This is a genomic window from Halococcus salifodinae DSM 8989 (assembly GCF_000336935.1).
GTDB lineage: Archaea > Halobacteriota > Halobacteria > Halobacteriales > Halococcaceae > Halococcus > Halococcus salifodinae.
Window position 1 is genome coordinate 1 of the sequence record NZ_AOME01000056.1, and the last position, 56,670, is coordinate 56,670.

The 56,670-nt window shown below is 63.9% G+C and carries 53 protein-coding genes, 1 tRNA gene and 1 pseudogene (1 of these 55 only partly in view); 24 read left to right on the plus strand and 31 right to left on the minus strand.

The genetic code is table 11. From position 1 onward, the window contains the following. Positions 1-119 precede the first annotated feature (119 nt). Positions 120-314 (plus strand): hypothetical protein, encoded by a 195-nt coding sequence (locus C450_RS11095; RefSeq protein WP_005043482.1) that lies wholly within the window; start codon positions 120-122, stop codon positions 312-314. A 12-nt stretch (positions 315-326) separates the two neighbouring features. Here the strand turns inward: C450_RS11095 and C450_RS11100 are convergent, their stop codons facing one another. Then, entirely contained in the window at positions 327-1,685 is a 1,359-nt protein-coding gene (locus C450_RS11100) for a M28 family metallopeptidase (RefSeq protein WP_005043483.1), read from the minus strand. A gap of 130 nt (positions 1,686-1,815) precedes the next feature. On the opposite strand from C450_RS11100, the gene C450_RS11105 reads away from it, so the two are divergent. The 5 genes from C450_RS11105 (at position 1,816) to C450_RS11125 (ending at position 6,513) form a co-directional block, all read left to right on the plus strand. Further along, positions 1,816-2,265, plus strand: a complete 450-nt coding sequence (locus C450_RS11105) for a hypothetical protein (protein ID WP_005043484.1) — start codon at positions 1,816-1,818, stop codon at positions 2,263-2,265. 97 nt (positions 2,266-2,362) lie between these two features. Next, complete coding sequence (gene pepF / locus C450_RS11110; RefSeq protein WP_005043485.1) at positions 2,363-4,153, plus strand: oligoendopeptidase F; 1,791 nt, start codon at positions 2,363-2,365, stop codon at positions 4,151-4,153. A 63-nt stretch (positions 4,154-4,216) separates the two neighbouring features. Next, complete coding sequence (gene pan2, locus C450_RS11115) at positions 4,217-5,434, plus strand: proteasome-activating nucleotidase Pan2 (RefSeq protein ID WP_005043486.1); 1,218 nt, start codon at positions 4,217-4,219, stop codon at positions 5,432-5,434. Positions 5,435-5,523: 89 nt separating this feature from the next. Beyond that, positions 5,524-6,078, plus strand: coding sequence for a pyruvoyl-dependent arginine decarboxylase (locus tag C450_RS11120; protein WP_005043487.1), 555 nt, complete (start codon positions 5,524-5,526; stop codon positions 6,076-6,078). Between the two features lie 45 nt (positions 6,079-6,123). Continuing rightward, positions 6,124-6,513 carry a DUF5811 family protein gene (locus tag C450_RS11125; protein WP_005043488.1) on the plus strand — a complete coding sequence of 130 codons (390 nt, stop codon included), beginning with the start codon at positions 6,124-6,126 and terminating at the stop codon, positions 6,511-6,513. 283 nt (positions 6,514-6,796) lie between these two features. Here the strand turns inward: C450_RS11125 and C450_RS11130 are convergent, their stop codons facing one another. The 3 genes from C450_RS11130 to infB form a co-directional block, all read right to left on the minus strand. Beyond that, complete coding sequence (locus C450_RS11130) at positions 6,797-7,303, minus strand: RDD family protein (RefSeq protein ID WP_005043489.1); 507 nt, start codon at positions 7,301-7,303, stop codon at positions 6,797-6,799. A 146-nt stretch (positions 7,304-7,449) separates the two neighbouring features. Further along, positions 7,450-7,698 carry a hypothetical protein gene (locus C450_RS11135; RefSeq protein ID WP_005043490.1) on the minus strand — a complete coding sequence of 83 codons (249 nt, stop codon included), beginning with the start codon at positions 7,696-7,698 and terminating at the stop codon, positions 7,450-7,452. A gap of 62 nt (positions 7,699-7,760) precedes the next feature. Beyond that, a complete protein-coding gene (gene infB, locus C450_RS11140; protein WP_005043492.1) occupies positions 7,761-9,578 on the minus strand; it encodes a translation initiation factor IF-2 in 1,818 nt (605 codons plus the stop codon). 152 nt (positions 9,579-9,730) lie between these two features. Here infB and C450_RS11145 point away from each other — a divergent pair, with 152 nt between their 5' ends. Continuing rightward, positions 9,731-9,973: a PRC-barrel domain-containing protein gene (locus tag C450_RS11145; RefSeq protein WP_005043494.1), complete on the plus strand. Its 243-nt coding sequence runs from the start codon at positions 9,731-9,733 to the stop codon at positions 9,971-9,973. Then, a complete protein-coding gene (locus C450_RS11150) occupies positions 9,973-10,431 on the plus strand; it encodes an NOB1 family endonuclease (protein ID WP_005043495.1) in 459 nt (152 codons plus the stop codon). Before C450_RS11145 ends, C450_RS11150 begins: the two co-directional genes overlap by 1 nt. Before the next feature lie 21 nt (positions 10,432-10,452). On the opposite strand, the gene C450_RS11155 is transcribed toward C450_RS11150, so the two are convergent. Together C450_RS11155 and C450_RS11160 are read right to left on the minus strand one after the other, a co-directional pair. Then, the gene (locus C450_RS11155; RefSeq protein WP_005043496.1) at positions 10,453-11,217 is read right to left on the minus strand and encodes a CPBP family intramembrane glutamic endopeptidase; all 765 of its coding nucleotides are present in this window, start codon (positions 11,215-11,217) and stop codon (positions 10,453-10,455) included. Positions 11,218-11,304: 87 nt separating this feature from the next. After that, a complete protein-coding gene (locus C450_RS11160; RefSeq protein ID WP_005043497.1) occupies positions 11,305-12,591 on the minus strand; it encodes a hypothetical protein in 1,287 nt (428 codons plus the stop codon). A 75-nt stretch (positions 12,592-12,666) separates the two neighbouring features. Here C450_RS11160 and C450_RS11165 point away from each other — a divergent pair, with 75 nt between their 5' ends. From C450_RS11165 to C450_RS11190, 6 genes are all read left to right on the plus strand, one after another. After that, positions 12,667-13,242 carry a hypothetical protein gene (locus C450_RS11165; protein WP_005043498.1) on the plus strand — a complete coding sequence of 192 codons (576 nt, stop codon included), beginning with the start codon at positions 12,667-12,669 and terminating at the stop codon, positions 13,240-13,242. A gap of 62 nt (positions 13,243-13,304) precedes the next feature. Further along, complete coding sequence (locus C450_RS11170) at positions 13,305-13,787, plus strand: DUF5812 family protein (RefSeq protein ID WP_005043499.1); 483 nt, start codon at positions 13,305-13,307, stop codon at positions 13,785-13,787. A gap of 61 nt (positions 13,788-13,848) precedes the next feature. Next, positions 13,849-15,828 carry a PPC domain-containing protein gene (locus C450_RS11175; protein ID WP_005043500.1) on the plus strand — a complete coding sequence of 660 codons (1,980 nt, stop codon included), beginning with the start codon at positions 13,849-13,851 and terminating at the stop codon, positions 15,826-15,828. 79 nt (positions 15,829-15,907) lie between these two features. Next, positions 15,908-17,539 carry a PPC domain-containing protein gene (locus tag C450_RS11180; RefSeq protein ID WP_241430369.1) on the plus strand — a complete coding sequence of 544 codons (1,632 nt, stop codon included), beginning with the start codon at positions 15,908-15,910 and terminating at the stop codon, positions 17,537-17,539. 81 nt (positions 17,540-17,620) lie between these two features. Further along, positions 17,621-18,478 carry a protein translocase subunit SecF gene (secF, locus tag C450_RS11185; RefSeq protein ID WP_005043503.1) on the plus strand — a complete coding sequence of 286 codons (858 nt, stop codon included), beginning with the start codon at positions 17,621-17,623 and terminating at the stop codon, positions 18,476-18,478. After that, the gene (locus C450_RS11190; protein WP_005043505.1) at positions 18,475-20,118 is read left to right on the plus strand and encodes a preprotein translocase subunit SecD; all 1,644 of its coding nucleotides are present in this window, start codon (positions 18,475-18,477) and stop codon (positions 20,116-20,118) included. The genes secF and C450_RS11190 overlap by 4 nt, the downstream gene beginning before the upstream one ends. A gap of 571 nt (positions 20,119-20,689) precedes the next feature. On the opposite strand, the gene C450_RS11195 is transcribed toward C450_RS11190, so the two are convergent. From C450_RS11195 to C450_RS22105, 4 genes are all read right to left on the minus strand, one after another. After that, entirely contained in the window at positions 20,690-23,167 is a 2,478-nt protein-coding gene (locus C450_RS11195) for a DUF2298 domain-containing protein (RefSeq protein ID WP_005043506.1), read from the minus strand. A 500-nt stretch (positions 23,168-23,667) separates the two neighbouring features. After that, positions 23,668-24,339, minus strand: a complete 672-nt coding sequence (gene rnhB / locus C450_RS11200; protein WP_005043508.1) for a ribonuclease HII — start codon at positions 24,337-24,339, stop codon at positions 23,668-23,670. Between the two features lie 45 nt (positions 24,340-24,384). Beyond that, entirely contained in the window at positions 24,385-24,747 is a 363-nt protein-coding gene (locus C450_RS11205; protein WP_049910132.1) for a VOC family protein, read from the minus strand. Between the two features lie 104 nt (positions 24,748-24,851). Next, positions 24,852-24,992, minus strand: coding sequence for a hypothetical protein (locus tag C450_RS22105; protein ID WP_161606956.1), 141 nt, complete (start codon positions 24,990-24,992; stop codon positions 24,852-24,854). 270 nt (positions 24,993-25,262) lie between these two features. Here C450_RS22105 and tnpA point away from each other — a divergent pair, with 270 nt between their 5' ends. Together tnpA and C450_RS11215 are read left to right on the plus strand one after the other, a co-directional pair. Continuing rightward, a complete protein-coding gene (gene tnpA / locus C450_RS11210) occupies positions 25,263-25,661 on the plus strand; it encodes an IS200/IS605 family transposase (protein WP_005043511.1) in 399 nt (132 codons plus the stop codon). After that, positions 25,658-26,884, plus strand: coding sequence for an RNA-guided endonuclease InsQ/TnpB family protein (locus tag C450_RS11215; RefSeq protein ID WP_005043512.1), 1,227 nt, complete (start codon positions 25,658-25,660; stop codon positions 26,882-26,884). Before tnpA ends, C450_RS11215 begins: the two co-directional genes overlap by 4 nt. 12 nt (positions 26,885-26,896) lie before the next feature. On the opposite strand, the gene C450_RS11220 is transcribed toward C450_RS11215, so the two are convergent. The 3 genes from C450_RS11220 to C450_RS11230 form a co-directional block, all read right to left on the minus strand. Beyond that, positions 26,897-28,345, minus strand: a complete 1,449-nt coding sequence (locus C450_RS11220) for a tRNA pseudouridine(54/55) synthase Pus10 (RefSeq protein WP_005043513.1) — start codon at positions 28,343-28,345, stop codon at positions 26,897-26,899. A gap of 60 nt (positions 28,346-28,405) precedes the next feature. Continuing rightward, the gene (locus C450_RS11225) at positions 28,406-29,923 is read right to left on the minus strand and encodes a lipopolysaccharide biosynthesis protein (protein WP_049910116.1); all 1,518 of its coding nucleotides are present in this window, start codon (positions 29,921-29,923) and stop codon (positions 28,406-28,408) included. Between the two features lie 192 nt (positions 29,924-30,115). After that, positions 30,116-31,342 (minus strand): RNA-guided endonuclease InsQ/TnpB family protein, encoded by a 1,227-nt coding sequence (locus C450_RS11230; protein WP_005043516.1) that lies wholly within the window; start codon positions 31,340-31,342, stop codon positions 30,116-30,118. A gap of 148 nt (positions 31,343-31,490) precedes the next feature. Here C450_RS11230 and C450_RS11235 point away from each other — a divergent pair, with 148 nt between their 5' ends. Next, positions 31,491-32,690 carry a sugar phosphate nucleotidyltransferase gene (locus C450_RS11235; protein ID WP_005043517.1) on the plus strand — a complete coding sequence of 400 codons (1,200 nt, stop codon included), beginning with the start codon at positions 31,491-31,493 and terminating at the stop codon, positions 32,688-32,690. Then, positions 32,690-34,480, plus strand: coding sequence for a glutamine--fructose-6-phosphate transaminase (isomerizing) (glmS, locus tag C450_RS11240; RefSeq protein WP_005043518.1), 1,791 nt, complete (start codon positions 32,690-32,692; stop codon positions 34,478-34,480). The genes C450_RS11235 and glmS overlap by 1 nt, the downstream gene beginning before the upstream one ends. A 13-nt stretch (positions 34,481-34,493) precedes the next feature. On the opposite strand, the pseudogene C450_RS20855 reads toward glmS, so the two are convergent. Further along, positions 34,494-34,811 (minus strand): annotated as a pseudogene (locus C450_RS20855) (zinc ribbon domain-containing protein); the annotation flags it as partial. Positions 34,812-34,865: 54 nt separating this feature from the next. On the opposite strand from C450_RS20855, the gene C450_RS11245 reads away from it, so the two are divergent. Further along, on the plus strand, positions 34,866-35,858 hold the full coding sequence (locus tag C450_RS11245; RefSeq protein ID WP_049910118.1) for a transposase: 993 nt from the start codon (positions 34,866-34,868) through the stop codon (positions 35,856-35,858). Here the strand turns inward: C450_RS11245 and C450_RS11250 are convergent. From C450_RS11250 to C450_RS11280, 7 genes are all read right to left on the minus strand, one after another. Further along, complete coding sequence (locus C450_RS11250; RefSeq protein ID WP_338035760.1) at positions 35,787-36,818, minus strand: RNA-guided endonuclease InsQ/TnpB family protein; 1,032 nt, start codon at positions 36,816-36,818, stop codon at positions 35,787-35,789. The genes C450_RS11245 and C450_RS11250 overlap by 72 nt on opposite strands. 197 nt (positions 36,819-37,015) lie before the next feature. Further along, positions 37,016-37,462 (minus strand): hypothetical protein, encoded by a 447-nt coding sequence (locus C450_RS11255; RefSeq protein ID WP_049910119.1) that lies wholly within the window; start codon positions 37,460-37,462, stop codon positions 37,016-37,018. A 3-nt stretch (positions 37,463-37,465) separates the two neighbouring features. Next, on the minus strand, positions 37,466-37,963 hold the full coding sequence (locus C450_RS11260; RefSeq protein ID WP_005043523.1) for a DUF7342 family protein: 498 nt from the start codon (positions 37,961-37,963) through the stop codon (positions 37,466-37,468). A gap of 270 nt (positions 37,964-38,233) precedes the next feature. Then, positions 38,234-38,308: transfer RNA gene (locus C450_RS11265), tRNA-Glu, on the minus strand. A 76-nt stretch (positions 38,309-38,384) separates the two neighbouring features. Beyond that, positions 38,385-39,548, minus strand: coding sequence for a helix-turn-helix transcriptional regulator (locus C450_RS11270; protein WP_005043525.1), 1,164 nt, complete (start codon positions 39,546-39,548; stop codon positions 38,385-38,387). 135 nt (positions 39,549-39,683) lie between these two features. After that, positions 39,684-40,427: an FAD-dependent thymidylate synthase gene (gene thyX, locus C450_RS11275; protein ID WP_005043526.1), complete on the minus strand. Its 744-nt coding sequence runs from the start codon at positions 40,425-40,427 to the stop codon at positions 39,684-39,686. Between the two features lie 465 nt (positions 40,428-40,892). Then, positions 40,893-41,372, minus strand: a complete 480-nt coding sequence (locus C450_RS11280; protein ID WP_005043529.1) for an SRPBCC family protein — start codon at positions 41,370-41,372, stop codon at positions 40,893-40,895. A 123-nt stretch (positions 41,373-41,495) separates the two neighbouring features. On the opposite strand from C450_RS11280, the gene C450_RS11285 reads away from it, so the two are divergent. After that, entirely contained in the window at positions 41,496-41,732 is a 237-nt protein-coding gene (locus C450_RS11285) for a hypothetical protein (protein ID WP_005043530.1), read from the plus strand. A 36-nt stretch (positions 41,733-41,768) separates the two neighbouring features. Here the strand turns inward: C450_RS11285 and C450_RS11290 are convergent, their stop codons facing one another. Then, positions 41,769-42,197: an SRPBCC family protein gene (locus tag C450_RS11290; RefSeq protein WP_005043531.1), complete on the minus strand. Its 429-nt coding sequence runs from the start codon at positions 42,195-42,197 to the stop codon at positions 41,769-41,771. Positions 42,198-42,307: 110 nt separating this feature from the next. Between C450_RS11290 and C450_RS11295 the strand changes: the two genes are divergently transcribed. Beyond that, the gene (locus tag C450_RS11295) at positions 42,308-43,282 is read left to right on the plus strand and encodes an aldo/keto reductase (protein ID WP_005043533.1); all 975 of its coding nucleotides are present in this window, start codon (positions 42,308-42,310) and stop codon (positions 43,280-43,282) included. 28 nt (positions 43,283-43,310) lie between these two features. Here the strand turns inward: C450_RS11295 and C450_RS23210 are convergent, their stop codons facing one another. The 5 genes from C450_RS23210 to C450_RS11315 all read right to left on the minus strand — a co-directional run bounded on the left by C450_RS23210 (position 43,311) and on the right by C450_RS11315 (position 46,350). Beyond that, on the minus strand, positions 43,311-43,436 hold the full coding sequence (locus C450_RS23210) for a hypothetical protein (RefSeq protein WP_275039278.1): 126 nt from the start codon (positions 43,434-43,436) through the stop codon (positions 43,311-43,313). Between the two features lie 195 nt (positions 43,437-43,631). Then, on the minus strand, positions 43,632-44,576 hold the full coding sequence (locus C450_RS11300) for a DUF4349 domain-containing protein (protein WP_005043535.1): 945 nt from the start codon (positions 44,574-44,576) through the stop codon (positions 43,632-43,634). A gap of 101 nt (positions 44,577-44,677) precedes the next feature. Continuing rightward, positions 44,678-45,028: a hypothetical protein gene (locus C450_RS11305; protein ID WP_005043536.1), complete on the minus strand. Its 351-nt coding sequence runs from the start codon at positions 45,026-45,028 to the stop codon at positions 44,678-44,680. A gap of 39 nt (positions 45,029-45,067) precedes the next feature. Continuing rightward, positions 45,068-45,841 carry a cytochrome c biogenesis CcdA family protein gene (locus C450_RS11310; RefSeq protein ID WP_005043538.1) on the minus strand — a complete coding sequence of 258 codons (774 nt, stop codon included), beginning with the start codon at positions 45,839-45,841 and terminating at the stop codon, positions 45,068-45,070. Beyond that, a complete protein-coding gene (locus C450_RS11315; protein ID WP_005043539.1) occupies positions 45,838-46,350 on the minus strand; it encodes a TlpA family protein disulfide reductase in 513 nt (170 codons plus the stop codon). Before C450_RS11315 ends, C450_RS11310 begins: the two co-directional genes overlap by 4 nt. Positions 46,351-46,449: 99 nt before the next feature. Here C450_RS11315 and C450_RS11320 point away from each other — a divergent pair, with 99 nt between their 5' ends. After that, complete coding sequence (locus C450_RS11320; protein WP_005043540.1) at positions 46,450-47,682, plus strand: DUF3179 domain-containing protein; 1,233 nt, start codon at positions 46,450-46,452, stop codon at positions 47,680-47,682. Between the two features lie 85 nt (positions 47,683-47,767). On the opposite strand, the gene C450_RS11325 is transcribed toward C450_RS11320, so the two are convergent. Next, on the minus strand, positions 47,768-49,390 hold the full coding sequence (locus C450_RS11325; protein ID WP_005043542.1) for a potassium channel family protein: 1,623 nt from the start codon (positions 49,388-49,390) through the stop codon (positions 47,768-47,770). Positions 49,391-49,839: 449 nt separating this feature from the next. On the opposite strand from C450_RS11325, the gene C450_RS11330 reads away from it, so the two are divergent. After that, positions 49,840-50,142: a putative quinol monooxygenase gene (locus C450_RS11330; RefSeq protein WP_005043543.1), complete on the plus strand. Its 303-nt coding sequence runs from the start codon at positions 49,840-49,842 to the stop codon at positions 50,140-50,142. Positions 50,143-50,157: 15 nt separating this feature from the next. On the opposite strand, the gene C450_RS11335 is transcribed toward C450_RS11330, so the two are convergent. Further along, on the minus strand, positions 50,158-51,375 hold the full coding sequence (locus C450_RS11335) for an MFS transporter (RefSeq protein ID WP_005043544.1): 1,218 nt from the start codon (positions 51,373-51,375) through the stop codon (positions 50,158-50,160). Positions 51,376-51,577: 202 nt separating this feature from the next. On the opposite strand from C450_RS11335, the gene C450_RS11340 reads away from it, so the two are divergent. Next, positions 51,578-54,214 carry a hypothetical protein gene (locus C450_RS11340; protein ID WP_005043545.1) on the plus strand — a complete coding sequence of 879 codons (2,637 nt, stop codon included), beginning with the start codon at positions 51,578-51,580 and terminating at the stop codon, positions 54,212-54,214. 62 nt (positions 54,215-54,276) lie between these two features. On the opposite strand, the gene C450_RS11345 is transcribed toward C450_RS11340, so the two are convergent. After that, positions 54,277-55,722 (minus strand): flippase, encoded by a 1,446-nt coding sequence (locus C450_RS11345; RefSeq protein WP_005043546.1) that lies wholly within the window; start codon positions 55,720-55,722, stop codon positions 54,277-54,279. A 93-nt stretch (positions 55,723-55,815) separates the two neighbouring features. Then, positions 55,816-56,670 carry the 3' portion of a polysaccharide pyruvyl transferase family protein gene (locus C450_RS20860; RefSeq protein ID WP_080510298.1) on the minus strand. It continues 72 nt past the right edge of the window, so 855 of the gene's 927 nt are visible here — the last part of the coding sequence; its start codon lies off the right edge, out of view — the gene reads right to left on this strand; its stop codon occupies positions 55,816-55,818.

The following is a 56,670-nucleotide window of genomic DNA, read 5'->3' on the forward strand; positions in this document are numbered from 1 at the left end:
TCCCAAACCTCATCACAGTCCACGTTCAACGTCTCTCCGAGCAGGTCTCCGAGTTTCATGACCAATACTCGCTACGACCTGCTCATTCCTCAAGCTACCTCAACTAGACAGTGCCTCGTATGGCGTCCGTCTTCGAGCGCGATACGTCGACGATCGGCACCGTCGTCGGGATCACCGTGATGCTCATCGCCCTGTTCGGCTCCACGTTCCTGGGCTGGGAGTGGGGTGGTTCGGGACAGCCCGTAGCCCTCGTGATCGGGGGTGCTGCGGCCCTCGCGGCGGGGTGGGTCTCGTACCGAAAGCTCCGGGGCTGAGGGAAGCGGCGATCACTCCCAGCTGTCGGGCCAGACGCCCGCCGCGCGCATCCCCGGCTCCGCGCCGTCCTCGTGGAGGCGTTCGCGGAGAGCGTCGGTGTCGACGCGGTCGGGGTCGACCGTCGTGAGTTCGCGGACGAGGAGCGCGGCGAGCATTGCGTGCTCACGGAGGATGCGGGGATCGGCTTTATCGCGGGTGTCGGCCCGGGTGTGGGTCCAGCCGCGCTCCCACCGGCCGGCCTCGCCCGCGCGGTGGCTGTGGAGCTGGAGCGCCGGCACACCCTCGTGGAGAAACGGCCAGTGGTCGCTGTAGGGATGGGGACGGTCGCTCACCGAGATCGGCTGGGCGGTGTGATCGCTCACGCGCTCGGCCGCATCGGCCATCGCGTCGGCAGTGTGGGTGATCGCGTGGAGGTCGCGGTGGCGGCCGGCTCCGTCGACGTTGACGACCGCTTTCACGCGGTCGAGATCGACGGCCTCGGCGAGCGCCGCGCTGCCCATCAGGCCGAGCTCCTCACAGCCCACGCCCGCTACTCGAACCCCGCAGTCGAGATCGAGATCGGCGAGGATGCGAGCGGCGGCGACCGCGACCGTGATCCCGCAGCCGTTATCGAGCGCGCCCTCCGCGACATCGTGGGCGTCGTAGTGGGCGAGCAGCACGATCTCCTCGTCGGTATCGGGGCCCAGAGAACCGACAACGTTCTGACTCTCGCTCTGCTCGGTCGTCGCCGCCACAGCGATGGACGTGTCCGCCCCGCGGTCTGCGTACTCGGTGAGCCACGCGCCGGTCTCGTGGCTCACGCCGATTCCGGGGATCGCGGCCTCGTGATCGAACCGGAGCGCCCCGGTGGGCGGGAGCTGGCCGGGGCGGTGGTTGTGGAAGACGAACGCTGCCGCGCCAGCGGCCGCGGCGTGTCCGAGCTTCTCCATTCGGTGGACTCGACGCTCGCCCGCCGGCGAGTCGGTGCTCGCGAGCGCCACCTTCCCCCCGACATCGGCGGCATCGATCTCGTCGGGCGTTCCATGGCCGACGTCGACCAGCTCGCCGTGAACGTCGCCGGCCGGCGAGTACGGCAGCGCAAACGTCTCGAAGGAGCGATCGATCGGCTCGCCCGCCGCGAAACCGTTGTGGCCTGCTGGCGACATGCTGACCGCGAGTTCTGCGCGCCCGCGCGTCCAGCGCTGCATCTCGAAAGGTTCGATCGTGGGCCCGATCCCGGCGCTCTCCAATCCAGCGGCGACGAGGTCGGCGGCCCGGCGCTCGCCCGGATGGCCGCCGAGGCGGTCGTCGATCTCACAGAGTCGCGTCAGGAACTGCCACGGGAACTCGTCGCGCCACGCCGCACCGAGGGCGCGGTCGGTGTCGCTCATACGTTACGAAGCGGTCGCTCATATCTAAAAGACAGGACTAAATAGCTGCTCGTTGTCATTTTGGCTGTTGTATAATGCAGCTTGATGTACATATCCTAAGATTTTTTGTAGTTTGTCCTGTCGAGAGACTATGGCAGACAGTGGTGGCAATCAGCAGCAAACGACTCGTATTCAGCAATCGAGCCAACCATCGTTTGTCATTCGTGCGCTGTGGTACTTGCTCGTCGGGTGGTGGGCAACGGGCATCTGGCTCGGAATATCCTGGCTACTGAACCTCACCATCATCGGCATCCCACTCGGGATTAAGATGATCAACATGGTTCCGAAGGTACTGACGCTCAAAAGCACGCAGAACACCCAGATCGTCACTATCGGCGACACCGGAAGTAGCGTCGAAGTTCACGGACCGAGTCAGCGAAGTCTCGTCGTGAGAGGGGTGTATTTCCTCTTGGTCGGGTGGTGGGCAAGCGGCATTTGGATGGCGCTTGCGTGGCTCGTCTCATTGACGATCGTCGGGTTGCCGCTGGCGATATGGATGTACAATATGCTCCCGGCAATCGTCTCGCTGTATCGATACTGAGCAATACTCGCCAGCGATTCGGCCCCTCTCGCTAGCCGATCAGACCACAATTTGTGATTTGAGAAGGCTTACCTCAGTCCCCTCGCAACACTTGCCCATGAGTTCGGTTCCCGAACGCGGCGAGATCGACACCGAGTACACGTGGGATTTGGGCGACCTCTTCGCCTCGGACGAGGCGTGGGAAGACGCCTTCGACGCGGTCGAGGCACGCCTCGACGACCTCGCGGCCTACGAGGGGCGGACGACGGAGAGCGCCGCGACCCTGCTCGCAACGCTCGAAACCCGCGAGGAACTCATGCGCGAGGTCGCGAGCGTCGCCGCCTACGCCAAGCTCCGCAGCGACGAGGACACCACCGACCAACACTACCAGGCGCTCGCCTCGCGGTCGGGGACGCTCGCCACCGACGCCCGGAGCGCGGCGAGTTTTATCGAACCCGAACTCCAGGACTGCACGCGCGAGGAGCTCGACGCGATGGTCGACGAGGAACCCGAACTCGCGACCTACGAGCACTACTTCGATGACGTGCTCCGGATGAAACCCCACACCCGCTCGGCCGAGATCGAGGAGCTCCTCGCGGATCTCAGCGAGGTCACTGGCGGGGCGAGCGAGGTCTACAGCCTGCTCACCAACGCCGACATGGAGTTCCCCACGGTCGAGGATTCCGACGGTGATCCCGTCGAGATCTCGCTGAGCAACTTCACGACCCTCCAGAAACGCCCCGACCGCGACTTCCGTCGGGAGGTCCACGAGGAGTTCTACGACGAGTGGAGCGAGGTCCGGAACGCGGTCGGGACGGCCCACCACAACAGCGTGAAGGCGGACGTCAAACTCGCCGAAGCCCGCAACTACGACACCGCACGCGAGGCCTCGCTCGACGGCGCGAACATTCCGGTTTCGGTGTACGACACCCTGATCGACACGGTTCACGACAACCTCGACCTGTTGCAGCGCCACGCCGACCTCAAACAGGAGGCGCTCGGCGTCGACGAGCTCCAGATGTGGGACGTCTACATGCCGCTGGCCGACGACGAGAGCCCCGACGTGTCCTACGAGGAGGCCGAAGAACACGTCATCGAGGCGGTCGCGCCGCTCGGCGAGGACTACCAGAACCGGCTCGCGGAGGGTCTCGATTCCCGGTGGGTCGACGTCTACGAGAACGTGGGCAAGCAGTCGGGGGCCTACTCTGGAGGGACGTACGACTCCCAGCCGTACATCCTGATGAACTATCAGGACGACATCGACTCGATGTACACCCTGGCCCACGAGCTCGGCCACTCGTTGCACACCCAGCTCGCGAGCGAGACCCAGCCCTACGTGTATGGCGGCTACGAGATCTTCGTCGCCGAAGTCGCCTCCACAGTCAACGAGGCGCTCCTGACGAACCACCTGCTCGATACCGTCGAGGACGAACGGTTCCGCCGCCACGTGCTGAACGAGTATCTCGAACGGTTCCGATCGACGCTCTTTCGCCAGACGATGTTCGCGGAGTTCGAGAAGAAAACCCACGAGCTGGTCGAGGCGGGCGAGGCGCTCACCCCGGATCGGCTCGACGATATCTATCGCGGCCTGAAGGAGGAGTACTACGCGACGAGCGTCGTCGACGACCGGATCGCCCGCGAGTGGATGCGGATTCCCCACTTCTACCGGGCGTTCTACGTCTACCAGTACTCCACCGGGATCTCGGCGGCGGTCGCGCTCGCCGAGAGCATCCAGGAGGACGGCGAGGCTGCCGCGAAACCCTACCGGAAGTTCCTCGAATCCGGCTCACACGGATACCCCATCGATCTCCTCCGAGAGGCCGGCGTCGACATGACGACCGCCGACCCGATCGAGGCGGCGCTTGCGGCCTACGACGACGCACTCAGCGAGTTCGCGGCGCTGTCCTGAGGCCCATAATTCTCCCGAACCCAAAGGGACTTTTAACGCACGGCCCCTACCTTCGGGTATCGAATGTCACACAGCCCGTCCCTCCCGGACCGTCCCCGGCTCGATCTCGACCCCGAACTCACGGACGCCGAGCAGGTGTCGGCGCTCGACGAGCATCTCGCGGAGATCGCGCAGGTCCACGACGAGCTGGCCGAGCGACTCGACGACGCCGAGGCGCGCCGCGAGGAGCTCGAGAGCGAGGCGGGGCGGCTCCAGCGCGAGAACGAGACGCTCAAAACCTCCTCGCTGTACGTCGCCACGGTCGAGGAGCTGACCGACGAGGGTGCGATCGTGCGCCAGCACGGCAACAACCAGGAGGTGCTGACCGAGATCTCTCCGACGCTCGAAGAGGAGATCGGCAACGGTGATCGGGTTGCGGTCAACGATTCGTTCAGTGTGCAGCAGACCCTGTCGAGCGAGACCGACGCGCGCGCCCAGGCGATGCAGGTCGATACCCGCCCGCAGGTCACCTACGGCGACATCGGCGGGATCGACGACCAGATCCGCGAGGTACGCGAGGCCGTCGAACTCCCCCTGAAGAGCCCCGAACGGTTCGATACCGTGGGGATCGAGCCGCCGACCGGCGTGTTGCTCCACGGCCCGCCGGGCACGGGCAAGACGATGCTCGCGAAGGCGGTCGCGAACGGCACCGACGCCACCTTCATCAAGATGGCGGGCTCGGAGCTCGTCCGAAAGTTCATCGGCGAGGGCGCACGCCTCGTCCGGGACCTGTTCGAGCTCGCGAACGAGCACGAACCTGCCGTGATCTTCATCGACGAGCTCGACGCGGTCGCCGCCAAACGCACCGACTCGAAGACCTCTGGCGACGCCGAGGTCCAGCGCACGATGATGCAGCTGCTGAACGAGATGGACGGGTTCGACGAGCGCGGTGACGTCTCGATCATCGCCGCGACGAACCGCTTCGACATGCTCGATCCTGCGATCCTCCGGCCCGGCCGGTTCGACCGGCTCATCGAGGTTCCCGAACCCGACGCCGAGGGTCGCGAACAGATCTTCCAGATCCACACCCGCGGGACGACCCTCGACGACGACGTCGACTTCGAAGCACTCGCCGAACTGACCGCGGGACGGAGCGGCGCGGAGATCGAGAGTCTCGCGACCGAGGCCGGGATGTTCGCGATCCGCGAGGAGCGCACCGAGGTCGAGATGGACGACTTCGAGGCGGCCCTGGAGAAAGTCACGGACGACGACACCGCGGCCGAGCCGATCGCGTTCCACTGACGGCAGGCCGGGAGGCTGCCGACGGATCGATCCGAGAACCTCGTCCCGAAATCACAACCCTTCTCGCCCGCGCACCACTCCGTCAGACCATGAGCACGATCAGAATCGTCGCCGGCACGGGTCGAGGCCCGACGGCGATGGCGTCGTACGACACGGCGCTCGCCGATGCAGGAGTTCACAACTACAACCTCGTGTCTGTCTCCTCGATGATCCCCGCCGGTAGCGATATCGAACGTCACGACACTGCGCCCGATCTCGGCCCGGTGGGCGAGCGTCTCACCGTGGTCGAGGCGCGCGCCACGGTCGAAGCGCGCGCAACCGATGGGGCGGCGAGCGTGACGGGCAGCGCCGCGACCGACGACGTGGAACCGGCGGACGCGACCGCGGCCACTGCCGGACTCGGCTGGTCGGTCGCGGACGCGGGTCGCGGGATCTTCTACGAAGCGTCGGGGGCCGATCCGGAGACCGTCCGCGAGACGGTCTCAACGGGGTTGGCGGCGGGTCGGGACCTCCGCGAGTGGTCGTTCGACGACGAGGCGATCGTGATCGAAACCGTCGACAGTACGGCCGATGAGAACGATTCCGGACGGTTCGTGACGGCGATCGTGCTCGCGGTCTACGGCGAGAGCGAGCCGATCCTGTAGCGGGAGGTTTTTGACTGGGGCGCTCCTACCGTTCCTGTCCTTCTTATGAACGGAAACACGCCCTACGCGGGCCGGCCGGACGCGACCGCCGCTGGGCAGCGCGCGAGCGCCGATATTCCAGAGCTCTCGGCCGACGAGCGTCGTGAGCTCCGCGCCGGGCTCGATACGGTGGCGGCCCGGACCCGCGAGTTCCTCCCCGACGAGTACGTCGTCGGCGCACAGATCGTCGCCGGCACCAACGGTCCCGAAGGAACGATCGCGGTCCAGCCGCCCGTCGGCCCGGCCGTGAGCGCCGGATTCACTCCGGACGCCGAAGAGCTCGTCGACGGCATCCCCGACGAGGACCGCGACGAGGTCGCCCACCAGCTCGCCGCGACCGCCGCGCTCCAGGTCAAACAGGCCGTCGAGGACGCGATCGCGCCGGTCGCGCAGTAATCGTAATCGCTGCGAATTGAGTCACACAGTCACCCTCGGAGTGATTGTTGAGAGCTGATTTATTCGACCCGCTCAGGCCACCAACACGCCGAGTCGTGGGTCGATGACGACGACTGATTGCACATCGACACCGACGAAACCCGCCTGATTATCGATCCACGGTGAGTCCTCTTGCTGACACCCTGTCAGAAACTAAGTGGTTATTGACAAAGTTATGGTATCGGGTTGTCCTTGATACTGAGAGACTGAGCTAGTAGTCTCAGATTCGTTCTGTCTTGAAGGACTACGGAGCCGTTGTTCGGTCTGCTGAAGCGTCCTCTGGCCGGTCGTTATTCCTCGGTGTTTCGTGGACGACGACTGTGTTGCCAAGACGGTCACCGATCCGCTGTCGCTTGTCCGTGGCCGACATTGCAATGAATCCGATGAGAAAGTAGAAGAGAGAGTCAATTATGTAAAGTAGATTCCGCACCACTGAGGAACTCAGAGAACACGGGCTGCCGTCTTCTTCTACGACTTTGATGCCAAACAGTTTCTTTCCGATGGTGTATCCGTCCCAGAACCCCTCCAGTAAAAACCAGTAGAAAATGATGGCGGCGGAACCGATCAAAAATATAATGGCGCTGATTACGGCCCCTGCATTGCCACCCATTGCACCGCCAAGTCCGACTATTCCAAAGAACATGATTGCAAACATGATAGCCGTGATTATCTGGTCGACTATCTGGGCTCCGATTCTGGCACCGACAACGCTAGTGTCGTCCCGTGTCGGTGGGGTTGGATATCCTGCCATATCCGGACATCTGCAATAGGCCACTTAAACCTAGTGAACATACTGCTGTGCGAACGACACGCTCGGCGTTTGCCACTCGTGTCCCCGCCGCAGGTCTATCAAAATAAGTACGAACCGCGTCCACTACCGTCGACCGACAGCAAAACTCAGTTCGCGTACGCTCCACTTGGCGGATCGTAGAACAGCGCGTAGCCGAGCGTGGCGAGTGCAGGTACCATCGCGACCGCAAGCGCCGCCGGCAGCGACGCGCTCGACACGACGCCAACGGCCCAGCCCGCGACGAGCAGCACGGGCAGAACGAGGAGCACGAGGTCCGCTGGCGCGACCGTCGGCCGGCGCTCGCGGATGAGTTCGACGACCGACTCACCGTCGTCGCGCTGGCTGGAGCGAGTCATCGTTCACGTCGCACTGACTCGTGCCGGCTAATTAAATATTATTACTGCGTGTGCAACCCGGACTACTTCCCCCAGAAGGGGTCGCGCTGGCGGTGTTTGTCGAGATAGATGTGCAGCGCTTCGAGCTCGTCGGCCGGAATGTCGTCGGTGAGCTCCTGTTCGAGCACTTTCGCGTGTTTCTCGGGGATCTCCGACCACAGCTCGTCGCCCTCCTCGATCTGGCGACCCACCGTGGGGCCGTCGATGGCGACGCTGACGCGCTCTCCCGCGCGGGCCTGATCGACGTCCTCACCCTGCTCTTGGATCCCCTTGACCTGGCCGAGGCGCTCGGGCTGGTTGCCCTCGAAGTTCACCACCCGCGAGTTCTGCTTCAGCGTGCCCGTCAGGACTTCGACGCCGACCACAGCGGGATCGTTCTGGCGGAAGGTGTGATCCGGAAGGAGCTGGAATCGGGCGGGGCGGGCGATGTTGTCGAGGATCGCGTCCTGCTGGGCGCGCTCGCGCTCCTCGATGAACTCCTCGTACTCCTCGACCAACCGATAGATCACGTCGCTTTCGAAGATCCGGACATCCTCGACATCGGCCCGGTCGGCGGCATCGTCGAGCACATCGATCCCGAAGGCCATCACGGTCTCGTGGCGTTCCTCGTCGGCGGTGCTCGCCACCGTGACATCGCGCGGCGCGACGTCGCCGACCTCCGCGCGCACGATCGGGATTTCAGCCTCGTCGAGCGCGTCCGCAACTGCTTCCAAGCTGCCGAGCGTGTCGGCCTTGACCACGACGCCCTGCTCCTCGGTGGTGACACCGAGCGCGGCGAGTTCGGCCTCGACTTCCTCCACGATGTCCTCGCGCTGGCGGTTCCTGAGCACCCGGACCGGCGCGCCCGCCATCGCGCTATCGAGATCGGGTGCGGCGATCTTCAGCCCCGCCGCCGCGGTCACCGACTCGACCTCCTCGAATCGCTTTTCGGTGCGGATCTCGGCGAGCGGCCGGGGCTGGAGCAGCGCGCGCACGTCGGTCACGATCGGATCGCCCGTCCCGCCGACCACGATCGTGTCGTCCGCCGTCACCGTGCCGTCGTAGAGCACCACGTCGATCGCCGTCCCAAACCCTTTCTGCTCTTTGACCTCCAACACTGTGCCTGCGCCCGGCCCGTCGACATCGATCGCCATCGCGTCCTTGAGATAGCGCTGGGAGAGACCCATCAGCACGGTGAGAAGGTCGGGGACGCCCTCGCCGGTTTCGGCGCTGACGGGAACGACGCCGACGTTGTTGGCGAAGTTCTGGACGCGCCAGTACATGTCCGCCGAGAAGTCGTGATCGGAGAGGTCGCCGATGAGGTCGTAGAGGCGTTCGTCGAGCGTCGAGCGCGCACGGTCGGACTGGGCGTCGTAGCTCCCCTGGATCGGGGTGTTCTCCTGTGGGTTCCAACCCGGCGTCGTGTCGACCTTGTTCGCCGCCACGACGAACGGCGTCTCGGTCCGCTGGAGGATGTCGATCGCCTCGATGGTCTGGGGCTGGAACCCGTCGTTGACGTCGATCACGAGGATCGCGATATCCGCGAGCGCCCCACCCCGAGAGCGCAGCGTCGAGAAGGAGTGGTGGCCCGGCGTGTCGATGAACAGCAGGCCGGGAAGGTCGAAGTCGGTCGGATCGACCAGCGAGCCCGCGATCTCGGAGACGGTTTCGAGCGGGACGGCGGTCGCGCCGATGTGCTGGGTGATCGCGCCCGCCTCGCCATCGATCACCGTCGAGCCCCGGATCCGATCGAGCAGGCTGGTCTTGCCGTGGTCGACGTGACCGAGCACGGCGACGATCGGTGTTCGAAGCGTCTCACCAGTAGAATCGGCCGCGTCGGCGTCCGTGTGTGTCTCAGACATCTATCTCACCCGAGAGAAACTCGTTGTGTGATACAGCCGACGGCCGTAGTTAAGTTCGTCGTCACGCGGGTCGTGCCGATCGCGGCGATCCATCGCGTTCGCGACTCGGAGCCTCCGTGGTGTTTATAATGACAGCCCCCAGTAGACCGGGTATGCCGGACGTACTCGCACGGAGCCTGCTCGACAAGGCCGTCATGGGCTCGGATGGAACCGAACTCGGCACGCTCTCGACCGTAACGCTCGACTCCGAGACGGGACAGCTCCACGACCTCGTCATCACGCCCCGAAACGAGGCCGAGGGGCAGATCGACCTCGAACGCGACGACGAGGGCCGGTACACGGTCCCGATCGGCAGCGTCCAGGCGGTCAAAGACCACATCGTCGTCGGTCGGTGATGGAACTCTTAGACGCCTCGGCGTTCATCCACGAGTACGACGCCGACGGAGACATCGCGACGATCCCCGCGGTCGAAGCCGAACTCGACGGCGAGAGCGCCTACCGCTTCGACGCGCTCGAAGGCGGCGGAATGTACATCCACGTCCCCGAGGAGGCGGTCGTCGAACGGGTCGAACGCACCGCCCGCGAGAGCGGCGACGCGGCGGAGCTCTCGACCACCGACGTCCGACTCCTCGCGGCCGCATTCGAACTCGATGCACGACTCGTGACCGACGACTACGCGATGCAGAACGTCGCCAAGCGCCTCGACGTGCGGATCGAACTCATCGCGCGCGAGGGGATCACCGAGGAACGCGACTGGGAGTTCCAGTGTGCGGGCTGTGGCCGCGAGTTCGACGAGAACAAGGATCGGTGTCCGATCTGCGGCAGCGATCTCGCCCGGAAGAACCCCTCGTAGCCGCGACGAGCTGTTTTCGACCTACAGCAGCGCGGGCGCGCTCCCGGTCGCATCCACCCACTGGATCGCGAACAGGGTAGCGTTGTAGAGCCCGTGGACGACGATCGGCACGAGGAGGTTCTGTGTGCGTTCGTAGATCCCGCCGAGAACCACGCCGAGCAGCGCCGCGACGACGACGTACGCCAGCTGTCCGGTGCCGCCGCCGATGAGTGCGATCAGGTGGACCGCCCCGAACAGCGCGCTCGCGATCCCGACCGCGACCGCCGGGCCGAACGCCCGCCGGAGCAGCCCCTGGGCGGCCCCCCGGAAGACGAGCTCCTCGAAGGGCGCGACGAACAGCAACGTGACCGGGATCATGTAGAGGAACACGACCGGGTTCTCGCGGCCCATCGCGATGACCTGGTTCGTGGCGGGCACGATCCCGAACTGCGAGAGGACGGCACTGACGCCGGTCGAGAGAGTCAAGAGAGTGACGACACCGGCGACGATCCAGCCGACGCCCCGGAGATCGATCGCACGCGCCCGCAGCACCGACCACGCGTCGGCGAGTGTGAGATACGCGGCGACCGCGATCCCGAAGCCGACGAACTGAGCGATCGAGCGGACGATGTAGTTGAGCGTGGTATCGAACCCGGCGATCCCCGTCTCGATGAGCACGGTGGACGCAAGCGACGCGGCGACGCTCCCGAGGAGAACGGCGAGCGCGATGACGGTGACCGCCGACAGAAGATCGAGGAGCGCGCTTTGTCCATCGACACCCGCAGATTCGCGGTGATCCGACGCCATACGTTGCGCAGGCTTGGAACGCCGGGCGAATACGTCCTCCGATCTTTCGTCGATCGTAGCGGTCTCCGGTCGACGTCGGTCACGCGGTCACTCGACGACGAGTTCGGTCTTCTCGTCCACGGCGTCGGCCTCCGCGAACTCGCCGCCGCCGAGCAGCCCGCGCGCCGCGCGCTTGCCCCACTCGACCGCGGGTTGGTTGAACGTCTCGATCCCGTAGAGTTCGCCCGCGAGAACGCAGGCGGCCTCCATCGTGTAGAGCAGTTCCCCAACCGCGCGCTCGTCGAGCCGGTCGAGTTCGATGCGAACGGAGGGCCGGTCGGCGGCCGCGAGGCTGGCCTCGGTGGCGTCGAACTCCGCGTCGAGTAGATCGCCCAGACCTGTTCCGCCGAGGTAGGCGAGTTCCTCGCGGTCGGTGGCCGGGATCTCCCGATCGGGTCGCTCGCGCGGGCGGACCAGCGTCACGAGCGTGTTCGCCGGGCCCGCCCGGTAGCGCTGGAGCTGTGAGTGTTGGTCGGTCGCACCGAGCGCCCGGGTGGGGAGCTGGCCGAGACCGTCCTTCCCCAGACTTTCGGCCCAGAGCTGGGCGAACCACTCCGCGAACGGCTCCAAGGACTCGGCGTAGGGCATCATCGCGTTGACCGCCGCCCCCCGCACGTCGAGCGCGTACGCGATCGCGCCGTAGGCGTAGGCGGGTGTGTCGAACAGCGACCCCGAGAGGTCGGCCGCGCGCCGGCTGCCGTCGAGCACGGCTTCGATGTCGTGGCCGCGGATCGCTGCCGGGACGAGACCCACAGCGGAGAGTGCAGAGAAGCGACCCGGCACGCCGTCAGGAACGGTGAGTGCGGGCAGGTCGTGAGTCTCGGCGAGGTCGCGGAGCGGGCCCGATTCGCCGGTGGTCACCACCGTCCGATCGGTCCAGTCGACGCCCGCCGCGTCGTACGCTGCACGGGCCACGAGGAAGTTCGCCAGCGTCTCGGCGGTCGTTCCAGAGCGCGAAACGACGTTGATGACTGTGTCGTCGAGCGGAAGCGCGTCGAGGGTGCGCGAGACGTGTTCGGGATCGACGTTGTCCAGCGTGTGAACATTGGAATCGCCGAGCGCGCCAGCGATCGTGGCTGCACCGAGCGCGCTCCCCCCGATTCCGACCACGAGGACGTGTTCGGCCCCCTGAAGGGGAGCGACCGCCTCAGTGATCGCGTCGGGATCAGTAGTGTGCGGGAGGTTCAGCGCGGCGTAGCCGAACTCGTCGGCATCGCGGCCGCGTTCGATCCGGTCGTGGCAGATCGCGACTCGGTCGTCGAGCCGGGAGAGTGCGTCCCGCGAGATGCCCGGACTGGCCTCGGCGGCGAGCGCGTTGCCGATATCGATTTGCATAGGTGGGGTGGCTCACCCCGTGGTAAAGTCGTTGTCGACCGCGGCGCTTAATCGCCCGGCCGCCCGAGTTTCGGCATGGCCGACGGCTCCGGTACGGTAGAGGGCTCCGAGAGGACCGACGGGGTCGGCGAACACGGCGACGACGAGACGACGTACTCGGGACTGCTGACCGCGATCCCCTACGCGTTTCGCACGAGTCGCTCCCGGCTGTTCAGGGGATATGCGGCCGTCGGGACGCTCGCAACCATCCTGGTGACGGTGTTGATGACGCTCGCACTCGTCACGGTGTTCGGCGCGACCGCGACCGGGACGGGCGGCGGGTCGCTGACCCTCTCGCGGGCGTTTTACGTGGTCGTCGGGCTGTTCGTGGTCGGGCCGATGCTCGCACCGATCCTCCTGGTCGCGCGACGACACCGCCGCGAGGGGTCGACGGCGCGCTACGACGCGGCGCTCGGACTCGCCGGGTTCGTCTACTTCGGCTCGCTGTATCTGGGACTGCTGATCTCGGTGCCACCGGGCCAGCAGGAGTCCGTCAACGGGGCGTTCGCACCGCTCGTGGAGTGGTTCTACACGCTCCCCCAGCTCGCCGGCCTCGCGCCCCCGGTGCTCGCCGCGGTGCTGATCTGGGTGGCCCACCGACTCACACGCTGATACCAACTGCCACCCGCAACGCGACCGGAAAGCCTCAATCCATCGGCGGCCGAAGCGTCGGTATGGCAAAGCACGGAACCTTTCTCGTCACGCACGCCGACGACGATTCGGCGGTGTTGAAGGATACTGCGGACGGCCAGGTCCACACGCTCGCCACGAACCCCGATCCGGGTGGCGACGAACTGGTAGCAGGTGAGGCGATCGAGGCCACCATCGCGCCCGAACCGCCCATGGAAGTGGCGTGGGAACTCCGCGAGATCGACGACCGACGATCGCTGACCGTCGAACGGAGCCCCGAACCGCCGACGACCCAGGAGCGAGAGATCGGTGCCGATCAGGAGGCAGGCGATCTCACCCGACGCGATCGGGCTGGTGTCGGCGAGATTCACGTGCTCACCGTACCGCCTGAACGGACCGAAGCCGCAGTTGAGGACGTGGTGGATGACGAGGCGACGCTGGTGCGGGCGGCCGATCTCGGCGTCGTGCGCGTCGAAGTCCGATCTGACGATGAGGACGGTGTGGTGAGCGTGCGCTACATGCCCTGAGTGAGTGTCACGTCAACAGAAAGCTTATTCGAAGGGGATCGAAATCAGAGATCAGTCACGCATGGATCGAAGGAAAATCGTGGCGGGACTGCTCGTCACGGCGATCTGTCTGCTCGCGGTGGGCGCGTTCTCGACGGCGGCCACCGCACAGTACGACCCGGTGAACGAAACCGAACCGAACGACGACCGGGAGAGCGCGACAGCCATCGAAGAACGACGGTTCGTCGAGGGAGTTGCGAACGAGTCGGACGAGGACTGGTTCAGCTTCGATGCCCGAGCCGGCCATGCGATCAGAGTGACTGGTGGCATGGGGATGGGATCCGCCGATCTCACGCTGTACGGCCCGAACGGCAACCAGCTCGGCAGCGGCAACACCGGCGGAACGGAGGACAACGCCGTCATCGGCGTCACAGCACCAACGGATGGCACGTACTACGTTCGGGCCAGCGGAGTGGATGAGTACAAACAGGGATATAATTTCGCCGTCGCAACCACGCCCCCGGATAGGTTCGAGCCGAACGACGACCGGCAGGGAGCACCGTCAGTCGATCCGGACACGACGGTTTCGGGGACGATCGTCAATACGACGAACGCCCGTGACGAGGACTGGTTCGCGGTCGAGGCGGACGCGGGCGAGAACGTCTTCGCAACCGTCGGTTTGAACGACACCGGCGCTGAGTTCGGGCAGAACGTCCGCGTCGGAATCTACGACGCCGAAGGGAACCGGGTCGGCGAGTTCGGCAGCTCCTCCACCACGATAGACGGGCTCGACGTACGAGGGAACACGACCGAGCAGTTCTCGTCGTCGGCCGACGCCGGGGATCGATACGCCGTCTCCGAACCCGGAACGTACTACGTCCGTGTCTCCGCCGCCGAGACCCGCCTCACCGGCTTCACCGGGTACGACCTCACGATCAACGTGGGCGAGGGACGGTTGGGGGGAGCGCCGGTTCCCCCGGAGAACGAACTCCAGCAGGCGGCCGAGAAGCTGGCCCCGAACGCACAACAGGAGAGCGAACCGAACGGCGAGGCGACGGACGCAACACAGATCGCCCGCCCCACCGTCAGGGGCGTGGCCACCCTGAACGACACCGATTACTTCACACTCGATGTCGAAGAGGGCGAAGAGATTTCGCTCGAAGCAACCCTCGCAGACGGAGCGAACTACGGTGCGCTGTCGGTGGATCTACGCACGCCCGACGGAAACACGATAGTTAGCGGGAGTACGGTCGATCCCGGCACATCCGCCACCATCGCCGACGAAGCTGCCGAACGGAGCGGAAAATATCTGGTCACAGTGCGGCCGGCCGAAGGAGTCGGTCCGTATGGATTGACACGACCGAACGCATACGCGCTGAACGTCGAGCCGAGTCCCGAGAGTGAGTCGAGCGGCCCCACGTCACTCGTCATCATCGGCGGCAGTCCGGATGACAAGGTCACGTACAGAGTGGGCTTCGATGGCAGCGTCGAACGCAGCGGCGCAAGCCACGGCGCACCGATCGACGACGATGGCGTCACCGTCGACAGGGACGTCGACGAAATCGGTAACTCGCGAATCGACGGTCGGCTCGGCGGTGGCGGCGACGCCTATCTCGTCGACGGCTCGATTACGGGCCTCGAACTCGACGGCGACGCACAGGTGTTCATCGACGGCGAGGAGGTCGATCCGGACTCGCTTGGTAGCGTTCCCGATGAGGAAACCGCAACGCCGACCCCGACACCGACAGCCACGCCAACTCCCACACCCACCGCAACCGCCACGCCGACGCCAACCGCGACTGCCACCCCGACACAGACACCGACTGCGACCGCAACAGCGACAGAGACCACAACAGCCACCGAGACCGCAACACAACGCCCGACCACGGAACCGACGACGACCGAAACCACGCGAGCGGCGACCACGACCACGAACGCCAGCGGCGAGGTCGTCGGCAGTACTGCGACTGAGACGACCACATCGACCGGCCCTGGCTTCGGCTTCGTGGGCGCACTACTCGCGGCGATCGTGGCCACCGTGCTCGCGGTCCGGAAGCGCTGACCGGACGTCGATTAGGCGGTCGACGAACACCGCGGAACAGAAAACATATATCACGTTGCCATGAAGCCGAGCGGAAGCCATGAGTCGTACAACGATGTCGAGTCGGGTCGCGATCCTCGCGGTAGCGTTCGCAATCGTATCGAGTGTGCTCGCGCCAGCGGTAGTCGCACAGTCTAGCAACCAGATAGAAAGTGAGCCGAACGACACCCGCGAGAGCGCGACGTCGATCGAAAAGGGGCAGTTCGTCGAGGGCACGGTGAGCGCCAGCGACGAGGACTGGCTCGCGTTCGACGCCGAGGCCGGCCACGCCATCAGAGTGACCGGCGGTATCGGAGCGGAGTCGCCGTCGATCACGCTGTACGGGCCGAACGGCGAGCAACTCGGCAGCGGAACGACCGGCGGGACGGCGGATGCGGTCGAGATCAGTACGACGGCTCCCGAAACGGGGACGTACTACCTCCGGACGAGTTTCGATAGCGAGTACGACGCGCGATACGGCGTCACGGTCGCAACCGGAGCGCCTGATAGTTTCGAGACGAACGACGACCGCGGGAGTGCAGCGGCGATCGAACCCGGTAGCTCACACGACGCGACGCTCTTTGCGGGCGAAGACGACTGGTTCGCGGTCGAGGCCGACGCGGGCGAGAACGTCACCGCCAGCGCCGAGCTGACGAACACCGGTGGTGAGGTCTCCCAGAACGTCCGGATGGAGCTCTACGACTCCGACGGCAACCGTGTCGGCGAGGTCGGGGAGAACCCGACCCAGGTCGACAGCGCATCGAACCGCACCTACGGATCGCCGGTCGGCTACCAGCCGGTCGCGAGCCAGTATCACGTCGCCAGCGAGTCCGGCACGTACTACGTCCGTGTCAGTCCGGCCGAATCCGGGAGCGTCGCCGGGTTCGTCGGCTACGAACTGTCCGTCGGGACGGCCGGTGGCTCCGACGACGGATCGTCGGGCGACGCCAGATCGCTGGTGATCGTCGGTGGCAGCCCGGAGGACAAGGTCTCCTACGATGTCGGCTTCGAGGGGAGCACCGAGCGGAGCGGCGAGAGCCACGGCGCGCCGATCGAGGATCGTCACGTGACCGTCGATAGGGACGTCGACGAGATCGGTGACGGCAGGATCGACGGCCGGCTCGGCGGCGGCGGCGACGCGTATCTGATCGATGGTGAAGTGACGGGACTCGAACTCGACGGCGAGGCGCGGGTCTTCATCGACGGCGAGGAGGTCGATCCGGACTCGCTTGGCGGCGTTGCCGCGGAGGACACCGCAACGCCGACACCGACGCCGACCGCGACGCCTACTCCCACGCCAACCGAGACGGCAACCGCGACACCGACGCCGACTGCAACACAGACAGCGACTCCCACGCCGACCGCAACACCAACACCCACCTCGACGCAGACCGCAACGCCAACCACGACGGCGACCTCGACGACGACTGACACCGTAACGACGACCGATACACCGACCCACACCACGACCGGAACGGCCAACGTCACGACCGAAACGGCCAACGCCACGACCGGAACGGCCAACGTCACGACCGGGACGGCCAACGCCACGACCAACGACACCGGTGGACAGGTCGTCGGCGGAGCGGACGCCCAGAACGAAACCACGTCGTCAGGTGGTCCCGGGTTCGGTCTCGTTGGCGGTGCCGTCGCGGTGTTGGCGGCGATTGCGCTCGCCGTGCGGCGAGACTGACTGGATCGTTCGGACGACCGCAGCGGGGCGATTCGAGGCGATATACGAAGGCTTATTCGGGGGCGTTCCGCACCGCAGGACATGGTTGCGTTCGACGTGCCGGACGTGGAGTACACCCGGTACTCGAACCGTCAGCTCGCGGCGATCCCGCTGGCGGTGCTCGCGCTCGCGCTGGTTGTGCTCGCCGGCTGGTACGTCGTGACCGGCGCACCGGTGACGCCGGGGATCGCGTTCACTGGCGGCAGCGAGATCCAGATCGTGACAGACGACAGCCAGGCCGCGATCGAGGACGCCTTCGCCACCGAGCCCGAGTCGGTGCGGGCGGTCCGCGGCGAAGGCAGCTACATCGTCACGTTCCAGTCGACCGACACCGACGCGATCCGGGCGAGCGCCGATCAGGCCGGCTACGAGGTCGAGTCCATCCAGGGAACCTCGGCGACCTTTGGCTCGCGGACCCAGCAGCTCGGTCTGCTCGGCCTCGGCGCGGCGTTCGTCGGGATGGCACTGTTGGTGTTCGCGATGTTCCGGACGTTCATCCCCTCGGTCGCGGTGGTGCTGTCGGCGTTTTCGGACATGGTGATCCCGCTCGCGCTGATGAACGTCTTCGGGATCAAGCTCTCGCTCGGGACCGTCGCCGCACTCCTGATGCTGATCGGGTACAGCGTCGACTCCGACATCCTGCTCAACAACCACATCCTTCGGCGGCGTGGTGACTTCTACGAGAGCACCTACCGCGCGATGCGGACCGGAGTGACGATGACGCTGACGTCGCTCTCGGCGATGGCGGTGATGGCGATCGTCTCGACGTACTTCGACATTCCGCTCCTACCCGAGATCGGGACCGTGCTGGTGTTCGGGCTCGCGGCCGATCTGATGAACACCTATCTGATGAACGTGAGTCTGCTGCGGTGGTACAAGTACGAGGGCGTGGCGCGATGATCCGGGAGAACTGGCGGCTCGTCCTGCTCGTCGTGTTCGTGATCGCTGCCGGGGTCGCGCTGTTCGCGCCCCCACTCGGCGGTGGCGGGGCGAACGCGACCGCCGCCGCGCCGACCGCCGAGGGGCCGACCAACCTCCAGTTCGGACTCGAACTCTCCGGCGGGACGCGGATCCGCGCGCCGCTCGTCGGGCTGACCGCCGAGGGCGTCGATGTCGAACGGGGCAGTCAGGCGAACGTCACTGGGGAGGTCGCGAGCGCGCTGAACGTCTCCGGGGCGGACGTCCAGACCCGGGTCGGCAACGGTTCGGCCACCGTCGAGGTGTTCCCCGATCGGGTCACGAGCGACGGAGCCGCCGGTGCGCCCGGCAACGTCTCACAAGAGGAGTTCACACGGGCGCTCCAGTCCGCAGGCCTCGACGTTTCGAGGGGCGACGTCAGCCAGGGTGTGACCGACCAGACCTACGAGACGGCGGTCAACACCCTCGACAACAAGGTCAGCGAGTCAGGACTTGCGGGCGGGTCGGTACAAACCGTCCAATCGGGGGGCGAGCAGTACATCCAGATCGAGGTACCGAACCAGAACCGCTCGGAGGTTCAGGACCTCGTCGCCGATCAGGGCCGAGTGACGACGGTGGCGTACTTCCCGGTCGAAGGGAACGAGACACCGGCCTACTGCGAGCCGGGGAGCTGGGAGAACACCACGTCGAACGGCACAGTACCGGAGGGGTACTGTAGCGTGACGGTGCTCGACAGCCAGGAGGGGTTTCAGAACATCGAACCCGTCACGCGCGATCGGGATGGACAGCCGGTCGTTCCAGTGACACTGTCTGACGAGGCTGCCGGACCGTTTGCGACGGACATGCGCCAGTACGGATTCGACAACCCGGCGAACGGGACGTGCCGGTTCGAGGAGAGCCGGACCGGTCACTGCCTGCTCACCGTGGTCGACGGACAAGTGGTCTACGCCGCAGGTGTCAATCCGAACCTCGCCCGATCGTTCGCCGGCGACGACTTCGAGAACCGGCCGGCGTATCAGACCTCCGCACCGAACATCTCGGAGGCACAAGAACTCCAGGTCGACCTCCAGGCCGGCGCACTGCCTGCCCGACTCGACCTCGATGCGGGGACGAGTCAGTTCATCCTGCCGGATCTCGCCGAGAAGTTCAAGCGCTTCTCGCTCATCACGGGACTGATCGCGGTGCTCGCGGTGGCGGTCACGGTGTTCATCCGGTATCGTGACCCGCGGGTGGCGATTCCGATGGTGTTGACCGCGCTCGCGGAGGTGTTCATCCTGCTCGGGTTCGCGTCGGCGGTCGGGCTCGCGCTCGATCTCTCGTACATCGCCGGGTTCGTCGCGGTGATCGGCACCGGGGTCGACGACCTCGTGATCATCGCCGACGAGATCCTCCAGAGCGACGTCAAGACCGGCCGGGTGTTCCAGAGCCGGTTCCGCCGGGCGCTGTGGGTCATCGGCGCGGCCGCCGCCACCACCATCGTCGCGATGAGCCCGCTCGCCATCCTCAGCCTCGGCGATCTCCGTGGGTTCGCCATCATCACCATCGTCGGCGTGCTCATCGGGGTCCTGATCACCCGCCCGGCCTACGGTAACATCCTCCGGAACCTCGTGACCGGGGACTGACGGCGGGAGATCTGACGATCCGTCTCGATCGAGCCGGCGAAGCGTCATTGGACCATTTGTTGTCGGCGCGCGGCTGCACGGCGCTCCGACGGAGCGCCGTGCAACCCCCGTGCGAGGGATGACTGAGTGAAGCGAGCAACGCGAGCGAACGAGGGAGTCGGCTGGGGAGGTGTGTGGGCGGTAGGTGTCTGTGATCGAACCGTGAACGAGCAACGCGAGTGAGCGGGTGTTTTTAGCCCACCGGAAGACGCTTCGCGTCTTCCGAGCCTTGCTTCGCTACGCTCAGCAAGACAGGTTTTTGCGACGAGTGGTGGACGAGCGGTGCGAGGTGCGAACGGAGTGAGCGTGGTTCGAAAGACGCTTCGCGTCTTTCGTCATCACGAGAGAGCTTCGCTCTCTCGGACGACCTCGATAGCGAACGGGGAGCGAATGCGACCCGTGAGCGACCGCAGGGAGCGAGCGCACCCGAGGAGTGAAAAAGTGGGTGCGGGAGGCGTGTGGGCTGTGCGGGGCGGTGCGAACGGTTCGGTCGAAAAGGGATCAGGTTCGTGTTCGACACCGCTACCGTGCTTCACTCGGGGCCACAGTCCGTATCGCCGGATTCACAGACAAGGTCGGGATCGACCGCATAGATCGTCACTGCCCGATTCTCGAACGCGACCGAGACGTTCGGCTGGCGCGCGTAGTTCTGGACGTCGCCGTAGCGGTCGCGCTCCGGTGGCCCGACGTAGATGTAACGGACATCGTATCTGTCGAGCACCGGCGCGCCCGCCGACCAGGGTTCGGTGTAGATCGTGTTCACGGCCGCGACGCGCTCCTCGAACGCCGCCGCGCCGCGATAGCCGCGCTCGTGTCGCCACCCGATCACGGTCGGGACGCCGGTGAGGGTCGCGGGCGCGCTCGTCCACGTGTACATCTGGGTTCCCGGCTCGGTAACGATGTTCGGCTGGCCGGAGCGGTTGTCGAGCCACGCGATCGATTCGGCCTGGGCCGGCCAGGATTGTTCGACGAACCGCGTTCCGTCGAGGGTCGGATCGAGACCGGCAGACTCGGCGGGCGGGTCGTCGAAGTGTGCCGATAGCGCGAGGCCGGCGAACGTGCCGGTGGCCGGCACCACGAGCGCCGTGACGGCGAGGACGGCGAGCCCGGCAGCGAGCGCAGTGCGGGGGACCGATCGACCGGCGAGTGCGCGACCGAACGCGTCGCGGGCGGCCGCGAGCAGCCACGCGAGTGCGACGCCGGCGGCGGTGCCCCAGAGCACCCAGACCTGGAGGTACACCTTGAAGACGGTCTTCCAGCGCACGTTCTGGGTGATCGAGCCCGCGCTCACGTACGCGAACTCCACCGCGAGCACGAGCCCCGCGCCCGCGACGATCAACACCGTCTCGTAGCCGATGGGCGATCCAGCATCGAACAGCGTTGCCGCCGCGTCGGACGAACGGCGACGCTCCGGAGGGCGATTTCCGTCCACCGGTTCCTCCGTCGGCTCCCGTGAGGTGTCGGCACGTGTGCGACACAGCACCCAGCCGACGACGACGAACGGGCCGGCGAGCGCGACCGCCGCGAGGTCGACGGCCAATCCGAGCACGGCGAGCACCGCGACGCTTGCGACGCCCACGACGGCGAGCGCTCTCGGCGGCGCGCGCGCGAGTCGAGCTCGCAGCCATCGCGGCCGGCGCGCGACGAGGTAGAGCGCGAAGAGCGTGAGGAAGGCTCCATGGACGAGAAACAGCTCGCCGAGGCCGCTGCGCGGTGGGAGGAACCTGACCCCGCGGACTTCCGGGCTGTGAAAGAGGAGGAACGGCGACGCGAGTACCGCACCCGCGAGGCCGCCGGCGCACGCGACCCCGGTCGCGACGAGCGTTCGCGAGAGTTCGTGTCGGAGCCGGGCGAGACTGGCCGTGGCGTCCGGCGGGGCGGGGAGATGCCGGGCGATCGCGTCGGGCAGCAGCGTCGCCGGTCGAGCGTCACCAAGGGCGAGCGAGAGCCAGAGCACGCCGACCGCGCTCGGCACGCTCCACGTGCTGATCAGCGCACACAGGCCCACCGCCGGCGGGAACGCGACGAAGACGAGCGCGCGCCGGCGGGTGAGAACGGTCTCGGGAGTTCGGTAGTACGCAAAGGAGAGTGCGACGCAGCCGAGCAGGAACGTCATCGCGATCATGAACGCGCTCAGGTCGCCGTTGAGGAACGACCAGAGCGGGAAGACGTTGAGCGTCCCGTCGATCACGTACCGGCCGTACCAGTACGAGAAGTTTTTCGGGACAGTGAGGTTCGCGAGCGCCTCCTCGTAGGGGACGCCGCGGACGCCCGCGAACAGGACACGGCCGTACTGTGCGGCGAGATCGTCGGGGAGCAAACCGAGGAGCATTCTTCCGGGCGTCGCGAGATTACCCCCCACTCCGACGAAGAGGGCCGCGAGCGCGCCCGCGAGGCGGTGCGAGTGACCGTGAGAGTCCGCGATCGCACCCGCGAGACCGTAGGCGGCGGTCACGAGCGAGGCAAAGAATCCCGCGAGCGCGAGGTTGTACGCGTAGCGCGCGGGCGTGTCGGTGAGCATCGAGAGCAGCGCGGTCATCACGAACCCACCGTAGTAGTACCGGAGACGCTCGCCCGCGAACCAGAAGTCCTCCGGCGGTAGTCGATCCGCGCGCAGCACCGTCTGAATCAGCCCGAAATCGAGAAACTTCTCGCCGCCACCGGGATGCACCGCCGGATCGATCGCCCGGATCGCGAGCATGAACCCAAAGGCGAGCCCGAACACCGCCATCGCGGCAGCGAGACCTCGAAGGTGGATCGACCCGCCGGCGCGGATCGCGAGACCCGACGCGACGAGGAGGACCACGACAGCGATCCCGACCGCGACCGGCCCGAACGTGACGTGGCCGACCCAGTAGGCGACCAGCGTGAGGACCGTGAGCGAGATCGGGAGCGCGAACGTCGCGCCGCGGTCGGGGAAGCGCTCGAACAGCAGGGACGCGATCGGGAGTCCGACGAGCGCGAGGAGGGCGTAGGCCACGAACCACAGGGCGACGAGACCGTACTCCATTCGACCGACCAACCGGCGCGGGACGCCAAAGGGATTCCGTTCGTAGCGTCGCTATCGGTCCGCGAACAACCGCCGGACAGCCGGTGCGTGGTGGGATGCAGTCACCGCGGTCGGCGCGCGGCTGCGCGCGAGGGATGAGCGACGCGAGAGGTGAGCGGCGCGAGAGGTGAGCGGCGCGAGCGAAGCGAGGGCCGCCAAGCGAACGGGGTGCAAAGCGACCCGTGAGCGAAACGAGCGGAGCGAATCGGTTGGGGAGGCGTGTGGACGGTTGTAGTGCTGTGCGGTGGGACCAGTAGTCGGGCCACGAGTGACCGAAGGGAGCGAGCGGGTGTTTTTAGTCCAGGTTTTTGCGAGGAGTGGTTGGCGAACGAAGTGAGCCAACCCGACGAAGTAAAAAAGTGGATGCGGGAGGCGTGTGGGCGTTGCGGTGCTGTGCGGACAATCATTTGTGTCGGCACTCACGGTTCGTGTTCTCGCACTCACTGACGATTCATAATCGCTCAGAACTCCGCGAGCGCCGACTGTTCGGCGGCCGCGAGCGCCTCACGACTCGTCTTCCACGACCGGCGCGCGAACGGCGGGAGGTCGCCGTGTTCGCGAACGTACTCGGCGAGGAACTCGCGAGTGGTCGGGTCGCTCGGGTAGCCGCTGCCGATGGGGCCGTGTTCGTCCGCGAGGTCGGCGATATGCGCGTCGCGGGCGACCTTGGCGACGACGCTTGCCGCACCGACGAGGGCGTGCTCCTCGTCAGCACCGTGCTCGGCCGTGATTTCGACGTCGGCGGTCGCGGCCTCGTGGACGCGCCGCCCAAACCGCTCGGTGTCGGTGTCACAGGCGTCGACCACACCGGCTAGCCCGTCGGCTGTCGCTTTGGCGTCGGCTCCAATGCTCGCCACGCTGTCGATCGTGGCTCCGGCCGCTTCGATCGTGAGTGCGTTCAGGTCGGTGTCGGGTGCGTCGATCGCAGACGGCGTGACCTCGCGAGTCGCGACCGCGATCCGGTCGTCGGCGCGGAGTTCGTCAGCAAGGGTCTCTCGGCGGGCGGGCGAGAGCCGCTTCGAGTCGTCGATACCCGCGGGGAGCACGGCGGGATCGGCGCGGACGCACGCCACGAACAGCGAGCCGAGCACAGGGCCGCGGCCGGCCTCGTCGACGCCGAACGAACGCTCCATGCACCCGTCCCGAGCGGCGACGAAAAGCGTCTTTCGTCCGGGCGATCAGGCCCGTTCGAGGAGTTCGATCCGGTTACCGAACGGATCGCGAAACGTGAACCGGTCGCGGCCGGGGATCGGCGGTTCGTCGATCGTCTCGACGCCGTGGGCTTCGAGCCGTTCGCGCGCGGCGGCGACATCCTCTACCTCGAAGGCGGGATGTCGTCGGGACTGCTCGTCGGAATCCTCGACCCCGAGATGGATCTCGACGTCGCCCGCGCGATACCACATGGTGTCGGTGTCGCCGAACGAGTCGGGCTGGTCGATCGGGGTCAACCCGAGCACGTCGCCGTAGAACTCGCGGGCCGCGTCGACTTCCTCAGGAGGGATCGTGATCTGGACGTGGTCGATCCGTCGCCACTGAATCATGGCCGAGCGAGACGAGCCAGGGTGATAAACGTCGGCCATCCCCGATCGTCAGCGCCTATCGAACGCTCGACGGCCGAAAAATGCGGAGTGTCGGTGTGGTGGGTTCAGTCGGCTGCGCCCGGCGCGAGCGGCTCGTCCTCGATCTCTTCGTCGGGTTCGTCGGCCCACTCGGGCGTCGTCTCGTCCTCGCGTTCTCCGGTGTCCTCGTACAGCCGTACGTACTCCGTACTCCTGTGGTGACACATAGGTTGACACCCCACACGCGCCACGGTACGAGCGCGCTTAACCTTAACACGGGCGCTAATTCCTCTTCCTCATGAGCACCGCAGTCCGCCGTTCGGTGGACAAGGAGCGGAAGAGGGGGGGGATACAGCGTCATCAGAACGCTTCGCGTTCTGATTAACAGTCAGAAATCTTTGATTTCTGACGACGCCCGTCATCATCTGTTCTTTCGTTCTATTCGTGTTCTGTCGGAATGTTAATGTGGTGGGGTGACGTACATATGAACGAACCCAATGGCTTCCGACCTCGATTCAGGTTCACACTCGGTCTATTCGCTCCATTATCACCTGATACTCGTCACGAAGTATCAGCATGGAGTGCTCACCGAGGAACGAACCAACTTCATTCACGAGGTCATCGACGGGTTCGCGGAGAAATACGACGTCGAGGTCTCGCACCTCGACGGCGAAGACGACCACATACACATCCTGTTCAAAACGAAACCCACCACAAACCTCGTGAAGTTCGTCAATACACTAAAAGGCGCAACTGCGCGGAGGGTTCGCAATGAGTTCCCCGAACTCAAGGACGAACAGGTAGATTCGTTCTGGAACGACTCATACTGTCTCATCTCGACGGGACAGGTCTCACTCGACGTGCTCACCGAGTACGTCGAGAACCAACGCCGGTGAACTGCACCTATCGGTTCCGGCTCAATCCCACGCCCGAGCAACGAGAGCGGTTGGCGTGGACGCTGGATACCTGCCGACAGGTTCGCAACCACTTCCTGCACCGGATGAATCAGTTGGAAGACTCGTCGTACACACCAGAACAGAACCGTCTCCCGAAGCTCAAAGAGTGGTGGATCGACCTGAAGTCGGTCCATTCGAAGGTGCTTCAGATGGTCGTTCGTCGTCTCTACAAAGACCGTTCGAATCTTTCGAAGAAGGCGAAGAAGGGCTACAACGTCGGCAAACTCAAGTGGAAAGGTGTGGGCGACTACTTTTCGTTCACCTACAACCAGACCGGTTTCGAACTCAAGAAAACGAGTGGCCGCGACAGGTTGCACCTTTCGAAGATTGGCGACGTTCCCGTAGTAGCTCACAGAGATCTTCCCGACGACGCCACCGTGACCGGTGTCGTCGTGAAACGCGAAGCCACCGGACGCTGGTACGCTTCGCTCCAACTCGACACCGATACCGAAGCACCTCCGAAGCCGGACGAACCGGAACGGTGCGTCGGTATCGACGTGGGGATACTGAAATACACCCACGACACCGACGGCACCGCCGTCGGGTCATTGGACCTCTCCGACGAACAGGAGCGACTGAAACACGAACAGCGTGTTCTCTCCCGCAAAGAGCATGGGTCGAACAACTACCGCGAACAGCAACGGAAGGTCGCCCGTCGTCACGCCGACATCAAGCGAAAGCGCCGCGACTTCCTCCACAAACTCTCGACGTGGTACGCCGAAAGCTACGACCTCGTGGCGGTCGAAAAGTTGGATACAAAGGGGTTGCTGGAACTACCGTCGAACTCACACAGCCGTGCGAGTGCGGCATGGGCCACGTTCCGAAAACTCATGAAATGGAAGTGCAAACGCGAAGGAACGCACTTCGCGGAAGTGCGTCCCGAAGGCACTACCAAAGAGTGTGCTCGGTGTGGTGTCGAGACCGACAAGCCACTCTGGATACGCGAACATTCCTGTCCCGCCTGCGGGTTCGAAGCGGATAGGGACGAAAACGCCGCATGGAACGTCCTTCAACGCGGTCTCGACAAACTAGGCATGGGCTGTGCCGAATCAACGCCCCCGGAGACTGCGGTACCTACGGATACCTCCTTTCAGCAGGTGTCTGCAAACCGCGTCGTGGAACGGGGAAGCCCCACCCTCAACGAGCGCGTCAGCGCGAAGTAGGTTGGGGAGCAGTCACCCGTTCCGCCGAGCCTCGTTTTCGCCGTCGTTCGTGTGTTCGTGTTCGTCGTCCGTGTCGTCTCCGCCGCCATCGACCACGTACTCGGCCGTCACGAACGGTTCGTCCTCGCCCTCGACCGCGAGGACGTCGAGCGCCGTGACCGTGGCGTCGATCCCGAGTAGCCCCGCGAGGCTCGGGTCCGTCCGGTCGCCATCGCCGCTCACGAGCTCCTTGACGTAGAGGCCGCCCTCGCCCCGGAGTTCGACCGTCGCGTGGCGCGCGCCGTCCTCGCCATCCGTGTTGGCGTCGGTGGGTTCGGCGTCGCGGTCGGCGTCGGTTCCGGCGTCGTCGCGGTCGGGTTCGAGCTCGCCGGCGATTTCGTACACCGTGCGCTCGCGGGTACGACTCGCGCGGCGGTGGTCGACGCGCTCGGGGGTGTCCTGGGCGATCGTCGTTCCGTCGAGGGTGGCGAGTGCGTCCGCGAACGCCCGTTCCTCGACGGGGTCGGCGAACTCCACACTCATGGAATAGGTCTTGTGGGCGTCGAGCTCCTTCACGCGCTCGACCATCTCGTGGGTCGCGCGGCGGAGTCCCTCGACCTCGACCGTGCCGTCGGCGAAGTCGTTGACCGCGGCTTCGAGATCGGCTGCATCGATTTCTCGGTGATGTGGCTCCTTGACCTCGATCACGAACGGCCGGCCGGTGCCGAGCATACGCGCGTCGACGTCCTCGCGGCCAGCACCGTGGAACACCGCGTCCGCGCCGTCCATCGCGTCCTCGACGACCGGCGCGGTCAGCTCCTCGACGCTCTCGTCGTAGAGATAGCCGCTGCCGCCGCAGTAATCGCAGGGTTCGGTGCCGCCGTCGGCGGCGAGCTGGGTGCCGCCACCGCCGCACTCCCGGCAGGGCCATTCGGTCTGGGGAATGTCGCGGTCGAGCTTGCGATACCGACCGTAGACGAACGCGGGATTGATCTGTGCGTCCACGTCGCCGCGTTCGAGATTGACGAGCGCGAGCACGTCCGGCCGCTCGAAGTCGACCTCGGTGTCCGTGCGTTCGCCCACTCGCTTGCCGACCTCGCGATTGAGGGCGGATTTGAACGACTCGCCGGCGTCAGGTGGGAGGTCGCTGTCCTCGCGGAGCAGCCGATCGTTCTCCTCGATCAGCGGCGGAACGCGGGTGCCGACCTGGTAGGTCGCGAACGCGATCCCGTCGAGCGCGTCGACCGCGCGCTCGGCCCACGCATCGTAGCGGCCACACTCGCCCTCACAGACCCAGCACGCATCCGGCCCTTCGGAGGGATCGAACGGTTCGTCGGCATCGAGCGCGCTCGCGACCCGGAGGCCGTGGCCGCGCTCGTCGTTCGTGAGGCCGAAACTCCGATCGGCGAAGACGCGACCGAGACAGGGATCGCAGACGGGACCGTTGGCGATGACGGCCCGAGCGTCGTCGAGGATGGACATGAAGCTTCGAGGAGCGGGCAACACTCACGTGTTGTGGTTCGAAACAGACACTCCAAAGGGTCAGGAAACGACGGTTTCGACCATCCGACGACAGAGGCTGACGCTGTCGTAGCCCGAGTAGCGTTCGAGGCCGAGCACGAGCGCGGCGTAGACCGCGACGCCCGCGACGACCAGGACAACGAGTTCGAGCACGGCCGACCCAACCACGAGAGATTCACGGAGGGCAAGGACCGCGCCGCCCATGACGGCGCTCGCGAGCGCGGGGTACGCGAGCAACCGGAGGAGTTCGGCGTAGCTCCCGTCGACTACCTGAACTGCGAGATACGACGACACCGGCTCGGAGAAGAGCAGTGAGTTACCGACGATCACGAGCGCGGTCCCGACCGCGCCGTAGGCCGCGGTCGCGGGGTAGATGAACACCGCGATCACGACGAGCTTCCCGAACTGGATCTTGGTGGCGAAGTCGGGCCGGCCCACGGCCTGAAACAGCGGACCGGTGGTCGCACCGAGCGAGCGGAGGAGTCCCCACGCCGCGAGCAGCTGGATCATCGGCACCATCGGCCCCCACTCCTCGGTGAGAAAGGCGTCGACGAACGTGGGCGCGATCGCGGCGATCCCCACTGCGACAGGAAAGGAGACGAACGTGGTGAGCTGCACGGTTTTATAGAACCCATCGCGGAGGCGTCGGTCCTCGCTCTGGAGCTTCGCGTAGGTCGGAAAGACCACGCTCGAAATCGTCTGGGTGACCTCGGTCGCGGGCGCGTTCGAGACCCGGTAGGCGAGCTGGTAGAGGCCGACGACCGCCGTTCCGAGATACCAGCCCACGAACGCGTCGTCGCCCTCCATGATGAGGAAGAGGACGATCCCCGAAGCGAAGATCCACTTGCCGTAGCCGAACAGTTCGCGCGCGTGATCGAGGTCGAACCGGGGCCACGGCCGATAGTCGACGATCAGATACGAGACGACGAGCCGCGCGGCGTCGCTCGCGACCAGGCCGAACACGAGCGCCCACACCGATCGGGTGGCGAACGCGTAGCCGACCGCCACCGTGACGTAGAAGACGGTGCCCGAGAGGGTGTAGACGAACTGCTTGTCGAACCGGAGGTCCTTCTTGAGATACAGCAGCGCGGGGTTCTGGAGGCCCGAGAGCACCGGTGAGAGCGCAAGCACCCGGAGGACACCCGTGAGCTGTGGCTCGTCGAAGACGAGCGGAGACGCAACTATCGGCGCGAGCGCGAACAGCACGGCAGCGATGAGGAGGCTCCGGGCGTTCTGCATCACCCACACCGTGTCAAGATACGCGTCGACATCGGCTTCTTCGCGCTGGATCAGCGCGGCGTCGATTCCGAGTCGTGAGAGCTTGGTCAGCGCGCTCATCACCACCAGCGCGAGCGCCATCACGCCGTAGGAATCGGGGCCGATCAGCCGCGCGACCAGCAGCACCATCCCGAGCTGGAGCGCGCGGTCGATAATGTTCGTGAGCGCGACCCAGACTCCGCCCGTGACAGCGCGCTCCGCGAGACTGCCGCCCGGCCGGAGTGCGCTCCGGAGGCGCTGCACGACGCTTTGGAGGGACACGTGTCGACGGGAGTTTCCGGGCGGTACGTAAAAACGTCGCCGTCGAGTCGTAGCATCATTGAATCACGGCGAGAAGCTCCGTTGACGTTTATCGGGGGTGAGGACACATCCAGAACGATAAACAACCCCCTCTCGCTCAGGCACGCCCTCGTGCTTGAGAATGGGGGCTTTTCAGCGTGGTCACGGATCGTCTCATGCGACCACAACCGTGGTTGATCCTTCGACCGTCAGTGACCCGCTGTTCAAGGGTATGTCTACGGATACCCCTCCATCGGACGGCATGTGCGACCGACGGAGTTTCTTCGCGTACTTCACGGCGATGTTCTTGGCGGCATTGTAGTCGGCGTCGATGGCGTAGCCGCATTTCAGGCACTCGAACGAATCCCCGTCGCGGTTGTCCACGTGAGTGAATCCACAGTCGGTGTACGAACACTTCCGTGAGGTGTACTGTGGGTTCACCTGTCGAACCGTGATACCGTCCTCAACGGCCTTGTATGAGACGAACGCGAACAGCTTGCGAAACGCCCAGCGGTGGTGCCACGTCGCGTGTGGCAGGCGCTCTCGAATGTCGGTCAGATCCTCGAACGCGAGGTGTGTGCAGTCGTTCTCGCGGGCTTCTTCGAGGATGACATTCGATGCTTCGTGCAGGAGGATCGTGCATCGTCCGTTCTCTTTTCGCCCGACCGACTGGATGTTCTCATGTGCCCAGCGAGTTCCCGTCCGTTGGAGTGACCCGCGCCGTTTTTCGTACTCGTTCTGCCAGTGAGTGAGTTCGCCGCCCGAAACGAACAACCCTGTCGATGTGACAGCGAGGTTGTTCACACCCACGTCGACCCCGAGAACCGTTCCGTCCTCGGCGGTCTCTTGGTTGGCTTCGCGCTCCCGTTCGGTACGGAACCGACGAAAGCCCATGTGGAGGTAGTACGCGCCGTCGCGGGCAGTGAGCGTGCTTTCGGTCATCTCCCACCGCTCGTTCTCGATGAACTGCCACTGGTAGCCGTCGTCGTCCTCTGGGAGAACGAGTGGACAGCGGATACGACCGCCGACCGTCGAGAGCGACACGGTGTCGTCCTCGAACAGCGTCATGGTCCGCGTGTCGTAGGTGACGGTCGGGGCCGTGAACACAGGTTTCGACGTTTTCAGCCCCTTCGATCGTCGCTCGTGACAGCTCGCAATGGCTTCGGCGGCTTGGTGTGTGGCGAGAATCGCGTGCTGGCTCGTCAGCTCAGTATCGTTGCGGATGCTGTCATAGGCGAGCGGGTGTATGTCGCGTTTGGATTTCTTTTCGGGCCACGCTATGTCCGCCGCTATCTGACAGCCGTCGCGGTAGGCGTCAATGGTCGCTTCGAGCAACTCGCGTTGCTCGTCCCTCACTGAGAGGCGTGTGACGGCGGTGCGACGAACGTACTCATCAACCACATGCGTTCAATGTATTCCGTTTTATTGAATCATTCGTTGACATCATATAAGGGCAGTATACATACCTCTTCTTACCCAATTCGAATTGCGGGGAAAGAGATCCCGCGCTACCGCTAGGTTGAAATCGCTCGGCGTAGATGGGCGAGTAATGAGCCTTCGTACAGCCGCCGTCCTCGCGGCCGGTGAGGGAAACCGACTGCGCCCCCTGACGCACAACCGCCCCAAGCCGATGCTCCCCGCGGCGAACAGACCGGTGTTGGAGTACGTCTTCGACGCGCTGATCGACGCCGGGATCGAGGAGATCGTGGTCGTGATCGGGTACAAGCGCGACCGCGTTCAGGAACACTTCGGTCCGACGTACGACGACGTCCCGCTCCAGTACGTCACCCAGGAAAAACAGCTCGGCAGCGGCCACGCGCTGCTCGAAGCCCAGTCGGTCATCGACGAGCCGTTTCTCGTGGTCAACGGCGATCGCGTGATCGAGTCCGGGCTCGTCAGAGACGTGATCGGCGAGTTCGAGGCCCACCCCGACGCCGCAGCGACACTCGGGGTGCTCGAACATCGCGACGCCCGCCAGTACGGTGCGGTCGCGCTCCACGAAGGCCGGATCGAGGAGATCGTCGAGAAACCCGATTCGGACGACTACCGCCTGATCAACGCGGGCGTCTACGCGTTCCGGACCTCGATCTTCGAGTCGATCAAGGGCACCGAACGTCGGGACGGCGAACTCCAACTGCCCGACACGCTCGCGGGGCTGATCGACGCGGGTGAGGCCGTCCGCGGCGTTCAGGTCGACGGCCTCTCGCCACACGCCACGTATCCGTGGGACCTGCTGACCGTGACCCGAGAGATCCTCGCACGCGGCCGGGTCGACGAACCCGCACGCGAGCAGGGCGTCTGGGTCGACGACACATCGCTCGTCCACGACGATGCGACGCTTCAGGCCCCCGTAGTAGTAGGGCCGGACTGCGAGGTAGGCCCCGGCGCGGTCGTGGGGCCGGACGTCGCGCTCGGACGTAACGTAACGGTGGAGGCGAACGCTACCGTCGAACGGAGCGTGCTCGACACCGACACCCGGATCGGTCCCGGAAGCACGATCCTGGACTGCGTGACGGGCCAGGACGTCACGTTGGGTGCGGCGAACACGATCCCCGGTGGACCGGCCGACGTGCGGATCGACACCCAGGTGTACGAGGAGCAGCCGCTCGGGGCGGTGGTCGCCGACCGGGTCCACGCGGGCGGGGCGGTCACGCTCGCGCCGGGGACGCTCGTCGGTCCAGGTGTACGGCTCCATACCGGGGTCCGTGCGCGCGGTCGGATCGAGGCGGACGCGGAGGTGCTCGGCTGATGTGCGGGATCGTCGGCTGCGTCGGTCGCCCCGACGAGACGCTCGACGTGCTGATGCACGGCCTCTCGAAGCTCGAGTATCGAGGGTACGATTCGGCGGGCGTCGCGCTCGCGAACGGGCAGGTCGACATCGAGAAGCGCGAAGGCGAGCTCGAAAACCTCGAAACGGCGCTCGAAGGCATCGATCTCGGTGGGTCGGTCGGGATCGGTCACACTCGGTGGTCGACCCACGGCCCGCCGAACGACCGCAACTCCCACCCACACGCCGACTGTGAGGGCCAGGTCGCGGTGATCCACAACGGCATCATCGAGAACTTTCAAACGGTGAAGGACGAGCTGGTCGCGGCGGGCCACGAGTTCGTGAGCGACACCGACACCGAGGTCGTCCCGCACCTGATCGAGTCGGCGCTCGCCGACGGGGCCAGTCCCGAGAACGCGTTCCGTGCGGCGATGGAGCGCATCGAGGGGAGCTACGCGATCGCCGCGGTGTTCGCCGGCGGCGACGCGGTCTACTGTGCGCGCGAGGACTCGCCGCTCGTGCTCGGCGTCGACGACGACGCGACCTACCTCGCGAGCGACGTGCCCGCCTTCCGGGAGTTCACCGACCGCGTGATCTACCTCGACGACGGCGAAGTCGCCCGGATCGACGACGACGGCTGGACGGTGACGACGCTCGCGGGCGAGCCGGTCGACAAATCGGTCCACACCGTCGAGTGGGACGCCGAGGAAACAGGAAAAAGCGGCTACGACCACTACATGCTGAAGGAGATCCACGAACAGCCCCGGGCGCTCAGGAAGTGTCTTCGGGGCCGGGTCGACGAGCTCGGCGGCACCGTCGAACTCGACGAACTCGACGAGCCACCTCGGCCGACCGCGGTGCAGTTCGTGGCGTGTGGCACCTCCTATCACGCCGCGCTCTACGGCGCGCAGCTGTTCCAGGACGCCGGGATTCCCGCACAGGCGTTCCTCGCGAGCGAGTACGTCACCTCGCCGCCACCGACGGGCGACGCGCTCGTCGTCGGGGTGACCCAGAGCGGCGAGACCGCCGACACCCTGAGTGCGCTCCGGGAGGCGAAAGGCCGGGGTGCGCGCACGCTCGCACTCACCAACGTCGTGGGATCGACGGTCTCGCGGGAGTGCGATCACGTCATCTACATCCGTGCCGGTCCGGAGATCGGCGTCGCGGCCTCGAAGACCTTTGCGAGCCAGCTCGCGGCGCTCAACCTGTTCGCGCTCGCCACCGCGAACGGCGGCGATCGGGACGGGCTCGGCGCGCTCCGTGACCTCCCGAGCGAGGTGCAAGCCGTGATCGACGACTCGACTGCCGCCGACGTCGCGGCGGAGTATCTCGACGCGGACGGGTACTTCTTCATCGGCCGGGGGCTCAACTACCCGGTGGCGCTCGAAGGCGCACTCAAGCTGAAGGAGATCACCTACCGCCACGCCGAGGGGTTCGCGGCGGGCGAGCTCAAACACGGCCCACTCGCGCTGGTCACGGAGAACACCCCCGTGATCGCGATCGCGACCGGCGACGGCGAGCTCGCCCGGAAGACGGTGGGGAACGTCAAGGAGGTCGAGGCCCGGAACGCCCCCGTGATCGCGGTGACCGACGGACAGTCAGACATCGAACGCTACGCCGATCACGTTCTGCCGATCCCCGAGACCCATCCCCGGACCGCTGCGGTGCTCGCCAACGTCCAACTCCAGCTCTTTGCCTACCACACCGCCGCACGGCTCGGTCGGTCGATCGACAAGCCCCGAAACCTCGCGAAGAGCGTGACCGTCGAGTGAACGCACCCCGCGGTCAAGCCGCGGGGCTTCCTGTTTCGACGACGCGCTTTGCATTCGCCCGAACCGAGGCAAACGTAGGGAGCGCAGTCTGCACAGGCGTTGATTCGGAGCGTCCCGCCCCTATCTTGTCTGCAAAGAGTTTGCCGAGACCTTTGTCGAGGATGTTCTTTGCCGCATTAAGGTCTCTATCCTCCTCATGACCACAGGACGGACACGAGTGTTCCCGAATCCAGAGTGGTTTGTTCGTCTCGACACCGCACCGGTTGCATTCTTTGGTCGTTCCTCGTGGTTCGACGGGAACGACGTGCGTGCCATGCAGTTTCCCCTTGTAGAGGGTGTCATAGAACGATTACCACACCAACGAGCAGGGTGAACGCTGTGGTGGATGAGCACAGCGACCCTGCAAGATGATCCTTCGGTAGAGTCGTTCTTTAATCTCGTGGCGACGGAGACACTCGCGTTGTTTGAGCACCTCTCCTTCGAGTTTCTCGAAGAGTTCGACGTGTTCGCCCCGGCGGAGACGGGGCGAACACGAGACCACCAACCACCGGAGCTGATGCGTGGCTTTCTACACTGCTACTACAAGGACATCTACGGCATCCGTCCCGTTGCACGAGAGCTTCAGAATACGTTCGTCTGGCTTGGTTGTGATTTCGATCGACCGCCGTCAAGAGACGCGGTCGATCGCTTTCTCACCGATCTCGAACACGTTGTTGAGGAGATTTTCGACCACTTCGTCGAGCAGGCCGCCGCCCGCGGTCTGCTCGACTTGACCTACTGCATCGATTCGACCGACGTGAGAACGATGCCAGCCGATCAGGACGCATCAAAATGCTACGATCCAACGGCTGAGGAGTACTACTACGGCTACGGCTGCACGATCGTCTCAACCGGATCGAAGATACCGATTGCAGCCGAATTCACCGAGAGCAAACAAGCGCCCGAAGAGACGGCGATGCGCGTCACGCGTGACGCGCTCGCCGTCGCTCAACCGATCTGGATGGTTGGTGACAGCGCGTACGACACGCGTGACTGGCACGACTCACTGCTGACTGCAGGAGTCGTGCCAGTCGCCCCGTACAACGCACGAAACACCGACGATCCACTCGATATCGAGTACCGGGTCGAAGACCGTATCGACGAACACAGCGAGGACGTTCAGTTGAAGCAATCGACGTTAGACGAGACGTACAACCGCCGGAGTGGAGTCGAACGAACAAACGAAGCGGTCAAAGACTGCGGCCTCGGGCACGTCCGCGCCCGAGGCCGCGTCCATGCACGGGCACAGGTCTTTCTCGCGCTGTGTCTACGACTCGTTGTCGTGATCACCAACTACGAGCGTGGAGACAATCCGGGGAGCACGATCATCAGGGTGTGACAAGAGTTCTATGACACCCTCCTTGTACTCTAAGAGGGCGAGGAACTGTGACCACGCCGCGTCCTGCTTATTCTTCGCCGACTGGCTGGTTTCGAGCATCGGCATCACATCCAGATCCTCAATGCACACCACGTCGTACTCCTTCACGAGCCACGTCGAAAGTTTGTGCTGGAAGTCGAGCACTTTCCGTTTGATGCGGCGTTTCGCTCTGGCAACCTTCTGCCGTTGTTTCTCCCAGTTAGCGGACCCGTGTTCCTTTCGGTCCAACGCCCGCTGCTCGCGGGCGTACTGTTCGTACTCCGTACCGAGATCCAGACACCCTACCACTAAATCGTCCGAGGTGTGGATATACGAGAGGATGCCGAGGTCGATGCCAACACAATCGGCGGTGTCTATCTCCGCTGGGTCCGGTTTCGCGGTTGGTTCGACATCGACCGTCAAGCAGACGAACCACTCGCCGGTTCGTTCCTTCTTGAGTACCACGCGCTTGATGTCGTCGGTCGCTGGAACAGTGCGGTGAGCGCGAAAGCGGACTGTGCCGATTTTCGAGAGGGTGAGCATACCGAACACCTGGCCCGTCGTGTGATTGACGTTGAAACCTTCGTGTTCGTATGCCACCGACCGAAACTCGCCCGCGCCTTGCCACTTGAGCCGCCCGGTCTTGTGGCCGTTCTTTCGGTGCTGCTTCAGCACCTGCAGATCTTTGTGGATTTGGCTGACCGTTCGCTGTGCTGCGTGGCCCGATACCTCCGCAAAGACCGGCCACTCTTGTTTCCAGCCAGTCAGTTTCGAGTGCTGGTCGTAGGCGGTCGGGCAGTCGTTGTAGTCCGCACGATAGTAGTCGCGGACGGCGTGATTGCGTATCTGTCTATGGATGTCGAGGTGACGCCACGCTTCGCTGGCGGTATCATCGTCTGGATACGCGCGGAAGCGAAGCGTGTAATCCATCGATACACCCATTCATCTATCGGGTATCAGGATGAATCTCACCCAAGCGTAGTGAAAGTGTACGATGAATCGCTCGGCCAAGCTTACGGCCTTCACCCTCGGGATCAAGTGGTTCGAGACACTCGACCTGTAATATCAGTAGAACGATCGGCGAAATCCAGTCGATCCGCCGGCGAGAAAACGCAGATCCTCGTCGCCAGTTTCGAGAGTCACGGCGGATCCGGTTGTTGAAGCTGGTCCACATCTCCGGATTCGACAGTATCGCGCCAAAGCTGCAGCACAGCGAGCGTCACGAGGCGAACCGTCTCGACGTCAATACAGGACGGGACCGCGTCATCGTGACCCGCGGCGGGAGGTTCATGGAAGTGTTCGTCCGGGAGGTCGATACGTGGGTGACGATCGTAGCGATAATTGAACGTCGGGCCTTCCGTGTAGTGGTATTTGTAGTAGTGTTTCGTCGTCCACGTGATATCGAAGCGGCCCGTGTCAGCCCGAATCCCAGCATCAGTATGGAGGTGCAGCGTCTCCGGATCGAGCGGATCGTCGAACGTCACGGTGGTGACGAGCGGTTCAGAGTCCTCGGCAATCGTCCGAGCGGTGGACAGCATCCGCGGATCCGGTGTCCCGGTATCCACTCGTTCCCAATCATCGGGCATTGTTCATGCCTCGGCGAGCCGGTGGGCCTCGTCGACTTGCAGAGCAGCCTGTGCGATGGCGAGGTTCCGTCTCGTTCCTCGCCACCGACCGATATCCGCCCATCCTTCGTCGCCCGCCGCAAGCTCCATGACGGCTTCTTCCGGGCCATCGGCGTCGTAGGTCTCACGGAACGCTTCGAGCGTTTCCTTCATCCCCCGAATCCCATCGATGAGTTCCTGTTGTGTGCAGGTAGTGCGGAGTTCCTCGATGCGCTCGTCGATGAGTCGACCCTCGTGGCGTTTGTACGTCGTCGTTCGTCCATCCTGTGCGGTAACACCGAATCCGTCGTCGACGAGTTCTTCGAGGTATTTTCGTGTCGTCGGTTCGCTGGTAAGTGCTCGTTCGGCGATCCCGGCAGCACTCATGTACTCAGTGGTTTCTACGAGTACCTCCTTGATACGCTCCCGTGCCGTCGTCGTTTGCTTCCATTCCTCTTTCACCCACTCGTTGATATCAGCCATGCTGGAACATAGAGGACAGAGATAAAATATCTTTCCTAGGATCGCATTTGTTATCTTCCACGGGGAGACTGATCCGCACGGAACCTGGCTGGCTATTCGTCCTGACAAAACTATGACTTCGGTGAGAAAGGTCGGCGAGATCGTGAAGCATAGCTGGTGTACACACTCAATTTCAAACTATATGCTTCAAACCTTGTTATAATTTTTATATTTGATTTCTGAGTGAATCGTAGAATCGTCCATCAGGAGCTTTCAAAAGGAGGTAGAGGATGCTCCGGCAGGGATTCGAACCCTGGTCATTGCCGTGAGAGGGCAATATGATTGGCCGGACTACACCACCGGAGCGCGGGTCGCCAACCGCTCGTTGGCAGGCGGACTGACGTAACGCAGAATCGTGTTTAACAGTTCCGTTTTCGCCCGCTCACTCCTCGTCGAACGGCGATCCAGCGGCCTCCGGTTCGTGGCCGTCGAGACTCACGATGTTCTCGCGGCCGACCCGGAGCTTGCTGAGGTCGCCCTCGTCGGCCATCTCGGAGAGCAGCATGCTGACTTTCGACTTCGACCACCCGGTTTCGGAAACGATCTCGCTCTGGTGCATCCGGCCGTCGTTTTCGTCGAGCAGCGAGCGCACGACCTCCTCGTCGCTTCTGAGTTCCTCGTCGGGGACAGTGGGTTCGGCGACTGCGGCCGCAGTGGGTTCGGCGGGTGTGTCGGCCGGTTCGTCCGAGTCAGTCACGCTCTCCGGAGCGGTCTCGACATCCCGTTCGTCGGCGGTCGCCGCTACCGACCCGCCGAACGGGGATCGGTCGGACCGCCGGACGACCACTGCACCGAGAACGACGGCGATCGCGAGCGCCGCCACGAGCCACACGACCGACCCATCGAACGTGGGCCCGTTCATCCTCATTCCCGACGAGTCGACGAACACGATCTGTGGCTGGCCGGAGGCGAACTGTCGGTCGCCGAACCACGTCACCGAATCGTTCCCGCCGGTCGAGCCGTTGGTCGAGGCGTCCGGCGACGGCTCGACCTGCCGCCAGGCGATCTCCAGGTTCGGGCCAGTCTCGATCTCGAGCGACATCCCGGAGGAGAGATAGAACCCGCCGATGGCGTCACCGACGGCGATCTCATCGCCCGTCGTGGCCGAGAAGTTGGTCCAGAGGAACGACATCTCGACGACCCCCGTCGATCCCGGTTGGGAGGTGACCCGTGCCTGCCGGGAGAACGCACGGGCGTTCATCTCGCGTCCGGTCGCGTTCGTTCCTTCGCTCGCCAACGCCGTCGCTGTCTGCCGGAATTCGGTGTACAGTGGTGTCTCTTCGGCGGTGAATCGATCGGCGTAGGCACGGAACCGCTCGATCTCGGTCTCGCTACCGAGGCGCTGGTTGTAGCGCTGGGTCCACCGCGCCGAACCGTTCTCGTACACCGTGACCACCCACTGCGAGTCGTTGAACGCACTCTCGCCGTCGGCCGATCCGGTCCCGTTGATCGTCTGTGCGCTGGCCACCGCTGACGGAGGGGCGGCCACCACCCCTACCACCAGCAGTGCCACCACGGCGAGACCGAGCGCCGACAGCCACCTCATCTATGGTACGTGACCGCAGGGTCGTATAAAAAGACTGTGACTGGCACCGATGACCGGTGAAAACTGGCCCTCATCGGGCGTGAGGGTCACTGTCGTCAGATGGGGCCACAAGGCCCATATGTCGTATCGAACCGGTCACGGCGCGAGCCGGTTCTTCCGGCCCTTCAGATGCTCGTCGTAGTACGCGAACGTGATGGGACACCACTCCGCAGCGAGATCGAGCACCTGTTCGGTGAGTTGGCGGATCTCCCACTGGCTGTCGGCCGCGGCGCGCATGTCGGCGACGTGCATCAACATTCGTGCGTTCATCGACATCACGATGTTGACCTCCGTGCCGATCGGCAGGACGAACCGGGCGTCCTCGGGAGCCATCCCGAGATCGAGGAGTTCCTGATAGGACTCGACCGAGCTCGTGACCGACTCCCGGAACACCGTCTCGCGCTGCTCGACGGTCTCCTCATCGACCCCGCCGCCGCGCTGGTTGCGCCCGACCCAGTCGGGGTCGGTCGCCGACGGCGGCGTCACGACCATCGCACCCTCGCGGACGTCTTCGGGATCGACCTCGTCGAAAGCGACGTACCGCATCGACTGGACGTCGAAGGAGACGTGGCGATGGCGGGTGAGCTGGGCCATACACGATCGGCTCACACCCTCGATGGCGAACGTCGCCTGTGGATGTTCGAACGGGCCGAAATGGCCGTGGTCGAGGAGACGACCGATCAGGGTGCACTTTTTGTCCTCGATCGTCTCGCCGTCGATGGTCGCCATCGTCTCCGCGAATGACTGATCGCCGACGAACGGTGCGGAGTAGTCGTTTCGCGCCCCTGTACAGATCACGCGCTCGGGGTCGTCGGTGGCTTCGAGCAGGCGTACGTCCATGCTGGGAGCGACACGGCCGGACGATAAATATGCTGTCAGTCAGTGCTTCGCTCATCATCGAGCGCGGTGGCGCTCGGGAGCCGAGCGAGACGCTGCGCGTCTCGCTGGCCGTGCGAGCGGGCCTCCGGCCCGCGAGCAGACGCCGAAGGCGTGCGACTCGCGCGAGGTCTGCGCGAGCGGTGCGAGGTGCGACCGTAGGGAGCACCTCGATGCGAACGGCGAACGAACGTGAGCCGTGAGCGAAGCGAGTGCAGGCTCGTCAGAGCGGCGCTCTGACGGTGGATGAGCGGAGTGAGCGAAGCGAACGAGCGAGGGAGTCGGCTGGGGAGGGTGTGGCCTGCGGTACTCATTTGCACCGGGATTCGCGTGGACACGCTGGTTGTCGTCGCCAATCATTGGTTCAGAACACCGACTCCAGATGTTCGACTTTCGACCGATAGCGGCGCGTCGTGGCCGTCCGCAGCCTCATTCGAGCAGCTTCTTGGTCTCACGGTGGCGATACTGAAACATCGGTTCGAAGCCGACGACCGCGAACGGCCCGGCGAGCTGACCGAGGTCACCGAACGGGAGCTGATACTCCACGCGGTCGCGGACGTGGGTCCCGCCGCCGTCGGCGTAGAAGCTGTGGGTGTGAACCCAGCGTCGAAACGGGCCGCCGATCATCTCGTCGCGGAACAGGCCGGCCCCGTCCTTGCGGTCGCGTTGGACGATCCGGGTGGTCCAGCCCTGTCGAGGGCCGACACCACCAGGCTGCAGCGAGAGGTCGGCTTCCGCACCGGCTTCCAGCACCTCGGGATCGGGCTCGCCGTCCGGCCCGCGCGAGGCCTCCACCCGGAGGTTCGTGAAGTCGGGCGTCAGCGCCTCTAGCCCGTCGAGCGTCGAGTGAAACCGCCAGACGTCTTCGAACGGGGCACGCACGTACGTCTCGCGCTCGTACGTCGACATGGTCACGCTCCGGGTCGAAGAGGCAAAACCCCGCGGTTGGCAATCGCTGTTCCGAGCGGGGTTCGTGTCGCTCAGCCGTCCAAAAGCGGTGCCGATATATCCCTGGGGAATGATTCGGCAAGTATGGCCTACACCTGCCGGAACTGCAAGCGGACGTTCACGAGCGAGCTCGAACTCGAACTCCATCGGGACGGCTGCTCGGACGAACAGCTGTTCTGTGAGGTCTGCGGCGAGCGGTTTCCGGAGCGAACAGCGACCACCGACGGGTGGCGATTCGCGTGTCCGACCGACGACTGCGACGGCGACGGGCTCGAAGAAGACCTCCACGCGGTAAGCGATCTCCTTCTGGCCGAGCAGTAAGCCACGCACGGCCGCCGACCCGTCGGGGGACGCGACTCACGTGTTCCGTGCGAGTCGATCGATGCTCGCGAGCGCGCGCCGGCAGACGAGTGCGTACGGAGCCGCGAGCGGCGGCACCTCGAATACAGCGCGACAGCCTGCCCCGAGCGGTTCGACTCGATGGCCGGTGGCCGGAACGCCAGCGACCCGCCACGCCCACCGGCGATTAGCGCATTCGGTCACCCGGAAAGGGAGTTCGAGTCCGCCGATCGTCCGGACGTGACCACGGGTTCCGGCCTGGACGAACCGATTCTCACTCGTGACACCGACGATCGACGGCCCCCACTCCGGCCACCGGTGGGTGTCGGTGAGCAGGCTCCAGGCGACATCGGGCGTCGCGTCGATCTCGCGCGAGACGACAAGCCGGGGACCGTCGGGTGTGCGTTCGACCGACAGGCTATCGCTCCGGGTTTTCGAGGCGATCATGACCACTGTGACGTTTCAGAACTCAAGACACGAATGCGGTGTGGCGTGGATCGTCCACGACGGATGGCTGCCAGCACTGGACTTTTACTGAGTGGGTGTGTGCTCTTCGCATGGAGTACACGACCCTCGGCTCGACAGGGATGGAGGTAAGCCGGATCTGTCTGGGCTGTATGAGCTTCGGGACCCCCGAGTGGCGCGACTGGGTGCTCGACGAGGAGGAGAGCGAGGAGATCATCGAGCGCGCGATCGACCTCGGGATCAACTTCTTCGATACGGCGAACATGTACTCCCAGGGCGAGAGCGAGCGGGTGCTCGGCAATGCCTTGGAGGGGTACGACCGCGACGAGCAGGTGGTCGCCACCAAAGTCTATCATCCGATGGGCGACGATCCCAACGCCCAGGGCCTCTCGCGCAAGGCGATCGAACAGGAGCTGGAGAACAGTCTCGACCGGCTGGGGATGGACACCGTCGATCTTTATCAGACCCATCGGTGGGACGACGACACGCCGATCGAGGGGACACTTCGGGCACTCGACGACGCCGTGCGCCGCGGAAAGGTGCGCTACATCGGCGGCTCCTCGATGTGGGCCCACCAGTTCGCCGACGCGCTCCACACCAGCCGTTCGGCGGCCCTCGAACGCTTCCAGACGATGCAGAACCACTACAACCTCGTCTACCGCGAGGAGGAGCGCGAGATGCTGCCGCTCACACAGGAAGAAAACGTCGGCGTGCTCCCGTGGTCGCCGCTCGCGCGCGGGTATCTCACCCGCCCTCACGAGGAGATCGACGCCACCGCACGCGGTGCGAGCGAGGAACATCTCTACGAACACCCCTACCGCGAAGGTGGTGGCCAGGCGATCAACGAACGCGTCGCGGAACTCGCCGCCGAGAAGGACGTCACGATGGCCCAGATCGCGCTCTCGTGGCTGCTCCACAAGGAGCACGTCGACGCGCCGATCGTCGGCACCACGAGCGTCGAGCATCTGGAACAGGCCGTCGCGGCGCTCGACATCTCGCTGTCGGACAGCGACATCGAGTATTTAGAGGAGCCCTACGAGCCGGTGCAGGTGTCGGGCCACGAGTAGCGACACCCGCAAGCCGATCGGGCCGCGGTCAGGCGTCGAGCGCCGCCTGATCGTGGGTGTGGTGGTAGAACCGAATCAGCGACGTGCCGTCGGCGTCGGTACCTGGCTCGAAACACACCCGCCGGTAGCGCTCGTTGTCGAGCAGGTTAACCATGAGACCCGCATCGTGAATCGAGAGCGAATCGTACGCCACAGACCGGGCATGCGTCGCGAGCGGCGGTCTCGGTCGACTCGCTCGACCGCCCCGGGTCGCCAGCAGGTGCGGCGACTGGGTCGTCACCTCCCATATCCCCCCTCGGAGCGCTACGGGCAAAAACGCCACTCCGATCAGCATCGACCCGAACCGAACTCACTCGGCGCTCGCGGACGTCGCCGTTCGCCGTCGGTACGCGAGATAGCCGAGCGCGAGCGGGACGCCAAAGACCAAGAGGTACGGCGCGAGATACGCGAGCCCGACGACCGCCGCCCGGAGCGTCGTCACGACGCCGCCGATCGAGGACAGGAACGCATCCAGCACGCCGCTGTCGTACCACGCCCCGGCGACGACCGGATCGTCGGCGGGTTCGGTGAGTTCGACCGTGATCGTCGAGAGAGCGACCTGGCCGCGGAGCGACTGGAGCTGGGCTTCGAGGCGTTCGATCTCTGATTGGGTGTTCGAAAGGCGTTCCTGAACCTTGAGAACGGCCTCGGTGTCGCTCGCGTTCTCGTAGAGATTGCGAAGGCGCTGACGCTGCGCCCGGAGGTTTTCGAGACGGGCTTCGAGGTCGACCAGCTTCTCGGTCACGTCGCTCGAATTCGTGCGGGCACTCAGCACCGTTCCGGTCGCCTGGATCCGATCGTAGAGCGCGGAGAAGTTCCGGCTCGGCACGCGGACGACGAGCTGGCCAGCGGTCCGGTTGCCGTTCTCGCCACGCGTCGACTGGCTCGACCCGCTGACGTAGCCGCCCAGCCGCCGTGTCGCAGTCGTGACGTTTCGTTGCGCCGTGCTGAAGTTCTCGACGTCGAGGCGGACGTGGCCCGTCCTGATGATCGCGCGGCGGGGCTGGAGTGCCTGCTCGTTGCCGGCCTCCGCATCGGTGGCCGCCGAGCCGTCCACAGAGGCTGCGGCGGTTTCGGCCCCGCCGCCGCCGCTCTCGGCGCTACTGACGCTCGCCCCACCGCCGCTGGCGTTCACGCCACTTGCACCGTCCCCGCCACCGGCCGCGTCGCCACCGCCACCCATCCCGCCACAGCCGGCGAGGATCACGAGGAGCGCGAGAGCGATGACGGCCGCGGAACGCGTGTGGGAGGGCATGCCAACCCATGATCCGACAGGTGGCATATGTTTTGTGGGAACTGGTAACGAACGGCCCGACGATGACGGTGTTCCGGTACGCCGCGGTCGGACGTCCGCATTCAGTACGGGTCGATCGGATGGAGGAACGTCTGGAACTCGAGCGTTCGACCCTCCGGATCGTCGGCGAAGAACTGGTAGATGTCGTACTCCTCGTTCACTGCCGGGCTTCCGTGTGCCCGATCTTCGAGACGGTCGTACATCTCGTCGACCCCGGACCGGTCGTCGTAGAACAGCGTGATCATCCCCTCGGTTTCGGGTGTGTCGCCGCCACAGAACCCGAGCAGGAGGTTCTCATGACGGAGGATCGTACAGCCGGTCTGTTCGAGCCACACCGACGCGTCCAGTCGCTCGGTGTAAAAGTCGACCATCCGATCGAGTGCTACCGTCTGGAAGAAGACGATCCCGGCCATATCCCCGCCACACGCGCCATCGTCAAACCCGTTCCGCCGTCATTTCAGACCGAGCAGCGCGAGTCCCCCGAACCGGAAGAGGAACAGATAGACCTGGGCGAGGCCGGCCGCCACGAGGAACACGCCCGCGACCCGCGAGACCGTCCGTGGCCGCGGCAACCGACGAAGGACGGCCTCGCGACCGAGCGCTGACAGCGCCGTAATCGCGATTATCAGCACGCTCATTCCGGCGGCGTACGCGCCGAGCGTGACGAACGCGGTGGCCGGGCCGCTCGACAGCGCCGTCAGCGCGACCGCGATGAACACCGGCGCGGTACAGCCGGCGGCTGCGGCGGCGTAGACGATCCCGAACCCCACGAACGCGAGGGGCGAGCGCCGGCGCTCCGGGAACGCGACATGGAGGGTCGGTCCGCGGCCGAGCGCCATCGCGGTGCCGAGGAGCACGAGCAACGCGCCGACGACGAGTTCGAGCAGGACCACGTTCGCGAGCACCTGAGTTCCGACCGACGCCACGACTCCGGCAAGCGCGCCGTAGACCAGCACGAACCCGAGGCTCACGAGCACGCCAACGACCGCTGCCCGGCGCAGCCGCGACGCCGTCGCTGCCCCGGCCGACGCTCCGCTTTCGTCCTCGCTTTCCACACGCTCCCCGCGTTTCTCGCTTTCGCCGTCTCGCTCCCTTTCGTCGTCGACGTCGCTGCCGAGATAGTAGGCGACGTATCCCGGGAGCAGCGGGTATGCACACGGCGCGAAGAAGGTTGCCGCGCCGGCAGTGAACGCGAACCCGAGGCGGAGTTCCGCGAGATCGATCATCCCGCCTCGATCGCGCGTTCGACTTCCGTGACGATGGTGTCGGCAGCGGCGAGTCCGACGTGTCGCCACGTCTCGGTGCCGTCTGCTGCAAGCACGAGCAGTGTCGGGATGCGCCGGACGCCGTAGCGCTCGCCGGTGCGGACCTCGGGATCGAGCGCGACCGGCCACGTTCCCTCGTACTCCCGCCAGAAGTCGGCCACCACGGCCTCCTCACTCTCCCACGTGATCGAGAGCAGGTGGAGGTCGGGGAACCGCTCGTCGACCGTCCGGAGGTGTGCCATCTGGGGCTTGCAGGGCGCACACCACGTTCCGAAGAAATCGAGCAACGACACCCGTTCCTGGGGTTGGATCGCTACCGCCTCGCCCGGCGAGCCGGCGACCGCGACGGTGTCGATCTCTCTGGTGTCCGCCCCACCCGCACCGCCGAGAACGCCCGCACAGCCAGCGAGCGCGGAGAGCGCGACCCCTCCACCCGCACCGAGGACGCGCCGGCGAGTGTACCGTTTCATACCTGCCCTTGGAGAAGCGGCTTCATAGCCGTGTAGCGCGTGTGAGAACGGGACGCACAATCCCGCGTTCGTTAACTCCAGTGGTCGATAACGATAGTCATGGATCGTCGCCGCTATCTGACCGCGCTCACCGGGGGGACGATCGCCGCGCTTGCGGGCTGTTCGGGTCTCGCCGGCCGCTCCGACCCCAGTGGGACGGACGGGGCGACCGACACCCGGGAGGCCACCGACACTCCAGCGGCCACCGAGCGAGCGAGCAACGCGACCGCCACCGGCGGAACGGCAGCCAGCGTGCCCCGACAAGCTGGCGACGTCGAACTCCCCGTCCCCCGAAGCGAACTCGACCGCGGCGCGGCGGAGGACGCGATCCCGGCGATCACCGATCCCGCGTTCGGAACCGACTGGAGCGAGTTCGCGGTAGAGCTCGATCCAAACGAGCGTGTGATCGGCGTCAAGCGCGACGGCGAGGCGCGGGCGTACCCGCTCGCGATCCTCAACTGGCACGAGATCGTCAACGACGTCTTCGAGCCGCGCTCGAAGGCACGTCGGACCGAGTCCGACGGAGAGTTCGACGGGCCGCTCCTCGTGACGTACTGTCCGCTGTGTGGCAGCGGGCTCACCGCCGAGCGCCGAGTGGATAATGAGGAGACGGTCTTCGGCGTTTCGGGCTTCCTCTGGAACAGCGATCTCGTGATGTACGACCGCGCGACCGACAGCCTCTGGAGTCAGATCATGGCGACCGCCATCCGCGGGCCGAAGACGGGCGAAAGCCTCTCGCTGGTTCCATCGACGCTGACGGCGTGGAGTGCGTGGCGCGAGGCGCATCCTGAAACGGAGGTCCTGCTCCCACCGCCAACCTCCGGGTCGGTGGGCAATGCGAGACCGCGCGATTACACCCGCGACCCCTACGCTGGATACGGCGAGTCCCACCGGATCGGCATCGGTGGCGAGGAGTTCGAGGGAAAACTCCATCCGAAGGCCGACGTCATCGGCATCGCCCACGACGGGATGGCGCGCGCCTACCCGTTCGATACGATCACGAACGAGGGCGTGATCAACGATCGCGTCGGCGGCCTCCCGGTGGTCGTCACGACTGACCCGGGCGACGCACTCGTCGCCTACGAGCGCCGCGTCGACGGGGACGTACTGTCGTTCGAGCCCGCGGGCGCAGACGCGATACGCGCCGACGGCTCACGATGGCGGCGCGCCACCGGCGAGGCGGTCGACGGCCCCCACGAGGGGACGCAGCTCTCGCGGGCCAACGACGCCTCGCCGATGTTCTTCTTCGCGTGGCGCGATTTCAACCCCGAGACCGAGGTGTACGGAAACTGAACTGTAGCCGTCCGATATCTATCAAGAACGGCTACGCCGAACCATGCGTGCCGAGCGGTCGCCCGAGCAGTAGCCATCCGGCCGGTCACTCGAAGCGCGCGGCGAACCGGTTGATGGCCGCGTCGGTCCCGACCAGCACGAGATCGTCGTCGGCCCGGAGTTCGAACGCGGGCCCGATCTCGGTCCGGACGTCGCCGTTGCGCTCGACCGCGATCACGGTACAGCCGGTCCGTGCTCGGATGTCGGCTTCGCGGAGGGTCTGGCCGCCGAGTGCGGGACACTGCGTTCGGACGACCTCGATCTGTTTGTCGAAGCTCATCACGTCCTCGTCGAGGATCGTGGAGGCGAGCATCCGGCCGCTGACGGTGGCGAGCGCGAGCACGTAGTCCGCACCCGCCCGGTAGAGCTTCCGGATGCCCGCGGTCTCCTGTGCGCGGGCGATGATCTCGACATCGGGCGCGAGCTCGCGGATGACCAGCGTGGCGAACACGGTGAGCGTGTCGTCCGGCAGCGCGAGCACCACCGCGTTCGCGTCGTCGATCCCCGCCGCCCGGAACGTGGCCTTGTCGACGGCATCACCGACGACATCGACGGCCGGGTCGTCCTCGTGGTCGACGACGACGGTCTCGATCCCCGCCCGCGAGACCGCCTCGTACACCGTGGTCCCGACTTCGCCGAACCCGACGATGACGACCCGCCCACGCCGGCGTGAGCGGGTGTCAGAGAGGGTCAGATTCTTGAGTCGTTCGAGCTCTGCTTCGCGGCCCGCGACCAGCAGGATCGAATGTTCGTCGATCCGGTCGCTCGGGGCTGGCGGGCTGACGAACTCGCCGCGGAGCCACGCGCCGACCACGTTCGCGCCGGTGCGCTCGGTGATCGCGCTCTCGGCGATTCGCACCCCGTCGAGATCGCTGCCCGTCTGGATCGGTAGCTCGGCGATCTCGAAGTCGCCAGCGATCTCGATCACGTCGCCCAGTTCGGTGGAGATCGCTGTCGTGACCGTGTCCGCGAGGCTCTCGCCGACGAGTCGACGCGGTGAGAAGACCTCGTCCGCGCCCGCATACCGGTGGTAGTCGGCCACCGTGGCGTCCTCGACGAACGTGATGATCCGTGTGTCGGCGGTGTCGGCGGCCGCGAGCGCGATCGAGGCGTTCTGCTCGTCGGCGGCGTCCGCGACCAGCGCCCGCGCCGCCCCGAGGTCGACCCGTTCGAGCGTTTCGGGGGCTTCGGGATCGCCGTGGACCACCCGGACACCCTCCTCGTGGAGTTCGTCCGCTCGGTCGCGGTCGGGTTCGATCACGACGTAGGCGACGTCCCGACTGTCGAGTTCTTCGATCAGGGTCCGTCCGCGTGGGGTGTAGTTACAGATGACGACGTGATCGGCGTCCTCGATCGCCGTCGGAGCGCTCCGCGAGAGGGTCTCGTCGAGCAGCGGGAACACGACCACCGGGAGCGCGAGGAAGATGAGCGCCACGCCGGTGAGGTCCATCAGGATCACCAGCACGTTCATCACCGGACTCTTCCACCCCGCGTCCGAGCCGAATCCGGTCGTCGTGAACGTCTCGACGACGACCTGGAGCGAGTGGAGGAACGTCTCAGGCTCGTTCTCGAAGGCACTCATCCCATAGTCGTACACGAGCGCGTAGGCGAGCATCAACACCGCAAGTCCGAGCAAGGAGTACGCAGTCCGACGCTGCCAGGTGTTCATCGGGAGGAGTTCCCGCGGCCTTCCGTTCGACGCCGCAAAGAACGTTCGGTTCGACGGATCGAACCGGCCACGAGAGGGAGTCTCGGTCGGAGTATGGGGAGGGAACCGCTGCGAGACACGAGATCCCCGTCACGACCGGACGGCCCGATCCGCCGCGATGTCGTTCGACGTACGCTATCGCCGATCCCCTGCGAGTGAGAACGGGAGCCCGGGAGTTGCAAGCAGTTGATTCAGGCGTCCGGCCGGCCTCCGAACGAGCGGGCACGGGGATGATGCTACCCCCATCATCGGCGTGTCTCGCGTTGCATCAGTGGGAGACGGGGCGGTCCTCGACCGCCCGCCTCCAGTCCCCGAATCGGAGAGTGAGCCGAACGCGATCGTGGACGGTAGCACGTGTGCGGAGAGCCGCGTGGGGAGAGTTTATCCCGGTGAGGAGTGGAGTATCGTGTATGATCGTCCTGCAAGCGACGATTCCGGTCGCGATGGACCACCGCGAAGAGATGATCGAAGCAGCGATCGAGTTGGCCGAGCAGTCACGTGCCGAGGCGGGGACAATCGATTACCGCGTTACGACCGACATCGAGGAGCCGTCGGTGTTCCGCGTCTTCGAGCAGTACGAGGATGAGGCCGCAATGGAGACTCACTTGGAGAGCGACCACTACCAGCAGTTCCAGGCGGAGATCGGCGAGTGGATCGCTGGCGAGGTCGAACTGACCCGGTTCGACGTGGATTCGACGTCACGGATGATGTAATATACTGTGATGTGATCAGGTCGTGTCGACTGCTCGATCACGCGGTAGTCGGAGCGTGAGCAGCGTCACGAGCCCCATCAGGACCGCCAACAACAGATAGCCCGTATCGAAGAGGCCACGTTCGGCGACTGCACCGAAGAGCACCGGCCCCGTCGATCCCAGCAGTGAGGCTCCCGAGCGTATCGCCCCCAACCCCGTGCCCTCGATTGCCGGTGGAATCGTCTCGGAGAGATACGACTGGGTAATCGCGCCCGAACCGAGCATCGTGCTGATGAGCACAGTATCGAGAGCGAGCGGCCAAAACCCGTCAAGGACGGGCAGGAGAGCGAACCCGACGACGGCCCCACCCAACACGATCGGGAGCGAGCGACGGATGCCGATCGCGTCGTAGGCCACCCCGGCGAGGGGTTTGGCGACGATGCCGACGGCAAAGAACACGCTGAACAGACCGCTCGCCGCCGCCGGCGAGAAGCCCTTGACGCTGATGAGATACGTCGGATAGAACGCCGAGAACGTCTGCAACACACCGATGTACACGAACAAAAGCACGCCCATCGTCAAGAGCGTCGGGTGACGGAGCTCCCCGAGGACGTACCTGAGCCGTTGGAACGAGAGGTCGTCGTTCGAGCGCTCGTGAGTGGTCGCCGGCAGCGAGGTGCGGGCGAGCAAGAGTGCGACCACACCGAGCAGCGGCACGACGAAGGCGAGGCCGACCTGCCACGCACCCACGACGAGGACACCGGCAGCCAGCGGGAGGAGCGTCTGGCCGGTGTCGCCCGTCGCCATCGTGACGCCGAGAGCGCGCCCGATCCGGTCGGGGTAGAGCTCCGAGAGAACGGTGATCCGCGCCACCGGATAGAGCGAGAGCCCGAGCCCAACGAGTGCCGTGCCGACGAAGAGGAGTTCGACTGTCGGCGCGAACACGACCACGAGCAGCGCGACCGCGACGATCGCCACGCTCGCCAGCAGAACGGTTCGTTCGCCGTACCGATCGGCGAGGACACCACCAGGCACCTGTCCGATCGCGTAGCTAACCCAGATCAGCGTCACCAAGAATCCGGCGGCGGTGAGCGTGAGATCGTATTCGGTGCTGATCGCGGGCAGCAACACGGGATAGATCATCCGCGTGCCGTTCAGCAGGCCCCAGCCGAGCGCGATCGTGACCAACGCTTTTCCTTTGCCGTCGGCCCACAGCGCGCTCGCTTCGTGTCGAATCGTCCCAGCAACATCCATTGATGGTCGCTACCGGAGGGAGGTCGGGTCGCCGGATAAGGGTTCGAGACTCCGCATGGCTTTCCGGGTCGGTTATGGAAAATCGGAACGAACAGAACACTACAATAGTGTGAATATGAACAGAATCTAGTTGTAGAACTGAGAAGAGTATGTCGTTCATCGGCCACAAGTTTTATGATTTTTAGGTTAATGGAATACATCGATGCAGCGCAACGAGGGGACGGGTACCAGTAACAACGCGCGAGACGCGGGTTCGTTTTCGGTGGATCGACGGTCGTATCTCAAACTCGCCGGCAGTGCCGCGGGGGCGGCCGGACTCCTGTCGGGGACGGCAGCCGCGGCGGTCGAGCGCCGTGGGATCAGGTTCAACAAGACGGTGAATATGGTGCGGGATGCGGGCTGTGACCCCAACGGCAACGAGCCGTGTGACGCGGAGATCCGGAACGCAGCCGACGACTACACGCTGTTGAAGTTCCCGCCAGGCGAGTACAAGCTCACCGAGAAGAACTATATCGGCGATAAAACCAACGTGGGTTTCGTCGGCGAGGGCGATGTCCGATTCACAGTTCCGTCAAACCTCAACGAGAAGGTACTGGTGGTTGACGACGGCACCGGACTCCTATTCGAGAATATCGATCTCGACCTGCGGGCGTCGGGTGCAACGCCGGGCCTCCATTTTGGTGCGAGCGACAATCTGGAGATCCATGATATCGAGTATATCGGCCAAGGGATCCATCCGAACAGCGATCCGCGAGGAGAGGGTGATGGAAACCCGCAAGTCACCAACGCCTTCAGCCCGATCGTCCGCTCGGAGGATGGGAACGGGACGATCACAAACGTCGTAGCGAAAAACGACGGGCGGATGGGCGCGTATAATTCGGGAGATGGCCGCGTCGGTGTCTGGATCGGTATCAGTCATAAGGGGACTATCAGACTCAGAAACTGCCAGTTCGAAGGGTTTCCCAACAATGGGCTGTACTGCAGTCGAACCGGCGGTGTCGTTCAGGTCGAAGGTGGTGTGTTCCGAAACAACGATATCACGCAGGTCCGCCTCAGCAGCGACGGTAGCTATGTAGAGGACGCGATCATCAGCGCGGACCTCGACAACAGCGACAGTCCGAACCCCGAGGACACGCTCAACACGCGTGGCGTTCGCTTCGAGGCCGGACGGTTCGGGTTCGGCGGGGCGCAAGTTCGAGACTGCGATATATCCATTGTCTCGACCACGAACTCCAATGGAGCCGTCGTCGTCGGGAGCGATGGTGCAGACCATACGGTGAAAAACAGCCGTATTAGCGTCGAAGAAGATGGTATTCGAGGGTTCTACGCAGCCGCACCGACAGGCTATGGGAGTCGTGATCCGCCGCCGGAGCCACACACCGCGACCGTCGTCGACACCAGTATCACTGGCGGATCGAACGGGGTAGAAGCGATCCGAATCGACCAACGTGATGACTCTGTAGTGGCTGACTGCTGTATCAATCAGACAGGTACAGATCGCGATGGGGTCAAAATGTATAATTCTCCAAGCAATGTGGTGAAAAACAGTACAATCGACGTGCCCGGCCAGCAGGTGCTTTCGCCAGGGTGTCGGGTGACGACGCGAAATCTCTCAGCAAGTGGTTCTTGTCCAGTACCGAACAAGGCTGCAGGCGATAGCTTGCCCCGAGAGCTATCGATTGTGAGCAATAGCGGACGATTTAGATACCAGTTAACTGTGAGTGGGGACCTAGGTAAAAGTACCGCAAGAGGTGCGACTATTGACCCCAACGACACGATTTCCGGGAGTACAGCGACAGGTCAGGGAGGTGACGGTGGTGTTGATAGTTATGGCTTCTCTGGAGAGATCACTCAGATGGATGTGGACGGCGATGTCACGGTATATCTCGATGACGAAGTGATACCACAGGATAAATATTTAGGTAACGTCCTTTCGTTCTATGGCACAGGCTCAAGCGCTGAGTACACCTTCTCCGTCAGTGGCGAACTCTCTGGATACGAGGGTCTCAATGGACCGGACACGATTAGTGGATCAAGTGCAACCGGAAGTGTGAGCAGTGGTCGTGATCGCTATGCTTTCGCTGGTGAAGTTACTGATATAAGCGCAGATGGAGATGTCGATATATACCTTAATGGTAATGAGGTGACCAGCGCAGAATTGCTACCGAACGTACTGGAATTCGATGGACAAGGGCAGTACACGTCCTACGAATTCTCAGTCAGTGGAAATCTCACCGGCTACCGTGGTATCAACGGTCCGGATCGTATCAACGGACTGAGCGCCAGCGGTGGCGTTGGAAGCGGACGGGATATCTATGCCTTTTCCGGTGAGATAACAAATATTGAACTAAGCGGTGCTATTAACGTGTATCTCAACGACGAGCTAATCCGAACAGGCTCTGACCACACCCTAAAAATCGACGGAAAAGGCTCGTATACCACCTATGAGTTTTCGGTCAGTGGTGAGCTCGATGGCTACAAAGCCATCAACGGTGCGGACGACATCGATGGGTCGAGCGCCACTGGCAACGTCGGGACCGGTCGGGATATCTATACTATGGGAGGGAATATCGAACGCGCATCACTCAACAACCGTGCCCAAATCGATATCGACCGCTCTGCAGGAACGATTTCCGTCAGAGGTACTGGGGACTACGTAAGCTATCGACTCGTTGTGTCCGGCGACATCTACCCCGAGAGGGGAATCGGGTACGGCGACGAGATCTCCGGCAACAGAGCCTCTGGTGTCGTGACGACCGGAGTCGACACATACCGATATACGGGCGATATTGTTGAGGCGACGATGGATGAGGACGTATCGCTAACCGTCTCGCGGTAATCTGTCACAGGTTCTTGTGAGAACTGTACAGGCTCCCGAACTAACGCGGGCGAACGTCTGTATTAATCGTGTCTGCCATACTGGAGGTCGAATGAGCGATCTATTTTCGAAAATATCCGTCTTCGAATTGAACTGTTACCTAACATCATGAGACAATATGCGATGACAGCAATTCCAATAATTAGCGATAGCTCCGGAACGGTAGTTATGCTGTACGATTCTCTGATCAAATAAACTACTACGCTCATAACAATGGACGATAGTAACATCCAACCGATTTCCCGTGATGGGAGGGCTATGGGCACTCTCTGAGATACATAATAATAATATATAATGCTATTCACAAGGTAGGAGATAACGAACGCCGAGGCAGCTCCTGCAATCCCTATCTGGGGAATCAGTATGGCGTTCAAGACACCATTGAGAACCATCGTCAGCCCCGAAATTCGAAACGCTACATCCGGTCTGTCGAATGCCAACAAAGTTTTATAGATTACAGTATGGACGGAGTGAATGACCCTCTCACCAGTCAACAAAATTAGCACGAGCCATCCGGCAGAAAACGCCGACCCATAAATTATCGATAAAATGTCTTGAGAGAGCAACAATACCCCAAAGAATGCTGGGATGGGAATGAGCAGTGAATACGAAATCGCTTTCGGCAGTGTTCGTTCTAACTCACCAAGATTATCGTTTGAAACGAACTGGCTGAAATTCGGGAAAAGTGTCTGAGATACTGCCTTGCTCGCCAATACGACAACACCCGTCAAGGTCCATGCAACTTCATAGACACCAACGAGAGATTGTGTCAAGAAAAAACCAATCATGAGTGTATCGATCCATGTGTAAATGAGACCACTCGTCCTCAAAATCACATTATACTTCGAAAACTCATAGAGACTCCTAAAGTGATCTCTTTCAGGGCGTGCTATCCCCAAGCCAAGGACGAGGACGGAGGCTCCAAGACCAATCACCATACTCGCCATCAGCCCGGTTATCAGTGCGTAGATGCCGTAGCCAAGCAATATCAGTCCGATGGATATGGCAACCCTCACAGTGTTTTTCACGACATCGATTGCTGCCGTCTGCTCGATTTTGAACTCAGCACGAAGGACAGCCGTGAGCAGTTGGTACAAAATCGTCAAGAATAGAATGACTGACAATTCGATGACAAGTGGTTCACCAATATACTGTACGACGAACCCACGAAAGACAAAGAGGAGGAGTACGACCACGATGAACGCGACTACCAGAATGACAATAGAGGCCGTGAAAAGTCGATTTTTTTCTATTTGATTGTTAGTTTCGGTGATTCGCTTTTCGGCTGCGCCTTGAACCCCAAAATCAGCAGGGACGCCAAGCATTCCGATTACTGCTTGTACCAACGCGAAAATCCCGATTATTTCTGGACCGAGTTCTCGTGCGAAATAGACGGACCCGACGAATCCGAGTATTTTCGACGCGACACTTGAGACGAATAGTATGAGGCTAGTGCGTTCGAGATTCATTCGGTGTCAATGCAGTGATGGCTTATTCATCGGAAGAAGAGCGAGTCTCTAACCTTGTTTTATATTCTCTCCACGGCTTTTCGTGCAAATACATTACGATTCGTTAAATGAAATATTGCTGAAATTAGACAAGGTGTAGTTGTACACGCCACGTGTTTTGAAGTACGACCCGGCGTACACCTCTGTATCCTTGTCAAATAACGCACCCAGTATTGAGACGTGCAATCGGTCTGTGTATATTCTATCTGCACTTGAAACTAGCGCAATGAAATCTTCGTAGGTTGGGGATAGACTGGCGTCCTCCACGATACAGTTTTCAGATCGTTTGACGATTTTTTCCACTTCTGCATCTGAAACAAGACGCTCCTTATCATCGCGGAATGAAACGAGGTCATACGGCTTTTTATCAGTGTAGTTAGAACGCGCAGAACTAGCTTTCGAAGCAAGGGACTGAGGATCATGATAGAACGCGGTGTCTGGTGAGAGTCCTACCGAGACACTCTTCGGCAAGTTGTAGTTGCTAAGTAACCGTTTGCTGTATCGTTCACGAGCGAACAGATGCACTGGTTGTTCCGTCCCTTCCAAAACTGCCTCAAAATCAGTTATTGGAAACCAATACGTTTGTGGTGCAACGACGATTGGGGTATTACTGTAGCGCTTCAGGAGCGTACGCAAAATCAGAATTGAATGGGGCCAGAGGTCATTCACATTCGCACCTCCATGAATCATGATTGCATCTGGGTCATTCAGTTGAGGCACAGTAAATGGGATGTGATCAATATTGTGATCACGTATTCTCTCGTTTATCCGACGCCGAATTCTGTTTGATAGTGTTCCTGAGCGGTACTGGACAGATTCATACTGAATGTCAAGCCGATCAAGCTCGTGGTTTAGTCCTTCGTAAATGAGTCGGTCACCGTGGTTTCCGCCCGGTACGATGAGCGAGTA

Bases quoted from the DNA above. Each gene is read 5' to 3' on its own strand.
- C450_RS11095 (WP_005043482.1), top strand. From the start codon at position 120: ATGGCGTCCGTCTTCGAGCGCGATACGTCGACGATCGGCACCGTCGTC.
- C450_RS11100 (WP_005043483.1), bottom strand. From the start codon at position 1,685: ATGAGCGACACCGACCGCGCCCTCGGTGCGGCGTGGCGCGACGAGTTC.
- C450_RS11105 (WP_005043484.1), top strand. From the start codon at position 1,816: ATGGCAGACAGTGGTGGCAATCAGCAGCAAACGACTCGTATTCAGCAA.
- pepF (WP_005043485.1), top strand. From the start codon at position 2,363: ATGAGTTCGGTTCCCGAACGCGGCGAGATCGACACCGAGTACACGTGG.
- pan2 (WP_005043486.1), top strand. From the start codon at position 4,217: ATGTCACACAGCCCGTCCCTCCCGGACCGTCCCCGGCTCGATCTCGAC.
- C450_RS11120 (WP_005043487.1), top strand. From the start codon at position 5,524: ATGAGCACGATCAGAATCGTCGCCGGCACGGGTCGAGGCCCGACGGCG.
- C450_RS11125 (WP_005043488.1), top strand. From the start codon at position 6,124: ATGAACGGAAACACGCCCTACGCGGGCCGGCCGGACGCGACCGCCGCT.
- C450_RS11130 (WP_005043489.1), bottom strand. From the start codon at position 7,303: ATGGCAGGATATCCAACCCCACCGACACGGGACGACACTAGCGTTGTC.
- C450_RS11135 (WP_005043490.1), bottom strand. From the start codon at position 7,698: ATGACTCGCTCCAGCCAGCGCGACGACGGTGAGTCGGTCGTCGAACTC.
- infB (WP_005043492.1), bottom strand. From the start codon at position 9,578: ATGTCTGAGACACACACGGACGCCGACGCGGCCGATTCTACTGGTGAG.
- C450_RS11145 (WP_005043494.1), top strand. From the start codon at position 9,731: ATGCCGGACGTACTCGCACGGAGCCTGCTCGACAAGGCCGTCATGGGC.
- C450_RS11150 (WP_005043495.1), top strand. From the start codon at position 9,973: ATGGAACTCTTAGACGCCTCGGCGTTCATCCACGAGTACGACGCCGAC.
- C450_RS11155 (WP_005043496.1), bottom strand. From the start codon at position 11,217: ATGGCGTCGGATCACCGCGAATCTGCGGGTGTCGATGGACAAAGCGCG.
- C450_RS11160 (WP_005043497.1), bottom strand. From the start codon at position 12,591: ATGCAAATCGATATCGGCAACGCGCTCGCCGCCGAGGCCAGTCCGGGC.
- C450_RS11165 (WP_005043498.1), top strand. From the start codon at position 12,667: ATGGCCGACGGCTCCGGTACGGTAGAGGGCTCCGAGAGGACCGACGGG.
- C450_RS11170 (WP_005043499.1), top strand. From the start codon at position 13,305: ATGGCAAAGCACGGAACCTTTCTCGTCACGCACGCCGACGACGATTCG.
- C450_RS11175 (WP_005043500.1), top strand. From the start codon at position 13,849: ATGGATCGAAGGAAAATCGTGGCGGGACTGCTCGTCACGGCGATCTGT.
- C450_RS11180 (WP_241430369.1), top strand. From the start codon at position 15,908: ATGAGTCGTACAACGATGTCGAGTCGGGTCGCGATCCTCGCGGTAGCG.
- secF (WP_005043503.1), top strand. From the start codon at position 17,621: ATGGTTGCGTTCGACGTGCCGGACGTGGAGTACACCCGGTACTCGAAC.
- C450_RS11190 (WP_005043505.1), top strand. From the start codon at position 18,475: ATGATCCGGGAGAACTGGCGGCTCGTCCTGCTCGTCGTGTTCGTGATC.
- C450_RS11195 (WP_005043506.1), bottom strand. From the start codon at position 23,167: ATGGAGTACGGTCTCGTCGCCCTGTGGTTCGTGGCCTACGCCCTCCTC.
- rnhB (WP_005043508.1), bottom strand. From the start codon at position 24,339: ATGGAGCGTTCGTTCGGCGTCGACGAGGCCGGCCGCGGCCCTGTGCTC.
- C450_RS11205 (WP_049910132.1), bottom strand. From the start codon at position 24,747: ATGATTCAGTGGCGACGGATCGACCACGTCCAGATCACGATCCCTCCT.
- C450_RS22105 (WP_161606956.1), bottom strand. From the start codon at position 24,992: ATGTGTCACCACAGGAGTACGGAGTACGTACGGCTGTACGAGGACACC.
- tnpA (WP_005043511.1), top strand. From the start codon at position 25,263: ATGGCTTCCGACCTCGATTCAGGTTCACACTCGGTCTATTCGCTCCAT.
- C450_RS11220 (WP_005043513.1), bottom strand. From the start codon at position 28,345: ATGTCCATCCTCGACGACGCTCGGGCCGTCATCGCCAACGGTCCCGTC.
- C450_RS11235 (WP_005043517.1), top strand. From the start codon at position 31,491: ATGAGCCTTCGTACAGCCGCCGTCCTCGCGGCCGGTGAGGGAAACCGA.
- glmS (WP_005043518.1), top strand. From the start codon at position 32,690: ATGTGCGGGATCGTCGGCTGCGTCGGTCGCCCCGACGAGACGCTCGAC.
- C450_RS11245 (WP_049910118.1), top strand. From the start codon at position 34,866: ATGAGCACAGCGACCCTGCAAGATGATCCTTCGGTAGAGTCGTTCTTT.
- C450_RS11250 (WP_338035760.1), bottom strand. From the start codon at position 36,818: ATGGGTGTATCGATGGATTACACGCTTCGCTTCCGCGCGTATCCAGAC.
- C450_RS11255 (WP_049910119.1), bottom strand. From the start codon at position 37,462: ATGCCCGATGATTGGGAACGAGTGGATACCGGGACACCGGATCCGCGG.
- C450_RS11260 (WP_005043523.1), bottom strand. From the start codon at position 37,963: ATGGCTGATATCAACGAGTGGGTGAAAGAGGAATGGAAGCAAACGACG.
- C450_RS11270 (WP_005043525.1), bottom strand. From the start codon at position 39,548: ATGAGGTGGCTGTCGGCGCTCGGTCTCGCCGTGGTGGCACTGCTGGTG.
- thyX (WP_005043526.1), bottom strand. From the start codon at position 40,427: ATGGACGTACGCCTGCTCGAAGCCACCGACGACCCCGAGCGCGTGATC.
- C450_RS11280 (WP_005043529.1), bottom strand. From the start codon at position 41,372: ATGTCGACGTACGAGCGCGAGACGTACGTGCGTGCCCCGTTCGAAGAC.
- C450_RS11285 (WP_005043530.1), top strand. From the start codon at position 41,496: ATGGCCTACACCTGCCGGAACTGCAAGCGGACGTTCACGAGCGAGCTC.
- C450_RS11290 (WP_005043531.1), bottom strand. From the start codon at position 42,197: ATGATCGCCTCGAAAACCCGGAGCGATAGCCTGTCGGTCGAACGCACA.
- C450_RS11295 (WP_005043533.1), top strand. From the start codon at position 42,308: ATGGAGTACACGACCCTCGGCTCGACAGGGATGGAGGTAAGCCGGATC.
- C450_RS23210 (WP_275039278.1), bottom strand. From the start codon at position 43,436: ATGGTTAACCTGCTCGACAACGAGCGCTACCGGCGGGTGTGTTTCGAG.
- C450_RS11300 (WP_005043535.1), bottom strand. From the start codon at position 44,576: ATGCCCTCCCACACGCGTTCCGCGGCCGTCATCGCTCTCGCGCTCCTC.
- C450_RS11305 (WP_005043536.1), bottom strand. From the start codon at position 45,028: ATGGCCGGGATCGTCTTCTTCCAGACGGTAGCACTCGATCGGATGGTC.
- C450_RS11310 (WP_005043538.1), bottom strand. From the start codon at position 45,841: ATGATCGATCTCGCGGAACTCCGCCTCGGGTTCGCGTTCACTGCCGGC.
- C450_RS11315 (WP_005043539.1), bottom strand. From the start codon at position 46,350: ATGAAACGGTACACTCGCCGGCGCGTCCTCGGTGCGGGTGGAGGGGTC.
- C450_RS11320 (WP_005043540.1), top strand. From the start codon at position 46,450: ATGGATCGTCGCCGCTATCTGACCGCGCTCACCGGGGGGACGATCGCC.
- C450_RS11325 (WP_005043542.1), bottom strand. From the start codon at position 49,390: ATGAACACCTGGCAGCGTCGGACTGCGTACTCCTTGCTCGGACTTGCG.
- C450_RS11330 (WP_005043543.1), top strand. From the start codon at position 49,840: ATGATCGTCCTGCAAGCGACGATTCCGGTCGCGATGGACCACCGCGAA.
- C450_RS11335 (WP_005043544.1), bottom strand. From the start codon at position 51,375: ATGGATGTTGCTGGGACGATTCGACACGAAGCGAGCGCGCTGTGGGCC.
- C450_RS11340 (WP_005043545.1), top strand. From the start codon at position 51,578: ATGCAGCGCAACGAGGGGACGGGTACCAGTAACAACGCGCGAGACGCG.
- C450_RS11345 (WP_005043546.1), bottom strand. From the start codon at position 55,722: ATGAATCTCGAACGCACTAGCCTCATACTATTCGTCTCAAGTGTCGCG.